We start from the raw sequence: 57,671 nt of genomic DNA on the forward strand, positions 1-57,671 counted from the left end.
AGATGGCTTCCCCTCGGCAGTTCATCAGAGCTAAATCAACCTAGCCGACCTGTCCGGTGAAATGGGGTGCACTCCACAGAGCGCCTTGAGATGCCCCGGGTTGCGAAGAGGCTAAGTGCCGCGCGTCGGAACTTTCTNAAAGGCGCTTTTATCCACGGAAGCAAACTGCGTTTTGACGTCTACCAGAAGACCTTGGAAATTCAGCGACTTCGGCCCTGAGTCAGTAAGATATTTGGTGCCGGAAACCGCACGCTCCGGTATTTGACACGTGAAGCAGGTGAGCCCCGCCATATGCTGTTGAGCGGCATCCGTGACCGGAAAACCCACGGCCAAATCCTGCGACAAACCCTCCATAGGCCGGTAGCCATAACGCGCAAGTCCAACAGGCTGAAAACGTCTGGCCTCCTGTTGCTTCAGAGCCTGCAACCGAGCGAGTGCAATGATGCGCGAGCCCTCGGTCGAGGTGTAATGAAGCGTGCGTGTTTCAGTATCTTCCGTCGCGAACGTTGCCGTTTGCAACAGTGACAAAACCGCAAAGGCCGCAATCGCTCTCTTAAAGACGGACATCATCATCGAAAGTCCCCAAGCCGAATCACCCGCCCGCCGTATTCGGCAGGTTTTATGAGGGTGCTACGATTGGCTGATGATTTCAATTATAAATAATTTAGTAGAATATTTCGCACGCCATGAGTTATTAAGTTTTACCTAAAATTTGTTATATTGCAGAAGCATATGATGTCGTGACCGAGTTTGGCAGGTGGTTGTGTCTGAAAATAAAACTATGAAAAATTGAACAAATCCATGTGCTGCCCAATAATCGACGCTAAAGACGAGATTTTCTGANTTTTGCGGTTTGCCAAATGCTGAGGCCAATCCATGTCGCCAGCCACGAGGTGGGATTGGTCAGTTGCTGGACTGCCAGCCAACTGTCGATTTCCAGAGCATAGGCTGCTGCAGAGCTGATCGAAATAAGAACAATGCATAGTGCAGATAAAACAAGATAGGTTTCCCTCCATTGTTTTGCGTCGAGCGGCGAACGGTTCTGCAAAAGTCCATTGCCCAAAGTCCTATTTTTCCAAGCAAAGCCCGCGAATATGATGGCTGCCGGTNAAAAGGCGAGTGAACGCCGCAGTTTGATCAGTTCCGTGGTGTTGTCGCTGAGTTGATGACTGGCCATGCCGATGGCGTAAGAGATGCCAGCGTTAACGATCAATACCAAAACGGCGCGCCAGAAGATCGACCAAAGAACACGGAAAAATAGCATTACGATTACCGCACAAAAGTTTTACGTGCTCACAAGGAATAGAGCGATCTCAGGACGAAGCAATACCCAAATCCTCGTGGAGGAAGTTGGTAGCCTTGACAGAGGATGGCTGGAATATCGCGGCAAACCCGCCCATATAAGGGGAAACAGGGAGAGTACCCGTGATACATTTTGACAATTCCTATGCGCGCCTGCCGGAGCATTTTACGGCTGCGGCGTTGCCGACGCCCGTTGCCGCGCCGCAGTTCATTGCCTTCAACAGACCGCTGGCTGACGAGCTTGGGCTTGATCTTGATGGCGTGGATGATGTGCGCCTGGCCGCTATCNTTTCCGGCAATATCGTGCCGCCTGGGGCGGAGCCTTTGGCGATGGCCTATGCNGGGCATCAGTTCGGCAACTTTGTGCCGAAGCTGGGTGACGGGCGGGCGATTTTGCTGGGTGAAGTCATTGATATCACGGGGAAACGACGGGATATTCAGCTGAAGGGCGCAGGCCCCACGCGCTTTTCGCGCCGGGGTGACGGGCGGGCAGCGCTTGGTCCGGTGCTGCGGGAATATATCGTTTCGGAGGCCATGCATGCGCTCGGAATTCCCGCCACGCGTGCGCTTGCCGCGGTGGCAACGGGCGATCGCGTGCAACGGGAGACCGGTCTGCCCGGAGGCGTGGTGACACGTGTTGCCGCTAGCCATATTCGCGTCGGCACATTTCAGNTTTTTGCGGCCCGTGAGGACAATGAAGCGATCAAGGTGCTGGCTGATTATGTCATCGACCGGCATTATCCCGAAGCCAAGCAGGCCGAGAAACCCTATCTGGCAATGCTACAGGCCATTGCTGCCCGCCAGCGCGATCTCGTTTGCCGCTGGATGATGGTGGGCTTCATCCATGGCGTGATGAACACGGATAATGTGGCTATCTCCGGTGAGACGATCGANTTTGGACCCTGCGCCTTCATGGATGAATATAATCCTAACAAGGTGTTTTCCTCCATCGATGCACAGGGGCGCTACGCCTATAACAGCCAGCCGGGCATTGCTCAGTGGAACATCGCGCGGCTTGCGGAATGCCTGCTGCCGTTGCTGGACGAGGATGCCGAGAAGGCGGTGGAGCTGGCCAATGGCGTGCTGGCGGAGTTTGCCAGCGAGTTTCCGAAGCGCTGGCTCTCGGGCATGCGCGAGAAGCTTGGGTTAAGCACGCAGGACGATGCGGATGAGCAGTTGGTGCAGGATCTGTTGGCGCTGATGCAGCGAAACGACGTGGATTTCACACTGACATTCCGCAGGCTTTGCGATGCGGCGGACGGCAGTACCGAGGCATTTCGCTGCATGTTCACCGATCTCGCGGGGGCCGACGAATGGCTGGCCCACTGGCGCCAGCGGACATGGCGCGAGAGTGCCACCGAGAGTGACCGGGCGTCCGCGATGCGGGCGGTGAACCCGGCAATTATTCCACGCAACCACCGTGTTGAGGAAGTGATTGCGGCGGCGGTGGAGGATGGTGATTTCGAGCCGTTTCATGCGATGGTTCGGGCAACGGCCCGGCCGTTTGATGAGGTGCCGGAGTTCGGCGTCTATATGCAGGCGCCAATGGGGCATGAGCGGGTTTTTCGGACGTTTTGCGGGACGTGAGGGGGGCGAGGGCGGTGGGTGTGGCTCANCCCCCTCTGTCCTGCCGGACATCTCCCCCTCAGGTGGGGAGATCGACTCGCGGCTTGCTCTCGATCTTCTCTTACGTTGAGAATTGAGCAGCGTAAGAGCCTCTAGCCGATCTNCCCCCTTGAGGGGGAGATGCCTGGCAAGGCAGANGGGGGTAGACCGCGCACGCCGTGGCTAACGTGCGGAGGTAGACTACCCCACTTTCGCCAATCCCTCACGCGGCGCATAATATTGCCCGAAGCGATTGGCCAGGAAATCCGCCAGCGCGATATCTTCCTGTTTCACAAAGCCTTTTTGCGGCAATTTGTCCTGGCTCAACAGGTCAAGAACCGTTGTGATGCCGGCCGCGGTGGTGATCTGGATGGCGCTCATCATGCGGCCGGAAACGGGGCCGGCGTAGACTTTGTGGGCATAGGTTTCCTGCATGAAACGACCGTTTTTGGTGCCGCAGACGGTGACGAAGACAATGACGACATCCTGCATGGTGGCGGGAAGGGCGTTTTCGAACAGGTCTTTCAGCACATCGCGGCGGTTGCGCAGGTTGAGGTCGTTGAGCAGCGCCTTCATGATGGCGACGTGGCCGGGGTAGCGAATAGTGCGGTAGTTCATGGTGCGCACCTTGCCTTCCAGCGTGGAGGCCAGCGTGCCAAGACCACCTGATGTGTTGAAGGCCTCGTAGGTCATGCCGTCGAGTGAAAACTCCTCGCGTTCTTCCAAAGCTGGAACGGCGGTGAGGCGTCCCTCGACAATGGCTTCGCAGGGCTCGATATACTCGTTGATGAGGCCGTCCGTGCTCCATGTAAGGTTATAATTCAAGGCGTTGGAAGGATATTGCGGCAGTGCGCCGACGCGCATGCGCACGCTGTCCAGCTTGTCGAAACGCGAAGCGAGATCGGCGGCGACGATGGAGATGAAGCCGGGAGCAAGGCCGCATTGCGGGATGAGTGCGCTTTCTGACGTTTCGGCCAGCTTCTTGACCTTGCGGGTGGATTCCACGTCTTCGGTGAGATCGAGATAATGGGTGCCGACGGCCACGGCAGCTTCGGCAATGCCAGCGGTGAGGTGGAAGGGCGCGGCAGACAGGACGGCGAACTTGTCCTTCAACAGCGCCTGCAAGCCGAGCCGATCGGTGATGTCGACAATCTCGGTATCGACGCGTTCATGGCAGGGAACGTTGGCGAGTTGGTCTGCGGAACGGTCTGCAACGGTGACGCGGTAATCGCCGGTGACGGCAAGCATCCATGCGATGGCCGAGCCGATATTGCCTGCGCCGATGATGACGATGTGTTTCATTCTGTCCCCCTTGAGAAATGCCATTGAGGTAACAGAATGCCGCATTCGATAGTCGATTCGTAGCTTCACATTACGCGAAAGTGAGTTTAAAACTATGCATATCGGCAACAGGATTACGCATAATGCCCATCAGCGAAAAAGACCTTGCGCTGCTCTCTCTGCTGGCAGACAATGCCCGGATGCCGGTGGCTGAGCTGGCGCGCAAACTCGGCCTTTCCCGCACCACGGTGCAGGCGCGCATCGAGCGGCTGGAAGCGGACGGGGTGATCTCGGGTTACGGTATCAAGCTTTCCGACGCCTATCTATCCGGGCTGGTGCGAGCACATGTGCTGATTACCATCGCGCCGAAAGCACTGGCGGGCGTAACCGCAGCCCTTGCCGCCATCAAGGAAGTGACCACGCTGCATTCGGTCAGTGGTACCTTCGACTTGATCGCCATTCTGACGGCACCGTCTATCGCCGATCTCGACCGGTTGATCGACGGTATCGGGGCGCTTGATGGGGTGGAGCGGACGTTGTCTTCGGTGATTCTATCCACGCGGATTTCGCGGTAATTTCAACGCTTCTCCCTCATGTCCGTCCTTTTGGCTGGANCCCGACTCAGGGCCGGGCGACGGAAGCTAGGGCTTACACCGGGTCCGTACTGCCGCGTCTCGCCTTGAAGAAACTCTTCAGCCGCTGAATGTCTGGCACGCTCCAGCCCTGCGGTTGGGTGACTTCCAACCATGCATCGATGTAGTGTTCCGGAGCATAGACGTGGCCATAGCCCATGGGGGCGGTTGTGGCGGCGGCGACGTCGAGGAGCAATTGCAGTTCGGTGACGACGGGGAACCAGCGGAAGGATGTGGATACGTCGCGGCCGCGCGGTTGCTTCATCCATTCCGGCCGACGGTAAAGGGCAGCGGTTTCGAAGAAGGTGACGGGGTCGCTGGCATATTGCAGATAGACGATGCGCATTGGCCCCCACGGCTTATCCGGCATGTGGGCGTTGGTGTACTGGTCCGCAAAGCGGATCACCGAGGAATCGCGGAATTCGGGTAGCCAATAGGGTGAGCCAGGCGCGCGACCTGATGTGGCCATGCGCCATGTGGGGCTGGAGAAGGGTGGTCCGCTCCACAAAGCACCCTGAAAGGGATCTGCCAGCACGTCGTAAAGATCCGACGATTTCTGGCTGTTGAGCGCGCCGAGGCTGAGGCCGTGCAGATAGAGCTTGGGGCGGGTTTCCTTGGGCAGCGTCGTCCAGTAGCCATAGATGGCTTCGAACAGGGCGCGGGCTGTTTCCACGCCGTAATCAGGCTCCGTCAGAAGGGCGATCCAGCTGGAGAGATAGGAATATTGCACGGCAACGGTGGCAACATCGCCATTGTGCAAATATTCAAGCGTATCAATGGCTTCCGGATCAATCCAGCCCGTGCCGGTGGGAACGACGACGAGGAGCGTTTCGCGCTCGAAGCCGCCGGTCCGCTTGAGTTCTTCCAGCGCCAGCTTGGCACGCTCGGTCGGTGTCGCCCCGGCATTCAGACCGGCGTAAACGCGGATAGGCTCCATGGCAGGGCGGGAGGTGAAGGCGGAAATGTCTGCGCTGTGCGGACCGGTGGCAACGAATTCGCGCCCCCGGCGACCGAGCGATTCCCACGACATGAGCGAGGCTTCGCTGCCGGTTTTCATCGGGTCGGACGGGCGCGGCACATCGGGTTCGATGAGGCTGTCCACCTGTTTCAGCGAACTGTCCATGAAACGCAAGCCGACATCCACCACCAGCCCGTTGAGAAGCAGAACGGCGATGATGGCGGCAGCGGCAATACCGACGACGTTGGCCAGCGGGCGCGGCAAAAATCGCCGACTGCGCAGGGCAAACAGCCGTCGTATGATCTGGAACAGGCGTCCGAAACCGATCAAGAGCGCGGATACGCCGATGGCGATGGCACCGGTCTTGAGGCGGTGGGCGCTATCCAGCGGCTCCAGTTCCATCAGTGCACGAATGGAATTCTGCCATGTTGCGGCCTGCCAGAGAAACCCGACGGCGGCGACGATGGCGGCGAGCGAGATGACGAACAGAATGCCGCGCTTGTCATGCCGGGAGGGCTGCGGCAGGCCGAGATAGATGGCGATGTCCTTCAGAAAGACACCGATGAGATAACCGATGGCAAAGGAAAAACCGCACAAAACACCCTGCATGACATAGGTGCGGGGAAGCAGCGATGGCGTAAGCGAGACGCACAGCAACACCGTGCCGACGACGATGCCCGTGCTCGAAAGCGGCATGACCAAACGCCTGATCCATCTCAAGTTTTTGCTTCCTTCGCAGTTGTTTCTGGAGGCACTGTAGTATGGTCGGGAGACGTGTGGAAGAAAGATTGCGGAATAAATTTCGATGAAATAGGNAAATAATCCTTGACGGCGTTACGGTCGTTTGGTAGTGTTTAGGTACAGTCGGAGAAATGGGCGAAGCGATGGTGACGAAGGGGCGGGTGCGTTCTCNTTTACATCATCAGCGTTGTGGGTGGGGCTTANCCCCCTCTGTCCTGCCGGACATCTCCCCCTCAGGTGGGGAGATCGAATCGCGGTGATCTCTCGGCCATCTTGAACGTTGCTTGTGAAGCGGTGAGTGCGCCTCTCGCTGATCTNCCCCCTTGANGGGGAGATGCCTGGCAAGGCAGAGGGGGGTCTCTTGCGCCAACATTTGACCTTCTCACCAACAGGCAAACCATGACATCGACAATCAATAACGACCTCTCGTTTTACCGCGAGTGGCCGCAAACGCATGTTTATGCCGATAATCCTGCAGTGCTGGAGTTGAAATCCGCACTGCCAGACAAGGCGAGCAACCAGCCTTCCGGTTCCATTGAAGGGCCGGATGGGCTGTGGCGGTTGATGAATGAGATGACCGTGGAAATGCGGGAGCAGTTTCGGTTCTTTCGCGAGTTGCGCGAAGGAGCGGGGGCGGCGCTGGATGGGGCTGATGAAGCGGCAGGCAAGGGGGCGCGGGCCGATGTGAAGGCCGCCACCGATGCCATGTCGCTGATCGTGCGGACTTTGGAAAAGATNGACACGCTGCAACGGCAACTGGCGCGTGACCACGAGGTTGTTGCCGAAAGCGAAGCCGATAATCAGGACTATGAAGAGGCGGTTGCCTTCTTCCAGAGGCGGATGAATGAGCTCGTCGAGCAAAAACTGCGGGCAAGGCTTGTCGCTGCCGGTCTTTCGCCGGAAGGGCAACCGGCTGACGGGGGAGAATGATGAGGGGCGGGCTTTGCTGCCGCGCATCGGTTCCCAGATACCGGACGTTCGCAGACAAGAGATTGCCAAAGGCATGACAGAACCGCTTGCCGAACGTCATCNAAACCAGTTCGTCACTCGCTTCAATCGAGATTGGCGTTTTGTGGGAAGTTGCCCGCAACAGCCGCCGGAAGGCGACTGGCGCAACTGGCTGCTGATCGGCGGTCGCGGTTCGGGCAAGACCCGGGCCGGGGCCGAATGGGTGCATCTCATGGCGTCCACCGGCGACCATTCCGATCTGCGCATTGCGCTGGTGGCGGAAACGCTGGGGGATGCGCGTGAGGTGATGATCGACGGTATCTCCGGCATATGCCGGATCGCCAGACGAAAGAGGCCGGANTTCGAGGCGTCTCGCCGCAGGCTGGTATGGCCGAACGGGGCGATGGCGCAGANTTTTTCGTCCGAAGACCCGGAAAGCCTGCGTGGGCCGCAGTTTCATTTTGCCTGGTCCGATGAGCTGGCGAAATGGCGTTACGCGCAGGAAACCTGGGACATGCTGCAATTCGGCCTTCGCCTTGGCGAAAGGCCGCAACAGCTGATTACCACGACGCCAAGGCCGATACCGTTGCTGAAAACGTTGATGGCCGACCCGAGCAGTCGTGTGGTGCGTATGCGCACCCATGACAATGCGGCAAACCTGTCTCCGGGTTTCATCGATGCCATGATGAAACGGTATGGCGGCACGCGCCTTGGGCGGCAGGAACTGGACGGCGAATTGATTGCGCAGCGTGATGATGCGCTGTGGAAACTGGCGGATATCGATGCCATCTTCGATGATCGGCCGGATGCTCTGGCTCGCATTGTGGTGGCGGTGGACCCGCCAGCGGGAAGCGGCGAGGGCTCTTGCTGCGGCATCGTGGTGGCGGGCATCGGCATCGACGGGCGGTTCTGGGTTCTGGCGGATTGTTCCGCTGAAGGTGCGACACCGGCGGGCTGGGCGCGGGCGGTTGTTGCCGCGCATCACCGCTTCGAGGCCGACCGGGTTGTGGCGGAAGTCAACCAGGGTGGCGAGATGGTGAGCGCGATGCTGNAAAGCATAGACGCCAACCTGCCCGTTACCATGGTGCGGGCAAGCCGGGGCAAGTTCACGCGCGCCGAACCGGTTGCAGCGCTTTACGAGCAGGGCAGGGTGCGCCATGCGGGCCGGTTTGCCAAGCTCGAGGAGCAGATGACCGATTTTGGACCCGATGGGCTGTCTTCCAAGCGCTCACCCGACCGGCTGGACGCGCTGGTATGGGCGCTGACGGCACTGGCGATGGACACGATGACGGAGCCGAGGGTACGGGGAATGTAAAGGTTTCACCACAAAGCGAAACGCCCGCGTGGGCCGTTGATGGCGCAGCGCGGGCGGTTTCAGAAACCATGCCGGTAGGGGCAATTGACGCCCCACCAAATTACTTCTTTTGGGTCTGCGAAGGTTTCGTCTGCGCGCTGACTTCGCGCATCTGACGCCATTCGTTTTCGAGACGGTCGTAGGTGGTCTGAGGGATCGTCGCGGTCATGGCATTCCTCCTTCGGTTGGCGCAGTGCATTGCTCGGTGTGAAACAGAGTAGGGGGCCAGAGGTTCCGCAATTCAAGGTAATTTTTACCCTTAAAACGGTTCGCATGAAATAAAATCGATTAGGANTTTTCTAAATCGATTTAGGTGCAGAAAGTCGCATATTAAAATCTGGGGTTTATACAGCGGGGATAACGATGTTCGACAGGCAACGNTTTTTCACAACGATTCGGATGGCACCCTTTCCGGGCCGAATGAGTGCACAGCAGGTGCAAGGCACCGAACTGGTGCTTGATGAATTCGAAGAAAGAGCGCCGGGTGGCGACGTCAGGCATCTGGCCTATATGCTGGCAACCGCGTTTCACGAAACGGCGGCAACCATGCAGCCGGTGCGAGAAACGCTGGCGGCGAGTGATGAGGCGGCGATCCGCATTCTGGACCGGGCCTATGCGGCGGGGCGGCTGGGGCAGTTCCGCACGCCTTACTGGCGACGCGATGCGGACGGCAAAAGCTGGCTGGGGCGGGGCCTGGTACAACTGACACACAAGCGTAACTACGAGGCGATGTCTGCGGTGACGGGCATAGACCTTGTGGAGCGACCGGAGCGGGCGATGGAGCCGCAGGTTTCCGCCATTATTCTCGTGGAAGGAATGCTGCGCGGCAGCTTTACCGGCAGGCGGCTTTCGCAACATTTCAGCCCGTCGCGGGCCGACTGGGAGGGTGCGAGAGCGATCATCAATGGCAATGACCGCGCCGCCCTTCTGGCGGGCTATGGTCGCGCCTTTCACACCGCCTTGATGGCCAACCGGATTGAACAGCACGCGGTNGGGTGATAGGCGATTTCCACCCAAGATTTTTGCATGACAGGTGCTTTCATGATCCGCCACATCGNTTTCTTCACCGTAGCCGAGGCCAACCGCGACGCCGTGCGCAAAGGCCTTTCCGGCCTGACCGCCATTCGCCACGCGCTGAAGCTGGAGATCGGCGAGAACGTCAAGAAAGACCAATGGGGAAACGCAGTGGACTTCATCGTCTATGGTGAGTTCGAGAACGAAGCGGCTCTGGCGGCCTACAAGGCCGACCCGGCCTATGAACTTTCGACGAATACCGTGAAGCCGCTGCGGGATACGCGGGTGGCGGCTGATTTCGACAGTGACAGGGCGGTGAAAGAGCCGATAAAATAAATCACCTTTCGGACCCACCATCCCAGCCACCTATAGGGTGGCTTTTTTGTTTTCTTTCAAAGGAAATATCCATGCGATTTTTTGGTCATCTGCCGTGGCGGCGTCCGGCGGGACGTGAGGTTGTGCGCGAAGAGAAGGCGGCGGGCGGGTTTCTGGTGCTGTCCGGGGAAGCGGGGCGGGCGCATTGGTCTGGTCGGGGGTATGGTGCGTTGTCTCGTGAAGGCTTCATGCGCAACCCGGTGGCGCACCGTGCGGCGCGCATGGTGGCCGAGGCTGCGGCTTCGGTCAGCTGGTTGCTCTACGAGGGTGACGACGAGATTGGTGAGCATGCGCTGTTGCGGCTGCTTTGCCGCCCGAACGGGCAGATGAGCGGGCCGGACTTTTTCGAGGCGCTTTACGGGTATCTGCTGCTGTCCGGCAATGCCTATATCGAGCCGCTGATGGTGGGCGAGCGGTTGCGCGAGCTGCATTTGCTGCGACCCGATCGCGTCAGCATTATCGAGGGGGCGGATGGCTGGCCTGCGGCGTTTGACTACCGCGCCGAGGGACGGGCGGCGCGGCGGATTGCCGCCGACCGGGATGGACTNGGGCTGCTGCATCTCAAGCTGTTCAACCCGCTGGACGACCATTGCGGATTTTCACCGCTTGCGGCGGCGGGGGCGGCGCTGGATTTGCACAATGCGGCCAGTATCTGGAACAAGCGATTGCTGGACAATTCCGCCCGCCCCTCCGGCGCGCTGGTCTATCAGCCCAAGGAAGGCGGCAATCTTTCCACCGAGCAATATGAGCGTCTGAAACGCGAGCTGGAGGAAGGTTATGCGGGGGCCGTGAATGCGGGGCGTCCGCTGTTGCTGGAGGGCGGGCTGGACTGGNAAAGCATGGGGCTCTCCCCCAGGGACATGGATTTCATGGAGGCGAAGAACGGTGCGGCGCGTGACATCGCACTCTCACTCGGCGTGCCGCCCATGCTGCTGGGCATTCCCGGTGACAATACCTATGCGAATTACCAGGAGGCGAACCGGGCGTTTTATCGGCTGACGGTTCTGCCGCTGATCAACCGCACGGCGGCCAGTCTGTCGTCATGGCTATCGCCGTTGTTCGAGAGAACGTTACGGCTGGAGCCGGACCTCGACAAGATTGCGGGGCTTTCAGTCGAGCGCGATGCGCTATGGGCAAGGGTGGGGGCTGCGGGGNTTTTGAGCGATGAGGAGAAGCGGGAGGCGGTGGGGTATTGAGGCGGTGTTCTCACGGGAGCATCGCGTCATATTAAACGGCAGCNGGGGGGCTTANCCCCCCCCTTTGTCCCGCCGGACATCTCCCCCTCAGGTGGTGAGCTTTCGGCCATCTCTTCCGTCGAGGTAAAAGTGATGTCGGAGCGCCCGGCCGATCTCCCTCCTTGTGGGGGAGATGTCCGGCAGGACAAANGGGGGTGAGCCACGAGCACAAGGCTATCGAATGTCTTCGCCTCTCGCGACGTTCCACCGTTGAACCACTTTCTCAACAACCGGAATCCATCTGTGAAGGTCTGCCTTCAACCGATTCTGATGACTCGAGAAAAGCGTACAACTCCTCACGGCGGGTGCAGGGCATCCGCTGTGCAACTTATCCTACTCTAACGCGGAATGGTTACTCATGTCTGAATTTGCCAATGAGGGCAGCATTTGGGCTGCTCGTTTTACCGGTGCCGTGGCGGGAGCCGGGGTCTCGTTGATCTATATGCTGCCGCATACGCACCGCGAGGCGGCGAGCCGGTTCTTGACCGGGCTTGCCTGCGGCGTGATTTTTGGTGGGCCGGTGGGGCTTTGGATCGTCCAGCGGTTGGGTATCGCCGGTNGGCTCTCGAGCCAGGAGATCATGCTGACCGGTTCCGCCGCCGCCAGCCTATGCGCGTGGTGGGGGCTGGGCGTGATGGTGCGTGTGGCCGAGCGTTACGCAGCGCGTCCCAAGCCTTGAGCTGATCCCTCAGCGACGACTTCCTCAAAATCGCAGGAGAATTTCATGCACGCTTATCGCGGGCCGCGGCCCGCTACGCGCAAATTTGCCAATCTGGAGCTGCGCGGCATTGCTTTTGACGGTACGTTTTCCGGTTACGCCAGTGTGTTCGGCGAGGTGGATCTTGGCCGGGACGTGATCGAGCCGGGGGCGTTCAAGCGATCCATCGAGGAGCGCGGTGCCGCTGGCATTCGTATGCTCTACCAGCACGACCCGGCCCAGCCCATCGGTGCGTGGCGCTCCATTCGCGAAGACAAGCGCGGGCTGTTCGTCGAGGGTGTGCTGGCGCCTGACGTTGCGCGGGCGAAAGAGGTGCATTCGCTGATGAAGACGGGTGCGCTGGACGGACTTTCCATTGGCTTCCAGACAGTGCGGGCGGGCAAGGCCGCGCGTGGCGGCATTCGCCGCATTCTGGAGGCCGACCTTTGGGAGATTTCCGTCGTGACCTTTCCCATGCTGCCATCTGCCCGGGTTTCTAACGTCAAGCAGGCGCGGTTCTTTCGCGACCGTGACACCGAGCTGGTGCGCGCCATGCGCCTGGCGGCGAAGAGTTTGGCGGGGAATACTTTTCGGCGCTGAGGGAGGTTTGGCTTCTCCTCCGTCATACCGGACTTGATCCGGTATCTAGTCCGGCGCGTCCGCGCCGGGGAAGAGCATTGTGCGTCGCAGACGCGACGCTGCTGGGCCCCGGATCAAGTCCGGGGTGACGGCGGTTGGGTGAACCGCTGCTTTTCATCNTTTAACGATCAACAGAGGAAAACGTCATGACAGAACAGACTTCCATTCACACAGTTGCACCGCAGATCAAGGCCGTGCCTGACACGATGACGGCGGCGTTTGATGATTTCATGGAGGCGTTCGAGGCGTTTCGAGAGACGAATGATCAGCGGTTGGGCGATATCGAGCGCAAGATGGGCTCCGATGTGCTGACCCGCGAAAAGCTTGACCGCATCGACAAGGCGCTGGACGACAACAAACAGGCGATGGACGAGCTTTCATTGAAGAAAGCACGGCCTGCACTGGGTCGCCGGGGTGCGGCCAATGCGGAGACGGAAGAGCACAAGGCGGCGTTCGAGGCGTATATTCGTCGTGGTGATGAAGGTGCGCTGCGCGATCTGGAGGCCAAGGCGTTTTCCGGGAGCAGCGGCGCGGATGGCGGTTATCTGCTGCCGAACGAGACCGACAGCGACATCGGTAAACGCATGGCGGTGGTCTCGCCGATGCGCGCACTTTCGACCGTGCGAAAGGTTTCCGGTGCCGTGCTGAAAAAGCCATTTGCGCCGAGCGGAATGGCCGCTGGCTGGGTTTCTGAAACGGCGGCACGACCGCAGACCAACACGCCGCAACTTTCCGAGATGACGTTTCCGACCATGGAGCTTTACGCCATGCCGGCGGCGACGCAAGGGCTGCTGGATGATTCCGCTGTCGATATCGAGGCATGGATTGCATCCGAAGTGGATGTGGCCTTTGCCGAGCAGGAAGGCGCGGCGTTCATTTCCGGCGATGGCGTGAACAAGCCGAAGGGCCTGCTGTCCTACGACACGGTGGCCAATGGAGACTGGAGCTGGGGCAAGATCGGCTATGTGGCGACGGGTGCGGCGGGCGCCTTTGCATCTTCCGGGCCGCTGGATGTGCTGATCGACACGGTCTATTCGCTGAAAGCAGGACACCGGCAGAATGGCAGCTTCCTGATGAACCGCAAAACGCAGTCGACATTGCGCCGGGTAAAGGACACCACGGGCAACTATCTCTGGCAACCGCCAGCTTCCGCAGGCCAGGCGGCGCTGCTGATGGGCTTTCCGGTGGCCGAGGCCGAGGACATGCCCGATGTGGCGGCAAACAGCACGTCGATTGCCTTCGGTGACTTCCGCGCCGGTTATCTGGTGGTGGACCGCACCGGCATACGCATTCTGCGCGACCCTTATTCGGCCAAGCCTTATGTGCTGNTTTATACCACCAAACGTGTTGGCGGTGGGGTGCAGAACTTCGAGGCGGTGAAGCTGGTGAAGTTTGCGGCGAGTTGATGGATGATAGTGCTTCCGCCATGCCGGGGTTGGCCCGGTGTGGTGGAGGACGATAGTAAGCGTCATCGCCTGTGGCTTANCCCCCCTCTGTCCTGCCGGACATCTCCCCCACAGATGGGGAGATCGACTCGCGGATTGCTCTCGCCCATCTTGAACGCTGCGGACTGATTGAGGAGCGCGCGTCTTTCCGATCTCCCTCCTTGTGGGGGAGATGTCCGGCAGGACAGAGGGGGTGAGCCACGGGCGATGACAGACAAAGTTGCCGTTGCAACGACCATAACTTCCCGGAGACACCATGACCTATGCCACACTGACCCCGCCCCAAGCGGAGGCGTTGACGCTGGCCGATGTGAAGGCGCATTTGCGGCTGGACGGCGCGGATGAAGATGCACTTCTGGCATCGCTGATCACCACCGCCCGCGAGTATCTGGAATGCCAGACGGGCTTGTGCCTGATGCAGCAGAGCTTTCGGCTATACCTTGATGACTGGCCGCTGAATGGTGTGATTCAGATTGCAAAGGGGCCGGTGCAAGCCATCGAAAAGATTCTGGTTTTCGATGATGCGGGCGACCCCCAGGACATGACCGATATCGACAAGCTGCTGGATGGCGAAGGGCGACCGGCGCGGCTGTGGTTGCGCCAGCCGCCTGCGCCNGGGCAGCCGCTGAACGGCATCGAGATCGATTTCACCGCAGGCTTTGGCGAAAGCGGCGCGGATGTGCCGGATACGCTGAAGCGGGCGATGCTGATCCACATCGCGCATATGTTTGCCTTTCGCGGCGCGGTTTCACCTGCCGACCAGCCCGCCGGAGTGCCAGCAGGTTATGAGCGGCTGACTGCGCCGTTTCGTAGACTGGGCCTGTGAGCGATGAACCTGACATTTCTCGACCCAGGCCAACTGACGGCGCGGCTGGACGTGGAAGGGCCGGAAGAACTGCCGGATGGGCAGGGTGGTGTTGCGGCTGGCTGGCGTTTGTTGCGCTCTCTCTGGGCGGCTATCGAGCCAGTTTCGCAAGGTGCCTATGAGCGGGCATCCGCCGATGGCGTGGCGATTACTCACCGGATATGGGCCGGATTTCGCAGCGATATCGAGGCGGGCATGCGGTTTCGCAAAGGGGTGCGGGTGTTTGCTGTAAAATCGGTTATCGACCCGGATGAAACGGGCCGTTTCATTGTCTGTCGCTGCGAGGAGGAAAGCCGATGATGGCGGCCAATGCGCTGCTGCGCGCTGTTCACGTCCAGCTTGCCGGAGATGCGGTGCTGACGGGTCTGGTGGGTGCGCGCGGCATCATCGACCGGCTGCTGCCAAGGCCCGTTCTCCCTTGCGTGGCCTTCGGCGAAATCGACAGCCGTGATTATTCAACCGGCTCCGAGCGGGGTGAGGAGCATTTCCTGACCATCGAAGTGTGGAGCGAGGAGGGCGGGCGCAAGCTGGCCCAGGACATTGCGGTGCGCGTTCTGGCGCTTCTCGATGACGCCCCGCTGGCGCTGGGCGAGGGTATTGCATTGGTCAGCCTGTTTTTTCGCAACAGCCGGACTGTGCGCCAGACGAAGTCGAAGCAGTTTTTGACGGAAATACGGTTTCGGGCGGTGACGGAGTAGCACCGAATTCAATTCGAAAGGACACACCATGGTGGCGCAGAAGGGGAAAGACCTGCTGCTGAAGATCGACAACGGCGGGGCATTCGTGACCGTTGCCGGGCTGCGCACGAAGCGGCTGGCGTTCAATGCGGAAAGCGTTGATGTGACGGATGCCGAAAGTGCCGGGCGCTGGCGCGAATTGCTGGCGGGGGCTGGCATTCAGAGGGCGGGACTGACAGCATCGGGCATATTCAAGGACCAGCAAAGCGATGCGCTGGTGCGCGGGCAGTTCTTTGCCGGTGCCATTCCCGGCTGGCAGATCGTCATCCCGGATTTCGGGACCGTTACTGGGCCGTTTCAGATTACCGCGCTGGAATATTCCGGGCGGCACGACGGCGAGGTGCAGTTCGAGATTGCGCTGGAATCAGCGGGTGCCATCAGCTTCGGAGCCTTGTGATGGGAGCGGGGAATTTCGGGCGGGCTAACCGCAGGCGCGGCGAAGTGGAGGCAGTGCTGGATGGAGAGCGGCGCATTCTGTGCCTGACACTGGGGGCGCTGGCGGAGCTGGAAACCGCCTTTGCCGCCGATGACCTGACGGGCTTGGCGAGCCGCTTTGCCAGCGGGCGAATGAAAGCCGCCGATATGATCCGTGTCATCGGCGCTGGTTTGCGCGGTGCGGGCAACATGNTTTCCGATGACGATGTGGCCACCATGAGCATCGAGGATGGAATTGCCGGTTATGCGAAGATCGTGGGAGACCTCCTGACCGCAGCCTTCGCTGGAACCGGCACGGGAGGGGAGGCACCCGCTTCCCCCTGAGAGCCGCAGCGGACGCAGGCCAGGCGCATGATACCCGACCCTTTCCCTGGGGGCAGGTGATCCATGCGGGCCTGAGCCTGCTGCGGCTTTCTCCAACGGNTTTCTGGACGCTGACCCCAGTAGAGNTTTTTGCCATGACGGGTGGGATGAGGCCCCAACGCGGTGGGGTTGATCGTGGTGGGCTGGAAGGGTTGATGCGGTTGTTTCCGGATGGGTGAGGCCTACCTCTCCCACAAGGGGAGAGATGCCGCCTATCGAAAGCATAGCAATTCCAATCCACTAGCTTCCCAATTTGAATCAGAAAGGCAAGGCCGATGGCTAATGAGATGAACTTTGCCGACCAGCGTGAGGAGGCGGAGGCTTTGGCTTCTGTCATGGATGATCTGGAGCGGCGATCGCAACGGTTTGGGTCGGCGCTCACGTCTGCATTGCGAGCGGCGACCACCGGCGGCAAGGGGTTGGACAGCGTGTTGCAGGGGCTGGGGACGCGGCTTTCCAATATTGCGCTATCTGCCGGATTGAAGCCTCTGGAGAACATGCTGTCTTCAGCGGTCAGCAGCCTGACATCCGGGGCAGGATCGCTTTTTGCCTTTGCCAATGGCGGCGTGCCGGGTCGGGTGACGCCGTTTGCCGAGGGTGGTGTCGTGTCAAGCCCGACGNTTTTTCCCATGGGCGGCGATATGGGGCTGATGGGCGAGGCGGGCAGCGAGGCGATTTTGCCGTTGAAACGCGGGGCGGACGGTTCGCTGGGCGTGGCGTCGGCCGGTGGCGGCGGTGGAACGCAGATCGTGTTCAATGTGACGGCGAGTGATGCTGCGAGTTTTCGGCGCAGCGAGGGGCAGATTGCGGCGATGCTGGCGCGCAGTGTGGGGCGGGGGCAGCGGGGGCTTTAGTTTGGCGCAGGCGTGTTTTTGTGGTTGGCGTTGAGTTTGTGGCTTACCCCCTCTGTCCTGCCGGACATCTCCCCCTCAGGTNGGGAGATCGACTCGTGGCGACCTCTCGTCCATCTTTGACGCGGAGATTTAAGTGAGGTGGTTCGGCCATCCGATCTCCCCCCTTGAGGGGGAGATGTCCGGCAGGACAGAGCGGGGGGTAAGCCACGCCCGCTGCCGCCAGCGTCTGCTCTCAAAATTTCATTTTAAATCCAGGNAAATCAAATCCATGGCAGCATTTCATGAGGTGCGGTTTCCGTTGCGGTTGGCGATGGGGACGAGTGGTGGGCCGGTGCGGCGGACGGATATTGTCAATTTGTCCAACGGGCGGGAGAACCGGAACCAAAGGTGGAGGAATTCTCGGCGGGCTTATGATGCCGGGTCGGGAGTTCGGTCCGTCAGCGACCTCTATGCTGTCCTGGAATTTTTCGAGGCGCGGGGCGGGCAGCTTTATGGATTTCGGTTTCGTGATCCGGTGGATTTCCGGTCGTGTCCGCCACTGACCGTGCCGTCTGTGATGGACCAGCGGATCGGCACGGGTGACGGGGTGACGGCCGCGTTTCAGCTGGTGAAGACCTATGCCGATGCGGGCGGAGGGTGGACGCGGACCATTGCCAAGCCGGTGGAGGGGTCTGTGGTGGTTTCGGTGAATGGCATTGCGGCAACGAATGTCAGCACCGACCATGCGACCGGGATCGTGACGTTTGCGGCGGGGCATGTGCCAGCGGCGGGCGCGGCTGTGAGGGCGGGTTTCGAGTTCGACGTGCCTGTTCGTTTCGATATCGACCGCATCGATGTGAGCCTTGCTACCTTCGAGGCCGGGCGCATTCCTTCCATTCCGCTGGTGGAGATTTTGCCGTGNAAAAAGTGCCACAGGATTTCGCAGCGCATCTGGAGGGTGAGGCAACGACGACATGCCATTGCTGGAAGGTTAGCCTTCGCGATGGCGCGGTGTTGGGTTTTACCGAGCATGACGAGGCGCTGATATTTGGCGGCGTGACCTATCTGGCCGCGAGCGGTTTTCAGGCGGGCGAAAACGATAGCGAAACGGGGTTGGCGGCCAGCAGCGGCGAGGTCGCGGGCGGGTTTTCCAGCGAGGCGGTGAGTGAGGCCGATCTGGCTGCGGGACGCTACGACGGCGCGAAGGTGGAGCTTTACCGCGTCAACTGGCAGGCGCCGGAGCAGCATGTGCTGCTGAAGGTACGCGAGATTGGCGAGGTGACGCGCGCTGGTGGTGCATTCACGGCGGAACTGCGCAGTTTTGCGCACAGGCTGAGCCAGCCGCAGGGCCGCGTTTATGGACGGCGGTGCGATGCGGCGCTGGGTGATGCCAGGTGCGGGGCTGATATCGTGGCGTTTCGGGCGGATGGTGCGGTGGTTTCCGTGGATGGAACCGGACGGATGATGGTATCCGGCCTCAGCGCTTTTGCCGACGGTTTTTTCCGGCAGGGCAAGCTGGTGTTTTCAACCGGTGTGAATGCGGGCCGTAGTTTCGATCTGGACGACCATGTGGTGCGTGACGGTGTGGCGAGTTTGAATTTCTGGCTGCCGCTGGAGGCGGCCCCGCAGGCAGGCGATGCGTTCACGGTGACGGCGGGGTGCGACAAGAGCTTTGGCGTCTGCAAGGTCAAGTTTGCCAACCACCTGAATTTCAGAGGCTTCCCGCATATGCCCGGGGCAGATTTCGCCTATTCCTATGTGACGAGCCGGACTCAGCATGATGGCGGAGCGCTGTTTTCATGAGCGATATCGGTGGACGGGTTCTGGCGGTGGCCGACAGCTGGATCGGCACGCCGTACCGGCATCAGTCCTGCCTGAAAGGCGTGGGCTGCGATTGTCTGGGGCTGGTGCGCGGTATCTGGCGCGAGCTTTATGGTGATGAGCCCGAACTGCCGCCGCCCTATGCGCGTGACTGGGCCGAGCGTGGCGGCGAGGACAGGTTGATGGCGGCTGCGGAGCGGCATTTCCAGCCGGTTGCCAGCATGGTGGACGCGCTGCCGGGCGACATGCTGCTGTTCCGCTGGCGACCGGAATTCGCGGCCAAGCACGCGGGCATTCTGGCCGATGCCGATCACTTCATCCACGCCTATGAGGCGGCCTCCGTGCTGCGCTCGGCGCTGGTGCCTTCGTGGCGCAGGCGCATCGCTGGCGTTTTTCGATTTCCGTAGAGGTGACTGATGGCAACCCTTGTTTTGCAGGCGGCGGGCGCTGCCCTTGGCAGTATTTTTGGGCCGGTGGGCGCCATCATCGGCAGGGCGGCGGGTGCGCTGGCAGGCAGTGCGGTCGATAGCGCGCTGTTTTCCTCTTCGAAGACCGTTACCGGCGCGCGGCTTTCGACGGCCCGCATTCCCGGTGCCGAGGAGGGGGCAGCGATTGCACGGGCTTATGGCACGGTGCGGATTGGTGGCACGCTGATCTGGGCGACGCGCTTTGAAGAGAGCGTGACGCGGGAGCGGCAGGGCGGCAAGAGCACCAGTAGCAGCAGCACGACCGTCGAGACGTTTCGATATTTTGCAAATCTTGCCGTCGGTCTTTGCGAAGGCGAGGCCGCGATGGTGCGGCGGGTGTGGGCCGATGGACAGGAGCTGGACCTGACCGGCATCGAAATGCGATTCTACCCCGGTACCGATACGCAGCTTCCCGACCCGTTGATCGAGGCGCGGCAAGGGGCGGGCAATGCGCCTGCTTATCGCGGCCTGTCCTACGTGGTGTTCGAGCGGTTGCCGTTGGATGGTTTCGGCAATCGTATTCCGCTGTTGCAGTTCGAGGTGATCAGGCCCATCGGCAAGCTGGAGGGGCAGATACGGGCAGTGACGGTGATACCCGGCGCGACGGAGCATGGTTGTGCGACGGTTGCCGTGTCAGAGCGGACGGGGGCGGGCGAAAGCCGGGTGATGAACCGCCACAATCTGGCGGCGGCAACCGACTGGCAGGCTTCGATTGACGAATTACAGGCGCTGTGCCCGAACCTTGAAAGCGTGGCGCTGGTGGTGACATGGTTCGGCACCGATATGCGCGCTGGCGAATGCCGCATTCTGCCCGGTGTGGAAGTGGGCTTCCGCGACCGCGAAAGTGTGACATGGTCTGTTGCAGGAATGGGGCGCGGGCAGGCGCGGCTGGTGAGCCGACGTGACGGTGGCCCGGCCTATGGCGGCACACCGGGTGATACAGCCGTTTTGCAGGCCATTGCCGATTTGAAGGCGCGGGGCTTGAAAGTATGCCTCTATCCGTTTGTGATGATGGATGTGCCAGCGGGCAATGCTCTGCCTGACCCCTATGGCAAGGTGGAACAGGATGCCTATGGCTGGCGCGGCAACATTACGTGCCACCCGGCCGCNGGGCAGAGCGGAAGTGCTGACCGCACGGTGGCGGGGCGGGCGCAAATCTCGACTTTTTGCAACCGTACTGACGGGTATCGACGCATGGTGCTGCACTACGCGGCGCTGGCGAAACAGGCGGGCNGGGTTGAGGCATTCCTGATCGGCTCTGAACTGCGCGGGCTGACGCGGGTACGTGATCAGGCGAATGCCTTTCCGTTCGTTGAGGAACTGGTGCGGCTGGCGGGTGAGGTGCGCGCCGTAGTGGGCGCTGTTACGAAGCTGACCTACGCTGCCGACTGGAGCGAATATTTTGGGTATCACCCGTCGGATGACACGGGCGACGTGTTCTTCCATCTCGATGCGTTGTGGGCGAGCGCTGATATCGATGCTGTTGGCATCGACAATTACATGCCGCTGTCCGACTGGCGCGACGATGACGTGCAGGGCGGCAATCCGGATAATTTCAATGGGTCAGACGATGCGGCGGGGTTTGTTCGCAGCATCGAGAGCGGTGAGGGTTTCGACTGGTATTATGCCAGTGACACCGACCTGGCCAGTCGCAAGCGCAGCGCCATTTCCGATGGGTTGAAGGGCAAGCACTGGGTCTATCGTTACAAGGATCTAGCGGGCTGGTGGCAAAACCGGCATTATAACCGCACAGACGGCATGGAAAGTGCGACGCCGAGCGCCTGGGTGCCGGGCATGAAGCCGATCTGGTTCACCGAACTGGGCTGCCCGGCCATCGACAAGGGCGCGAACCGGCCCAACACCTTCATCGACCCGAAATCATCAGAAAGCGCTTATCCGCATTTTTCCAGCCTTATGCGCTCCGACAGCCAGCAAAGGCGGTTTCTGGAAGCGCATCACGACCATTGGGCGGGCGTTTCTGCACCAGCCGATATGGTCGATCCAGCCAAACTGTTTGTTTGGACGTGGGATGCACGGCCTTATCCCGCTTTTCCGCTGGATGCGGCGACGTGGAGCGATGGCGCCAATTGGCGTACCGGCCACTGGCTGAACGGCAGGTTGGGGGCGACCACGCTGGCAGATTTGATTGCGGCGGTGCTTGGTGACCATGGCTTTGCGGACTTCGATGTTTCCGCTGTGATCGGCGATGTGGCTGGGTATGCGCAGGGCGATGTGATCGCGGCGCGCAGCCTGCTGGAGCCGTTGTTGCAGGCGTTTCAGGTTGATGTGATCGAAGACGGAGCGACGTTGCGCTTCGTTTCACGCGGACGGGCCGCCACGCGCACGAAGATGATCTCGGCTTATGCGGATATCGAGGATAGCGCGCTGTGGTCTGAGGCGCGCGGGCATGAGAGCGATTTTGCAGCCGAGGCGGTGCTGACTGCCTTCAACCCGGCACTGGACTACGAGCAGGCGAGCGTTCGCTCCCGGCGCATCGACAATGCCGGAAGCCGGGTGCTGCGTTATGATCTGGGCGCGGTGCTGGCGCAGGAGACCGCGCAAAATGCGGTGGAGGCACTGTTGCGCGACAACCGGCTGGCGCGCCGCACGGTGCGCTTTGCGATTTCGCCGCAGGATATCGCGCTGGACCCCGGTGATTGCGTCGAACTGGAGGGTGGTCCCAAGGGGCGTTTTCTGGTGAGCCGGATCGAGGATGGCGATGTCAGGCGCATCGAGGCACGGGAGTTTTCGCCTGCTGTCAGCATGGTTTCTGGCGAGGTCGAAGCACCCCGCAATGGCGGTGGCAACGCGTCGAGCGGGTTCGACCCGGATATCGTGCTGATGGATCTGCCGCGATATGAAGCGGGCGATGCGCAAGGTTTTGCGCGGGTTGCGGCCTTCGCCAGGCCTTGGCGGCGAATGGTGCTGTCCGCTTCATCAGGAACCGACGGTTACGAGGCGAGGGCGCTGCTGGACCAGCCTGCCAAGATCGGTGCGCTTTCGCGTGCTACGCCAAGGGGATTCATCGGGCGGTTCAACATTGCGGGGGCAATCGAGATCACGCTGCCATACGGCGATCTGTCGTCAGTCTCCGACCTTGCCGTGCTGAACGGGGCCAACCGTATTGCCATTCGCTGTGCCAATGGCGCGTGGGAGGTTGCGGCTTTTGCGAAGGTGGAAGAAGTGGCGGCCCAGCGCTGGCGGATGACGCGGCTGCTGCGAGGACTTGCTGGTACAGAAGACGCGATGGCGGCAGGCGCAGTTGCTGGAGCCGAGGTCGTGGTTCTGGATGCGGGTGTGGTGCCGATGGGGCTGCGCGGTGACGAACGCGGCCTGCAACTGAATTGGATCATCGAGGCGGCGGGTGCGCAAATCTCGAGAGTTGGGCCACTTGCTTTTGCAGGTGGAAGGCGGGCCGAAATGCCGCTGGCACCTGTGCATTTGCGTGGTATGCGCGGAGCAGACGGCGTGCTGCTGACATGGATGCGGCGCGGGCGAGTGGAGGCCGATGGCTGGGACGCCGCCGATATTCCGCTCGATGAAGCATCCGAACGATACCGGGTCGAGATCCTATCCGATGATGTGGTGCGGCGAACAATCGAGGTGAGCGAGGCAGCTTGCCTTTATGCCGCGAGCGACGAGGTGGCTGATTTTGGTTCGCAGCAGACGACGCTTGCGATTCGGGTGCGCCAGCTTGGCCGAGCGGTGCCACTGGGTATCGCGGCAAGCGCCGTTTTGCGTGTTTAAACTTCACAATAACGTCAACCGAGAAAGGGTAAAGCATGGACAATATGAAAGCCTGGTATCAGTCGAAAACCGTCTNGGGCGCGCTGATTGCGGTGTTGGCACCGCTGCTGCATGTGGTGGGGTTGAACCTGCCGACGGGGTTCGAAGGCGAGCTTGCCGAGGGGCTGGTGACGGTGGCCGGTGGCGTGGGTGGGTTGATTGCGTTGTATGGGCGATTGGCTGCGACAAGTGAGATTAGGTAGGGGATTGTGGGTTGGACGGTAGTGGGTGTGGCTCANCCCCCTCTGTCCTGCCGGACATCTCCCCCTCAANGGGTGAGATCGACTCGTTGAGATCTCTCGCCCATCTGGAACGCTGAGGATAGAGTGGGGAACGCGCGTCTTGCCGATCTCCCCACCTGANGGGGAGATGCCCGGCAGGGCAGANGGGGGTGAGCCCCACCCGCTACCCTTGACCTTACCCTCAACGCCACCACACCCCACATTCATTTGCCATTCAGACGCTTTGCGATACATATTCGGCCAAGAATTCGTTTCGACGTGCATCCGATTTTTCTTTGGAAGTTTTTTGCAATGGCATCACCTCTCATCATCGCGACGCTTGCAGCCGGTCTCTCCGGCTTTCCTGCGCCGCAGGCTGATGTGCAGGGTGTGCCATCGGTAGCGCGTGTACAGCAGGTTGCAAGTGACTGCACCTCCGCCGTCTCGCGTGTGGTACGCGAAACCGGCGGCCAGCTTCTCTCGGTTTATCCATCAAATGACGGCCAGAACTGTGTCGTGACAGTGCTTGTGCAGGGCAATGGCGAGCGCCCTCGCAAGGTGACGATGCGCGTACCGATGTAGACCGTCGCAATCCCCNAAAATCTGCCATAGAGTGCCGCGCGTCTGTGACGCGAAGAGCCAGTCTATGGTTATTGGGTGACGCATCGTGCTTTACGAAAATCGATTCCGATTTTCGCGCCGATGCGCTAGAGATGATTTGAATGACCGTCACACTGCAGAAGTGACGGGTGCAATGAAAAGGGACGGACGATGCGCATTCTTGTGGTCGAGGACGATACCAACCTCAATCGACAGCTGACCGACGCGTTGAAAGAAGCGGGTTATGTCGTCGATCAGGCCTTTGATGGTGAAGAGGGGCATTATCTCGGCGATACCGAGCCTTACGACGCCATCGTTCTCGATATCGGCCTGCCGCAGATGGACGGCATTACCGTTGTCGAAAAATGGCGTGCCAGCGGCAAGTCCATGCCGGTTCTGATCCTGACCGCGCGCGACCGCTGGAGCGACAAGGTCGCGGGTATCGATGCCGGTGCCGACGACTATGTGACGAAGCCTTTCCATGTGGAAGAAATTCTGGCGCGTGTGCGCGCGCTGATCCGCCGTGCAGCCGGACATGCGTCATCCGAGATCACCTGCGGCCCGGTGCGGCTCGACACCAAGTCCTCCAAGGCAACCGTCAATGGCACGACACTGAAACTGACCTCGCACGAGTTTCGCCTCCTGTCCTACCTCATGCACCATATGGGTGAGGTGGTGTCTCGAACCGAGCTGGTGGAGCATATGTACGATCAGGATTTCGACCGTGATTCCAACACGATCGAGGTGTTCGTTGGGCGTCTGCGCAAGAAGCTTGGCGTCGATCTGATCGAAACTATCAGGGGTCTCGGTTACCGGATGCAAGCACCCGCAGATGCGAAGTAACTCACTCACCGCACGCGTTCTGCTTTTAGCCTCGGCATGGTCTGCCCTGGCGCTGGTGGTAATCGCGGTGGTGATTTCCACGCTCTACCGGCAGGGCGTGGAGCGCAGTTTTACCGATCTGCTGCGTGCCCAGCTCTACAACGTCATCAATTCCATCACCGTTTCCAACGAGAATACGCTTGCTGGTAGCCCGCAGCTTGGCGATCTCCGGTTTTCCCAGCCCGATACGGGCTGGTACTGGGTGGTGGAGCCGCTGGGCAATTTTCAGACGGCACCGCTCGTTTCCTCATCGCTTGGCGTGTCCACGCTGCCTGTTCCCAGCATTCTGGATGTGCCTTTCGACAATCGCTACGAGCGCTATTACGTGGTGACGGACGAGGCGAAAAACCGCGTGCAGGTTGCCGAAACGGAAGTGGTGCTGGATGGAGAGGGGCGGGCGGCGCGCTTTCGCGTGACCGGCAACCTGAATGTCGTGGAAGACGACGTCAGTGACTTTTCCAACAGCCTCTATCTGGCGCTTGCCGTGTTTGGTGTTGGCAGTCTTGTCGTTAATGGCCTTGCCATTCTCTATAGTTTACGACCGCTGGACAGGGCGCGTCTGGCGCTGGGCAAAATTCGCGGTGGCGAAGCGGAGCGTCTTGAGGGCGAATTCCCCAGCGAAATCCAACCCTTGGCGACTGAAGTCAACGCTCTGATCGAAAGCAACCGGCGTCTTGTGGAGCGTGCGCGCATGCAGGTGGGCAATCTGGCCCACTCGTTGAAAACACCGATTGCCGTTCTGTTGAACGAGGCCCGCACGCTGGACAGCCACCATGGCGATCTGGTGCGGGGACAGGTGGAGGCGATGCAGGCGCAGGTTCAGTCCTATCTCTCCCGCGCCCGCATTGCCGCTCAACGCGGCTCCATTCTGGCGCGGGTGGAAGCCGAACCGGCGCTCGAGCGGCTGGTGCGCGTAATGCGCCGCCTGAACCCGGAAAAGACATTCGAGCTGGACATGCAGCAACCGGGCATGATTCTGGCGATGGAGCAGCAGGATCTGGAAGAAGCGGTCGGCAACCTTCTGGAAAACGCGGCGCGGTTTGCAGTCACAAAGGTGGTGATAACTGTCATGCGCGGTTCGCACCCGTCTTCCGACCCGGATGTGACCCGCAGGTCATGGGTGACGTTGCTGGTGGAAGACGATGGGCCGGGGCTGGAGCCCGAACAGATTACCGAAGCCATGAAGCGCGGCAGGCGCCTGGACGAAAGCCGGCCGGGGACAGGCCTTGGTCTATCGATCGTCAGCGAGGTGGTTTCTGAGTACCACGGCACCTTTGCCATGTCGCGCGGCCCGCTGGGTGGGCTGAAAGCGGAGTTGCTTCTTCCAGGACTTTCGAAAGAGCTTGCATGACGGCCAAAAACTGGCAAGACATTTCGTGACGCATGACCGCGCCAGGATGGCGCGTTGATAAGGAGTGTATTCTTGGTTGACGTGATGGGCAAAACCGGATTTGCCGGGATAAACTCCAATATTATGCGCCCTGCTGTTCTTTCGCTGGTCTGCCTGTCAGTTCTCAGCTCGTGCACCACATCCAACACCCGCGCAACCGGTGGCGGACTGCTGGGACGCGGTGGTGCATCGTCTACGCCATACATCTCTAGCCTTCAGGGCGGCATTGTCGGCAGAAGCGGTCTGCAACTGGATCGCGGTGATTTCAACAAGGCGCTGGAGGCGGAATATCGTGCGCTGGAAACAGCGCCTGGTGGCCAGGCCGTGGTGTGGGGGAGCGGCGATACGCGCGGCGAGGTGATTGCCAACGCGCCCTACCAGGTTGGCAACCAGAACTGCCGCCAATACACCCATGATCTGACGGTTGATGGCAAGCAGGCGAAGGTCCGCGGTGCCGCCTGTCGTAACGCCAATGGTACCTGGACGCCGCTGATCTGACGCTTGATTGACGCATGTCAAGGCATGCGCAAGGCTGATCGTTAGAACAGGATGGCGTATGGCGACCGGCCTCTGTCTTTCGTCAGTGCGGCCATAGGCGGCATAGTGTCTCAAATTCACGTCATCCTGCTGCGGCTTATTTCAAAGCGGCGCGCATTCGAGTAATTGAAACGGCATGTTCTGGANTTTTATCGCCCTGTTGACGGCGGCCGTGGCCATCGTTCTGACCTATNCCCTGATGCGCAGCAATGGCGTAGCCGACACGGCCCGTGACGGTGAGGTTGCAGTGTACCGCGACCAGTTGGCTGAGTTGCAGCGCGAGCGCGAAAGCGGGTTGATTGGTGAGGCCGAGGCCGAATATGCCCGCGCCGAAATCGGGCGGCGGCTTCTGGCGGCCGCATCCGGNAAAAAAGGTGAAGCGTCTGCGATTTCGCCACGCCGACACAATGCCCTGGCCAGCGTCGTAACCGTGCTTTTGCCGCTGACCGGGCTCTGTCTTTATTTGTATATGGGCACGCCAAACATGCCGGACATGCCGCTTGCTGCGCGGCTGGAAAAGCCCGGCAACGACATGAACCTGATGATTGCCAAAGCTGAACGGCATCTGGCGCAGAACCCCAATGATGGCGCCGGATGGGACGTGCTGGCACCGATCTACTTCAAGACCATGCGTTTGGGTGATGCGGAGATGGCGTATCGCAATGCCATCCGTCTTCAGGGTGAAAATGCACCACGCCTGACGGGCCTTGCCGAAACGCTGATTGCTGCCAATGAAGGCATCGTTGTTGATGATGCACGCACCGCGCTGGAAGATGCGGNAAAGATGAGCCCCGGCAATCCGCGTGCACGCTTTTATCTGGCGCTTTCGCTGGAGCAGGCGGGCAAGACCGCCGAGGCGCGGGATGCCTTTGCAGCGTTGCTCAAGGCCTCGCCAGCCGGTGCGCCATGGATACCGCTGCTGCAGGCGCATTTACAAAATACCGGCGGCGCCGACATTGCCGCCACCCAGACGCCGGAAGCGCCAGCGGGGCCAAGTGCCGAGGATATTGCCGCTGCTAGCACAATGTCGCCCGAGGAACGGCAGGCGATGGTGGCTGGAATGGTGGACAGTCTGGACGCGAAATTGCGAGAAAATCCCGACGATTTGCAAGGCTGGATGCGGCTGGTGCGCTCTTACGCCATGTTGAAGAATGAAGAGAAGGCCCGCCAGGCTCTGGCCGGTGGCCTGAAAGCCTTTCCGCCCGCCGGTGAGCAGGGCAAGCAGCTGCTAGCGCTGGCGCAGCAGCTGGGCGTGAATGTGCAGGGAGTGACGCAATGACCCGCAAGCAGAAAAGATTGGCCGTTATCGGCGGCGGTGTCAGCTTTATCATGATCGCCGCATTTCTGGTGATGTTCGCCTTCGGCCAGTCCATCGCCTATTTCTATATGCCGGGTGATCTGGNAAAGACCAGCGTTGCACCGGGAACGCGGATTCGTTTGGGCGGGCTGGTGGCTGAAGGGTCGGTCAAGCGCGGCGAGGGCCGGACGGTGAGCTTTGCGGTGACGGATGGCGGCGCAAGCGTACCGGTAAGCTATACCGGCATTCTGCCGGACCTGTTTCGCGAGGGGCAGGGCGTCGTGACCGAAGGCACCTTCGATGCCGCCACCCATGCTTTTGTGGCCGATAGCGTGTTGGCCAAGCACGACGAAAACTACATGCCCAAGGAAGTTGCCGACCGCCTGAAGGACAAGGGCCTGTGGCAGCAGGCACCAGATGGCACGGCCAAAACCGGAGCAACGCAATGATCACCGAAATCGGCCATTATGCTCTGGTGCTTGCGCTTGGCGTCGCGCTGGTCGTTTCGACACTGCCGGTGTTTGGTGCGCGGCGCAACGACAAGGCGCTGATGGACATCGCGCCCGTCGGTTCGGTTCTGCTGTTTCTGTTGGTGGGAATGTCGTTTGCGGCTTTGACACATGCTTATGCGGTGTCGGATTTCTCGCTGAAGAATGTCTATGAGAACTCTCATTCGCTGATGCCGATGCTTTACAAGCTGACGGGCGTATGGGGCAACCACGAGGGCTCGATGCTGCTGTGGCTGCTGATCCTCGTTCTGTTCAGTGCGATGGTGGCCGTCTATGGCCGTAATCTGCCCGATACGCTGCGCGCCAATGTTTTGGCAGTGCAGGCGTGGGTGACGACGGCTTTTCTGCTGTTCATTCTCTTGACCTCCAATCCGTTCGCGCGGCTTTCGCCGGTGCCAGCCGAAGGGCAGGACCTCAATCCGGTGCTCCAGGATTTCGGGCTCGCGATCCATCCACCGTTGCTTTATCTCGGCTATGTCGGCTTCTCCGTCTGTTTTTCCTTTGCCGTTGCTGCGCTGATGGAAGGGCGCATCGATGCCGCTTGGGCGCGCTGGGTTCGCCCTTGGACGCTGGCTGCATGGACCTGTCTGACGGCGGGCATTTCGATGGGGTCTTACTGGGCCTATTACGAGCTTGGCTGGGGCGGTTGGTGGTTTTGGGACCCGGTGGAAAATGCGTCCTTCATGCCATGGCTTGCGGGAACGGCGCTGCTGCATTCGGCGCTGGTGATGGAAAAGCGCGAGGCGCTGAAAATCTGGACCGTGCTGCTGGCAATCACGACATTCTCGCTGTCGCTGCTGGGTACCTTCCTCGTTCGCTCCGGGGTTCTGACCTCCGTCCATGCCTTCGCGACCGACCCGAGTCGCGGTATCTTCATCCNTTGCATCCTGATGATTTTCATTGGCGGCGCGTTTTCGCTGTTTGCTTGGCGCGCGCCCATGCTGAAAGCAGGCGGGTTGTTCGCGCCGGTGTCTCGTGAGGGCGCGCTGGTTCTGAACAACCTGATTCTGACCGTTTCCACCGCAACTGTGCTGATCGGCACGCTCTATCCGCTGGTGCTGGAAACGCTGACGGGCGAGAAGATTTCCGTTGGTGCGCCGTTCTTCAATTTGACCTTCGGACTTTTGATGATCCCGATCCTGATCGTGACGCCATTTGGACCCATGATGGCGTGGAAGCGCGGTGATCTGCTGGGCGCGTTCCAGCGTCTCTATGTAGCCGCAGCGCTGGCGGCAGTGGCAGGTCTGACGCTGTGGTATATCGAGCATGGCGGGCCTGTCATGGCGGTCCTTGGCATGATCGCCGGGTTCTGGCTGATTTTCGGAGCGCTGGCCGACCTCTGGTACCGCGCCAATTTCGGCAAGCTGGCNTTTGGCATCGCATTGCGACGATTGAANGGGCTGCCGCGATCGACATTCGGCACGACGCTGGCGCATATGGGGCTTGGCGTGACAGTGCTCGGCATTGTTATCGTGACCACCTTCGAGACGGAAACCGTGGTTGAAATGAAGCAGGGTGCAGCCGTGGAAGCGGGCGGCTACAGCCTGACCTTCGACGGCATTCGTCATCATGTCGGGCCCAACTATACCGAGGATCGTGGGCACTTTACCGCGCGTAAGGGCGGGATCGAGGCGGCGGATGTGTGGTCTTCCAAGCGGCTCTACACGGCGCGGCGCATGCCGACGACGGAGGCTGGGATCATGACCTTTGGGCTTTCGCAGCTTTACGTTTCGCTCGGCGATCCGATGGCCGACGGCGGCATGGTGGTTCGCATCTGGTGGAAGCCGTTTATTCTCTGCATATGGGGTGGCACCGTGTTCATGATGATTGGTGGGATGGTTTCTCTGTCTGACCGCCGGTTGCGGGTGGGTGCGCCAAGGCGCAAGGCGAAGGCGACGAAGGATGTTGTGTTGGGTGCAGCGGAATGAGCCTCGTTCAACGGCGGATGCGAAACGCGGCACTTTTCTTCGTGATTCTCTTCACGGCACTTCCGGCATTTGCCTTCAACCCTGACGAGGTTCTCGCTGACAAGGCACTGGAAGCGCGCGCACGGGCGCTGACGGTGCAGCTGCGCTGTATGGTGTGTCAGAACCAGTCTATCGATGACAGCAATGCAGAACTGGCTCGGGATCTGCGTGTGCTGGTGCGCGAGCGGTTGACGCAGGGGGACAGCGACGAGGCTGTGATCAATTACGTCGTGTCTCGTTACGGTGAGTTCGTGCTGCTGAAGCCACGCTTCAGTACCCGCACGATTGCCCTCTNGGGTGCGCCGATTGCCTTGATTTTGATCGGGGCGACGGCGATTTTCGTGTTTGCGCGCCGCCGGGTGGCGGTGTCCGAGGGACAGAAGCTGACGGTGGACGAAGAGGCGCGGATTCGAGATTTGCTGGATGGGGGTAAGTGACGCCACCAGCTCTTATTGCCTTGGGCAAGGCAGGGAAATAAATGCGATATATTTCAAATATTTAGTATTCCTACGTAATCTTCTCCTTCGCAATTCTCTCAACATTACGGATTTTTCACACGCCAGACACTTCGCTGTAAGGTGAAGCCTCCTATATCTTCATCATCCACCGCTTCCCCGATCACACGGGGCTCCAGTCTGAATGAAGAAAGAAGGTAAGTTCCATGTTGAATTCGCAAAACGGACGTCCCTCGTTGAAGACCATCCTCAAGTCTTCCGCTGTTGGCGGTCTGGCGGCTCTGATGCTGACGACCGGTGTCGCGGGGCCAATCGCTCATTCTTTCGCAGCACCCGTTGAAGTGACCGCACCTCAGGTGCCAAGCTTCGCCAATGTGGTCGACGCGGTTTCTCCCGCGGTCGTCTCTGTGCGCGTGCAATCTAATGTTCAGCCTGCGTCCGACGAGAACAACGGCTATTCGTTCAATTTCGGCGGTCGTGGTCTCGATCAGCTTCCCGATGATCATNCCCTGAAGCGCTTTTTCAAAGAGTTCGGTGGACCTGGTTCGGGTGAAGGCGACAAGCGCGCAGACCGTGGTCCGAGGGGCCACCGCGACGGCAAGGGTCCGTTGCGCCCGACCGCTCAGGGCTCCGGCTTTTTCATCTCTGAAGATGGCTACATCGTTACCAACAACCACGTCGTCGATGATGGTTCTGCCTATACGGTGGTTATGAACGACGGCACTGAACTCGACGCCAAGCTGGTTGGTCGCGACACCCGCACCGATCTGGCCGTGCTGAAAGTGGATGTGAACCGCAAGTTCACTTATGTGCAATTTGCTGACGACAGCNAAATCCGCGTTGGTGACTGGGTGGTTGCAGTCGGCAACCCGTTCGGTCTCGGTGGAACGGTGACGTCTGGCATCATCTCGGCACGTGGTCGTGATATCGGCTCCGGTCCTTATGACGATTACCTCCAGATCGATGCTGCCGTGAACCGTGGCAACTCCGGTGGTCCGGCCTTCAACCTCAACGGTGAAGTCATTGGCATCAACACCGCGATCTTCTCCCCATCCGGCGGTAACGTGGGTATTGCATTCGCTATTCCCGCCTCCGTCGCCAAGGACGTTATTCAGGACCTGATCAAGGACGGTAAGGTCGAGCGCGGCTGGCTGGGTGTGCAGATCCAGCCTGTGAGCAAGGATATCGCTGAATCGCTTGGTCTTGCCGAGGCAAGCGGAGCACTGGTTGTTGCGCCGCAGGCGGGTTCGCCCGGTGACAAGGCTGGCATCAAGCAGGGTGACATCATTACCGCGCTGAATGGCGATACGATCAAGGACGCCCGCGATCTTTCACGCCGCATCGGTGCCATGGCGCCGAATAGCAAGGTCGAGCTTTCGCTGTGGCGTGGTGGCAAGTCGCAACCGGTAACCGTAACGCTGGGTGATCTTGCCAGCGACGATGCCTCCAAGGCAACGACAAGCCAGAATGACGACAAGGGCGGTCAGCCTTCCAGCGAAAAAGCGCTGTCCAGCCTTGGCCTGACGGTAGCTCCCTCTGACGATGGTGCGGGTCTCGCGATCACCGATGTCGATCCTGACTCCGATGCCGCAGCCCGTGGTTTGAAATCTGGTGAGAAGATTACATCGGTCAACAATCAGCAGGTCGCTTCTGCTGCCGATGTCGAAAAGATCCNTTCGCAGGCCAAGAAGGACGGTCGCTCCAAGGCTCTGTTCCAGATCCAGACGGAAGATGGCAGCCGCTTCATTGCGCTGGATATTGACCAGGGTTGATCATGACAATGTGGCGGGAGGGGCGATTGCCTCTCCCGTCACTCATCTGTGAAGACCACGCCGCGACATATTCGGAGAAATCCCATGGNAAACAAGACACAGGAATCGTCTCCCGCATCTGTTTCCGGTTGTGTGGTTGATGTGGACAACGCTATTGTCCCGCACATGAAGATTCTTGTTATCGAAGACGATCTGGAAGCTGCGGCCTATATGACCAAGGCGTTCCGGGAAGCAGGTATTGTGGCCGATCACGCCAGCGATGGCGAGAGCGGCCTGTTTATGGGCGTCGAGAATGCCTATGACGTCATGGTCATCGACCGCATGTTGCCGCGCCGTGATGGTCTTTCGGTCATCAGCGAGTTGCGCCGTCGCGGTATCGAGACGCCGGTGCTGATCCTGTCGGCGCTNGGGCAGGTGGATGATCGTGTGACGGGTCTGCGCGCGGGTGGCGATGACTATCTGCCGAAGCCGTATGCCTTCAGCGAGCTTCTGGCGCGGATCGAAGTGCTGGGCCGCCGCAAGGGCAAACCTGAACAGGACATGGTCTACCGTGTTGGCGATCTGGAACTTGATCGTCTCTCCCATGACGTGCGCCGCGCCGGTAAAGAAATATTGCTGCAGNCGCGTGAGTTTCGCTTGCTGGAATATTTGATGAAGAACGCCGGTCAGGTCGTGACTCGCACCATGCTTCTGGAAAATGTCTGGGATTACCATTTCGATCCGCAGACGAATGTCATCGACGTGCATGTGTCGCGTCTTCGCTCAAAAATCGAGAAGGACTTCGACAAGCCGCTGCTGAAAACCATTCGTGGTGCCGGCTATATGATGAAGGACGAGGGGTAAAACCGCCTCATGGCACGTCTTCGTCTTCTGTTCAGCTCGACGGCGGTGCGCCTTTCGGCGCTTTACATCCTGCTTTTTGCGCTCTGTGCTGCTTTCCTTGTTTTCTATGTTACCGCTCTTTCCGAAGGGCTGTTGAACCAGCAGACGCGTGACGCCGTGCAGCAGGAAGTGAACGACGTCCAGCGCGTCTATAATCGCGGGGGCATAAACCCGCTGCTGCGGATGATGGAACGCCGCGCCCGACAGCCGGGGGCAAGCCTCTATGTGATCGCCGGGCCGAACGGCGAAATTCTGGCAGGCAATGTTGCCTCCGTACAGCCCGGTGTCTTCGACAGTGAGGGCTGGACGGAATTGCCATTCGGTTATGAGCGCTATTCCGAAAGCGGCGACGCCGTGAAGCATCTGGCCACCGCCAACATCTTCCGCCTCGACAATGGCCTGCGCATTCTGGTCGGTCGCGATCTGGGTGAGCCAACAAAATTCCGCCTGCTGGTGCGCAATGCGCTGATGGTGGCTTTGGCAATCATGGGTGGCGGTGCGGTTCTCATCTGGTTCGCAATCGGTCGCAATGCGCTGAAGCGTCTGAACCGGATGTCCGATGCGACCAAGNAAATCATGGCGGGCGATCTGTCTCAGCGCCTGCCACAGGGCCGTTCCGGCGACGAGTTCGACCGGCTCTCGGGTTCGCTCAACGCCATGCTNGGGCGCATCGAGAAGTTGAACGAGGGTCTGCGCCAGGTTTCCGACAACATCGCCCACGACCTCAAGACACCGCTGACACGTCTGCGCAACAAGGCGACCGAGGCGCTGGAAGACCGCGACGACGACAAGCGTCGTTCGGCACTGGAAGGCATCATTGCCGAATCCGACCAGTTGATCCGCACCTTCAACGCGCTTTTGATGATCTCCCGCGTCGAAGCTGGCTCCATCGCTGCCGAGATGAGCGATGTTGATGTGTCTGCGATTGCCGAGGATAGCGCCGAGCTTTATGAGCCGGTGGCCGACGAGGAAGGTTTGACGCTGACGGCGGATATTGCGCCGGGACTGATCGTGCAGGGCAACCGCGAACTGATCGGTCAGGCGCTGACCAATCTCATCGATAACGCTATCAAATATGCCGGTGGGCATGAGGGTAAAAAGGGACTTTCCGTGCAGTTGGCGCGACAGGAGGAGGGCATCGTGCTCTCCGTTGCCGACAATGGCCCAGGTGTTCCGGCTGACAAGCGCGACGAGGTGATCAAGCGCTTCGTACGGCTGGACGAAAGCCGCTCCAAACCAGGAACGGGTCTCGGCCTTTCGCTTGTCGAGGCTGTGATGGAGCTGCATGGCGGCTCGCTCCGGCTTTCCGATACCGATCCTGAGAATGCTCAGGCACCCGGCTTGACTGTTTCGATGGNTTTTCCCGTTTCCACACCGTAAGGTCGTACCCAAAAACAAAGAAGCCGATTCCGTGAGGGCGGTATTCAGCGTGCAAGGGAGAGAGACAGTGCGACAAGCGACAACCGTCGAAAGACGGCTGGAGGATGTGCAGCCAGGTGTTATCCGCGCCTATACGCAGACGGAGTTGAAATCCGTTCTTTCCACGTTGAAGGATATCGGCAAAAGCGACCCTGTAGTCGCGGAGCTTCTGGCGAGCGACAGACCGCTCAAGGATTTCGTGGCGCAGGCACTGTCGCTATCTCCCTATCTGCGGGATGCGGCAGTCGCCGATGAGGGGCTGCTGACGCTGGCGATATCGGCCCCGCTGGATGGGACGCTGGCTCGTCTGGTCGAAGACGCCCGCAATTGCTGGCGCCCGGATGGTGAAGGGGCCGTACCAAGTGAGGCCGAGGTGATGACCCGGCTGCGTGTCGCCAAGCGAAGACTGTCCTTTATTTCCGCAATGGCCGATCTGGCGCGTATTTTCGTTGCGCGCGACACGACGCACTGGCTGAGCGACATGGCCGATGCAAGCCTGGCGGCTGCCATTGACCATCTGCTCCTTTCCAATCACCACACCGGCAAGCTGACGCTGAAAAATCCCGAAGTGCCAAGCGAAGGTTCCGGCCTGATCGTGCTGGGCATGGGCAAGCTGGGTGCGCAGGAGCTCAATTATTCCTCCGATATCGATGCCGTTGTGNTTTTCGAGCCATCCTCCGGCATCATACCGGACCCGCTGGATGCGCTGGAANNTTTCGGGCGCATGATGCGTCGGCTGATCCGCATCATGCAGGAGCGCACCGCCGATGGCTATGTGTTTCGAGCCGACCTGCGGCTGCGTCCCGACCCTGGCTCGACGCCGCTGGCCATACCCGTCGAGGCAGCTTTGACCTATTATGAGGGCAGGGGGCAGAATTGGGAGCGGGCTGCCTATATCAAGGCGCGGCCGGTGGCAGGGGATATCAAGGCTGGCGAAGGTTTCATGCGGGAACTGACGCCCTTCGTGTTTCGCAAATATCTCGATTACGCGGCAATTGCTGATATCCACTCCATCAAGCGGCAGATCCATGCCCATAAGGGCCACGGCGCGATTGCGGTGAAGGGGCATAACGTCAAGCTCGGTCGCGGTGGCATTCGCGAGATCGAATTTTTCGCGCAGACCCAGCAACTGATTGCGGGCGGACGCATGGCACCGCTCAGGGTACGCTCGACGCAGGAAGCGCTGGCGGCGCTGACAGAGGCGAAGTGGATCGATGCCGGAACGCGCGACAAGCTGACCGATGCCTATTGGTTTCTGCGTGAGGTGGAACACCGCATCCAGATGGTGCGCGACGAGCAGACACACATTTTGCCAGACACGGAAGCCGAGTTAAAGCGCATCGCCTTTATGCTGGGCTTTGCCGATACAAAGAGNTTTTCTGNAAAATTGGAAGGTGTGCTGCGGCTGGTGGAGCGCAAATATTCGGCGCTGTTCGAACAGGAAACCAAGCTTTCTGGCGAAAGCGGCAATCTGGNTTTCACCGGACAGAGGGACGATCCTGATACGCTGAAGACGCTGGCGCGGCTGGGTTTCGAGCGGCCGGAAGATATGTCTCGCGTCATTCGGACCTGGCACAACGGCCGTTACCGCGCCACGCAATCCGTTGAGGCGCGGGAGAGGTTGACGGAACTGACGCCCGAGTTGTTACAGGCCTTCGGCAAGAGCAAGCGCGCCGATGAGGCGTTGCTGCGGTTCGATAATTTCCTATCCGGCCTGCCTGCCGGTATTCAGCTTTTCTCACTGCTCGGCAATAATCCGGCGCTTCTCTCGCTGCTGGTGACGATCATGTCATCCGCGCCGCGCTTGGCGGAAATCATTGCCGCGCGTCCGCATGTGTTTGACGGCATGCTGGACCCGGCGCTGATGACGGACGTCCCGACCCGTGAATATCTCGGCCAACGTATGCAGGGTTTTCTCTCACCTGCGCGGCACTATGAAGACATTCTCGACCGGCTGCGCATCTTTGCTGCGGAACAACGCTTTTTGATTGGGGTGCGGCTGTTAACTGGCGCGATCCGCGGAGAGGTGGCCGGACGAGCCTTTACGTATCTCGCCGATCTGGTGATCGAAGCTGCGGTGAAGGCTGTGACGGCTGAGATGGAAGCTGCACATGGCAAATATCCTGGCGGTCGTGTCGCGATCGTCGGCATGGGCAAGCTGGGTTCGTTCGAACTGACGGCGGGGTCCGATGTCGATCTGATCCTGCTGTATGATTACGACGATGTGGCTTCAGAATCCGATGGTGCCAAGCCGCTGGATGCCGTTAGGTATTTTACCCGCATAACGCAAAGGTTGATCTCCGCGCTCTCAGCACCGACTGCCGAAGGCGTGCTTTACGAGGTGGACATGCGGCTGCGCCCTTCCGGCAACAAGGGGCCGGTGGCGACACGCATTTCCACCTTCGAGAAATACCAGCGCGAGGAGGCATGGACATGGGAGCATCTGGCGCTATCACGCGCACGGTTGATCTGCGGCGATGCCTCGCTGATCGAGGATGCCGAGCGGATCATCACATCTGTCCTTACGCGGAAGCGGGATGTAGAAAAGATTGCCGCTGATGTTGCCGAGATGCGCAAGCTGATCGGTGAGGAAAAGCCGCCCGCCAATAGCTGGGATTTCAAGCTGATTCCTGGCGGTCTGGTCGATCTGGAGTTCATTGCCCAATATCTGACACTGGTCGCGCCAGCGAAAGGTCTGCCGCCGCATGTGGTGGGCGAAAGCACGGCGGAGGTGTGGAAACGCGTTGCAGTGGGGGCGATGGAGCCGCAGACCTATGACGACTGCGTGGCCGCGCTCAACCTTTTCACCGAACTGTCGCAGATCATCCGCCTGTGCATCGATAGTGACTTCGAACCCAAGGAAGCGCCTGCCGGACTGATCGATCTCGTCTGCCGTGCCGGTGATTGCCCTGACATCGGAACGCTGGAAGGGGAGGTGAAACGTCTTTCGAAAACTGTGCGAAAAGCGTTTTCTCTGGTTGTAGCGGCAAAGGGCTAAATTATAGGATGTGCCAAACCCCAAGACGGAGACAGGCAGATGATTGGATACACCATGGTTGGTACGACGGATCTGGATCGCGCCGTGCGTTTCTATGATCCGGTGTTTACCGAGATGGGGTTGAAGCAGTGTTACAAGGATGAGAAGACGGCATTCTGGGGTGACAAAAGCAACGTGAATGCGCCACGATTTGCGACGGGGTATCCGTTCGACGGCGGCAAAGCTGGTGTTGGCAATGGCACCATGACGGCATTTCTGATCAACGGTTCTGAAACGATCGACAGCTTGCATGGCCTTGCAATGGCGAATGGTGGATCGGACGAGGGCGCGCCGGGTTTGCGCCCTGAATACGGCGAAGGGNTTTTACGCCGCTTACGTTCGTGATCCCGATGGCAACAAGATCGCCTTTGTTTGCTACGATGTGAACAAGAGCGGCTGAGCCGNAAACCGTATCATCCAGATTTTGAGTTCATGGCACGGATCAATTTACGGGCTCAGTGATTGATCCGAGGACCTGTTTCGTCCGTAGAAAAGATTTTACACAAAGGCGCATTATGTTTCATCTAATTTTCGGCATTCCGTGGCTGGTTGTTGCTGTGCGATTCATCCAGCCACTGCCCTGGATATGGACCGTAAAAGCTGCTCTGGCCATCCTTCTTCTGGTCGCATCGCAGTATCACCTGATCAATCGTCTCTCTTCAGGCTCCGTGTTTTCGCCCGAGTTCCCGCGACCTTTGATCATTGCCATCAATGTGCTGATGGGGACTATCCTGCTGCTGGCAGTGTTTCAGATCGCACTGGATGTTGTTTCGCTCGTCATCACGCCGTTCAAGGGGCATTTTCCGGCGGTTCCCGTCGGCGTTCGTTATGCCATGGGCGTGGCTGCGTTTGGGCTTGCTGCTTTTGGCGTCAGCCAGGCGATCCGCGTTCCACCGTTGAAGGATATCGAGATAGCGATTCCGGGACTGCCAGCCGCTTTTGAAGGCTATCAGATGGTGCAACTCACTGACCTTCATATCAGCCGTTTGTTCTACGGCGAATGGGCAAAGGAAGTCGTTAAACGAACCAATGCGCTGAATGCCGATCTGATTGTTATTACGGGCGATTTGATCGACGGCAATATCGAGAGCCGTAAACAGGACATCGCACCACTTGCCAACCTCAAGGCGCGTGATGGCGTTTATACCATTCCGGGAAATCATGAGTATTTTTTCGGCTACGAGGAGTGGATGGCATATTATCGCGGTCTCAACATGATGACGCTAGCCAACAACCATGATGTCATCGAGCGCAATGGTGAAAGTCTCGTCATTGCAGGAGTGACGGACCTGTCATCATCCAGAACCGGCTTTCCGCCACCCGATGTCGCCGCGGCGATCAAAGGCGCACCCGAAGGCGCACCCATCATTCTGCTCGACCACCAGCCCATGGAAGCGGCACGGAATGCACAGCTGGGTATGGCTGTTCAGCTATCGGGACATACTCACGGCGGGATGGTTCTCGGACTGGACCGCCTCGTTGCACGCGCCAACAAAGGGTTCGTCTCAGGCTTCTATCAGGTGGGTGGCATGCAGCTTTACGTGAACAATGGAACGGCGCTGTGGCCTGGGTTCGCTTTGAGGCTGGGAATACCGTCCGAATTAACCCGCATCACGCTTCGACGCAGTTCTTAAAAGCAATGCCGCCGCTCCCTATCAAAGAGGAGCGGCGGCATGTTTGAAGACATCATTACGCTGCGTATTGTGCGGCTTCTTCATGTGGAATGNAAAGGGTAACGACGGTGCCCTTGCCCACACAGGACCGTATCTTCATCGTGCCGCCATGGAGTTTGACCAGAGAGCGGGAGATGGCAAGTCCCAGTCCAGAGCCGCCCTGGCTTTTGGCATACTGGCTTTGAACCTGTTCAAAGGGCTGGCCGATTTTGTCGATGGCGGCAGAGGGAATGCCGATGCCGGTATCTGCGATGGTCAGCATCAGACCCTTTTCGTGAACGTGTGTGCGAAGCTCCACGCGTCCACCATTGCCGGTAAATTTCACGGCGTTGGACAAAAGGTTGAGCATGATCTGCTTCATCGCTCGCCGGTCGCCGGTCATGTGCATATCCCGGCAAACGCGCTGCTGAATAGCAATGTTCTTCTGCGCGGCCTGGATCGCGGTGAGGCGAAGTGTTTCCTCAACCAGCGGTACCAGATCGACCTTCTCGCGGTTGATCCGCATATGGCCCGCCTCGATCTTCGACATGTCCAGAATATCGTTGATGACGTTAAGCAGATGTTTGCCGCTATCGTGGATATCGCGGGCGTATTCGCTGTATTTAGGTGAGCCGACCGGACCGAACATTTCAGCCAGCAGGATTTCCGAGAACCCGAGAATGGCGTTGAGCGGCGTGCGCAGTTCGTGGCTCATATTGGCGAGGAATTCGGATTTAGCCGTATTGGCGGCCTCGGCACGTTCCTTTTCCGCCTGATAGAGGGCGTTGGCATCGGAAAGCTCGGTCTTCTGTCGCTCCAGCTTGTGGCGGGACGCGGAAAGATCGCCAATCGTTGCCATCAGGCGCTTTTCGGAATCACGAAGACGTTCTTCGTGGCGTTTGAGGAGCGTGATGTTAGTGCCAACAGATACGAGTCCGCCATCGCGGGTGCGGCGGTCGTTGATCTGCAGCCAGCGGGCATCGGCAAGCTGGACTTCCGTGGTGCGCGACAGGCCAGACTGATCCGGATCGGCGACCCGACGCTCGACAACGGGACGGCATGCGGCGGCGTTGACGACNGAGCGCTCCGTTCCAGCAACCAGCACGCTGTCCGGCAGGCCGTAGGCTTGCTGGAAGTGGGCGTTGCACATGACCAGACGGTCGTTCTTGTCCCACAGCACGAAGGCTTCCGATGTGCTTTCGATGGCGTCTGCTAGACGCTGGTCCGCCTCGGCATAACGTTGCGCCAGACGGTGCTGCTCGGTGACGTCCATGGCGATGCCGATGACGCGCGGACCGTTGGAGGTGCGGATGACCTGAGCACGAGCCCGCAGCCAGACATAATGGCCATGGGCGTGGCGCATGCGGAAGATCTGGTCGATCTGGCGAAGGTCCCCGCAGCCTACGGAACGGGCGAGTTCGTAGAGATTGCCGTCCTCGGAATGCATCATGCGGGCGGCATCGCTGAAGGATAGCGGTTCGGTTTTCGGCGGAAGGCCGAGAATTTCGTAAAGCGAGGTGGACCAGAACATGCGCCGGGTGGAGAGATCGAAATCCCAAAGGCCGCAGCGACCGCGCGACAGCGCCGTTTCAACGCGCAAATTCGATTCTACGAAAATCTCGTCAGCGGTGCGGGCGCGCTTCACCTGCATGTAATAGGCATAGAGAATGACGAGCAGGATCGCTGAAATACCGGTGAACAGCGTAACGTTCATCGCAACTTCGCTGCGCCAGAACGAACGGATGGGCTCCAGCGAACGCGCTGCGATGATCATGCCGCCATCGGTTCCCAGTGGCAGCATCGTGGCATAATGCGGGGTGCCTTCGATATCTGTTTCTATGGTGCCGGGTGCATCAGGAAAACGGCGGATGATGGCGATTTCTGGCAGGAGATTGGTCAGAGATGCGCCGGGATAAATCGATGCTCGGCTGCCGATACCACCGAAAATCCTGCCGTTGGCATCAGCGACCAGCAACAGCGTTTCGTTATCGAGGCTGCCTGCGGGGAAGGACGCATTGAGCCGCGCTTCCACAGCTGTCCGGTCCTGCGTCACGAGGAGGTTTTCGCCGCCGGTGAGAGCCGCCTTTGCCGCCAAGGCCGCAAGGGCAGTGGTCTGTCTGGCAGACTCTTCCATGCGGCCCGATTCCGCGACGATGCCAAGGACACGCGAAGCAGCCACCACGATGAGAAATGCGAGAATAAGCACGGGAATCAGCCGCTTGAGCAGCGATTCCAGGTGAGGTAGTTTAAGGCTGTCTCTAGGACCTGTGGCCAACGCCACCAGATTTCCTGAAAACCTCTCGCTCCATGCAGCAATATCACATATTTTGGCAAACGGGCGCTCATCGCCCGCAGTAGCCCGCCGCACGTTCGTCATTGTTCCGCCTTGATTGTCCCTCGGTTAATTCGAAGCAGACGCTCGAATCTGACACCAGTGAATCAAAGCTGATTCGGCTTGTCCAGAGCTGATGGTTAAAAGAATTTTAACCCCTTGAACCGACTCCGTANTTTTTTGGGACAGGTTTGGCAACCTCATCGAAAGTCGCCAAACCCAATAAAGTCAAGCTTTTAAAACGCGCTCGACGATGTCACGAACGTCTGTCGAGAGGGCAGGCGAGCGCTCGATTGTCGTCAGTGCAGCGCGGGCGTGATCGGCCCTGACAGGCTCCAGAGAGCGCCATGAGCGCATGGAGGTCAGGATGCGCGCCGCCAGTTGCGGGTTGCGCTTGTCGATGCTGACGATCTGCTCTGCGAGGAAGCGGTAAGCTTCCCCATCGGCACGGTTGAAGCCGGTTGGATTTCCGAATGCGAAGGTCCCGATGAGCGAGCGAACGCGGTTCGGATTGGTGCCGACGAAATGCTTCGAGCCGGTCAGCGACTTGATGCGGCCAAGTGCGCCTTCGCCGGGAATGGCTGCCTGAATGGAAAGCCATTTGTCCAGCACCAGCGCGTTGTCTGCAAAACGCGCTTCGAACGTTGCCAGTGCTTGTGCAGCCTCGGCCGAGTCCGGGAAGCGCTGCGTCAAAATGCTGAGAGCATGAGCGAGATCGGTCATGTTGCTTGCAGCCGCGAAGGCATCCGCAGCGCGCTTTGGTGTTTCTTCCGCAAAGGAGAGATAGCTCATGGCGATATTGCGCAATGACCGTCGACCAGCGCTTGTCGCATCCGGCGAGTATGCGCCTTTGTCTTCGAAGGCGTCGAACAGTGCGGTCAACGTTTCCACGCCAGCCTTGGCGATTGCTGCCATGGCCGCGTTGCGCGCCTGGTGGATGGCGTCCGGGTCGTTGCTGCTGCCGATTTCGCGGGCGATATCGGACTCACTGGGCAGAGCAAGCACCTGAGCGCGGAATGCTGGCTCAAGCGCGTCGTCACCGATGACTTCGATGAGCGTCGTGATGAAGCCAGCGTCGAACGCCACCGGGGCGTCATTGCGAACGGCGTTCGTTGCCTTGACTAGGTTCGGCATGGCGAGCGTCGTCAGCGCCTGCCAGCGAGAGAACATATCCGTGTCATGACGCGCGATCTGAACCATGTCTTCGGCAGACTGCTCCAGATGCAGATTGATCGGCGCCGNAAAGCCACGATTGAGAGACAGCACCGGCCGCGAAGAAATACCGCTGAAGCTGAATGTCTGGCTGCGCTCCGTCAGATGCAGAACGCCGTTCTTGTACTCGCCACCCTCAACTTTCGAGGGCGCAGCAATCTGGCCGTTATCGAGGATGAGTGCTGTGGACAGCGGGATATAGAGGGCCTGCTTGCTGCTCTGGCCCGGTGTTGCCGGAACGGTCTGCTCCAGCGACAGTGTAAATGTTGAGGATGCAGCATCGTAGCTGGTCGATGCGCTCACCAGCGGTGTGCCCGCCTGAATGTACCAGCGGAAAAACTGGCTGAGATCGCGACCGCTTGCCTCTTCGAAACACTTGACGAAATCTTCGACCGTTGCGGCGTCTCCGTCATGGCGCTCGAAGTAGAGGTCCATGCCCTTGCGGAAGTCGTCTTCACCGAGAATCGTGGCGATCATGCCGGTGATTTCGGCACCCTTCTCATAGACGGTCGTCGTATAAAAGTTGTTGATTTCCCGGTATTTGTCGGGACGTGGTGGATNGGCCAGCGGGCCACCATCTTCCGGGAACTGTTCCGATTTCAGATGACGCACATCGGCAATACGCTTAACCGCGCGCGAGCGCATGTCGGACGAAAATTCCTGATCGCGATAGACCGTGAGGCCTTCCTTCAGGCACAGCTGAAACCAGTCGCGGCATGTGATGCGGTTGCCAGTCCAGTTGTGAAAATATTCATGCGCGATGATGCGTTCGATATTGGCGTAGTCGGCATCGGTTGCGGTCTCAGGGTCTGCCAGAACGTATTTGTCGTTGAAGACGTTGAGACCCTTGTTCTCCATCGCGCCCATGTTGAAATCGGACACCGCGACGATCATGAAGATATCCAGATCGTATTCGCGACCGAAGCGCTCTTCATCCCATTTCATGGAGCGTTTCAGTGCATCCATGGCGTAAGCCGCGCGCGGCTCCTTGCCGTGCTCGACGTAAATCTTTAGCGCGACATCACGGCCGGACATGGTTGTGAAGGTATCTTCGATGAGACCGAGGTCACCTGCGACCAGCGCGAATAGGTAGCTTGGCTTTGGATGCGGATCGAACCAGGCCGCGAAGTGACGGCCCTCATCATAATTGCCGCCACCAAGGAAATTGCCGTTGGACAGCAGGAAGGTATTGCCTTCCTTCGCCGCGACGATGGTGATCGTGTAGGGCGCCAGAACGTCAGGTCTGTCAGGGAAATAGGTAATGCGGCGGAAGCCTTCGGCCTCGCACTGTGTGCAATAGACGCCGTTGGTGCGGTATAGGCCCATCAACTGCGTATTGGCTTCCGGGTTGATGTAATTCGTCACGCAGATTTCAAACGGCGTTTCGGCAGGCAGATCGCGGATGGTGAGACGATCCGGCGTCGCATCGTACTGCGCCGCGGGAATGTCGATCTGGTCCAGCAAAAGGCCAGATAGCATCAACTCGTCGCCATCCAGTACCAGCGGTGCCGACGCATCGACGCCTTCACGCCGATGNAAAATCAATCGTGCTTCGACCTTGGTGTTTTGCGGATCGAGTTCGAAAGTGAGGTCAACTCGTTCGAGAACGAAATCGGTAGGGCGATAATCCGCCAGGTGAACGATCTGGCCCGTGTCTGTTCGCATGACTATTCCTGAATGAACCTTGTCTGCCACATCTCAGGTTTCATGGCACATGTCACCTGAAGCTNAAATTGAATTGGGGTCACGTTCATGTGAGCTTCACGAGACATTCTGTCCTGTGTGTTTTCTTGCCAGACGGTGACTTCATAGAGATCAATGAACGTGTCTCGCATTGGCACATCATTTCATTAAATGTTGAACGATTACTAAAGTTATTGCCGCTGCGAAATTATATTACAGTAAAACGTTCGATTGGTTAGCAATTCTGTTATGAGACTTGGCGGCACGTCACGGCTTCAATCCAAGGCTGGCTCTGATGGTATCTTCATTTTCCGTCTGTTGAACGACCACGCCATACCACCCTAGTCCGTCATAATCCTCGTAACCAATGGTCTTGGCAAAGGCGACGATTGCACCGTTTGAGTCGTAGTAGCTGCCGCGCATCGCACCTGTTTGGTTCTGAAGATCGAAGTGAGTGAAACGCAAGGACGGTTTGCTGCTGGCGATGACCCGCATGTCGCCATCCAGCAGCATGACAACCGTTCGTTCCGCGACCTGCGGCGGCAGGTTCGCCTCTTTTTCGACAATGGCGCGGCCTTGCTCCTGCCAGTCGAAATAGACACCCAATGTTCCCAGCAGTGCACCGTCATTCTTGCCATCCTCTCGGATGCCTGTGGCGTAGACCAGAACGTCGCGATCATCGTGCAGCGGGCTGTTCTTCACCTGATCCACGATATATTCATCACCGCTGCGGCACTGCGATGCTGCGATGAACCAAGGCTCCAGCGTTATGTTACGACCTTGCAGGTTGCGCTGGTATCGAGGATTTGCAGATGCCACCACCGCACCACGAAGGTCGGTCATGACAAGGTCGATATAGACCGTGTAGAAACGGTTGATGGCACCCAGACGCTCTGCCGCAAATGCGGCATCGGCTTTGTCGCGGCTTTGCAAGGCCTGCCAGAGTGACGTATCCGTCGCCCACCAACGAACATCGGCAGTGCGCTCGAACAGGTTGCGCACGATGAGCTGGACGAGTGTCTGTGCGGTATCCGTCAGGCGAACCCCCTCCATTTCCTCCACCAGCGCTTCCGCCATGTCACGGCTGAGGCCGATACGGCTGAGAACCGTGTGCTGAAATGTTGACGATATATCCGACGCAATCTGAGCGAGGCGCTGGACTTCATTGGCGACGACAGAAAAGCCCTTGCCGGCTTCTCCTGCTCTTGCTGCTTCGATCAAGGCATTGATTGCCAACAGCCGGATCTGTTTGACGATATGGCTGTTGTCGGCGCTGAACTGCTTGAGATCGGTGGACATACCATCGGTTACGACCCGCATACTGCGCGGTGTTGCCGACGGAGACGTGTTTTTATCGGCGACCTTTGAAGGCGGATTCATGAGTAACCGTCAATTCTGAATAGAGAAATAAATAAGGTCCAGTCTTGCCTCCCGCCGGATTGCAAATCCGAATTTTGAAGTGACAATATGAGAATATATCGTGATTAATTTTTTATTTCGACGGAGTTACGACACGTTGTCATGCGATTAAGGTCTTGCCGCTTACTAAAAAGGCATTTGCATTTGTTTGCGGCATTTTTTGTAGTTTTTAAAGTCGTTGGATCAAACCGTGGTATTTGCGCATGTTATCGAGCAAAAATATCGGCATCGGGAGGTCGATAGCGAGTTTGTCACCGACTCACGAAGATAATCTGTTATCCACCATCAAACATGCAGGCTGGTGCCGCCGCCTGTGAAATGCAACCGGTTCATCTCTTGAACCTTTGAATGCAAGTTCTCATGAGTGCCGCCGCCTACAACCCCATCCGGGGCATAAGCTTCAAGCTGATATCCGTTGCANTTTTTCTGGTCATGCAGACCTGCATCAAAGCAGCTGGTCCGGATGTGCCAGCGGGTCAAATCACCTTTTTCCGCTCCACCTTCGCCATCGTTCCGATCATCATCTATCTGGCGTGGCTACGCAGTCTGTCCAGTGCTTTCTACACCAAGAACCTGATGGGCCATTTCAAGCGTGGCTTTCTTGGGATCGTGTCNATGATCTGCGGGTTCTATGGCCTGAGCTTGCTGCCGCTGCCGGAATTCATTGCCATCGGCTATGCGTCTCCGCTGATGGCAGTCGTCTTCGCCGCCGTGCTGCTGGGCGAGACGGTGCGCGTCTATCGCTGGTCCGCCGTTCTTATCGGCATGACTGGCGTCTTCATCATCCTATGGCCGAAGCTGACATTGTTGCAGCAGGGCGGCTTTGCTGCGGGTGAGGGGATCGGCGCGCTCGCTGTTTTGCTCGGTGCCGTCCTGGGCGGCCTTGCCATGGTGCAGGTTCGACAGCTTGTCGTGACGGAGAAAACCGCCACGATCGTGCTCTANTTTTCGCTGACGGGCAGCCTGCTTTCGGCGTTCAGCCTGCCGTTCGATTGGGAATGGCTGGATATGAAGCAGACGATACTGCTGATGACCTCCGGTATCGCNGGGGGCATAGCGCAGATTTTATTGACCGAAAGCTATCGCCACGCGGAAGTGTCCACTATTGCACCGTTTGAATATAGCTCGATCCTGTTCGGCATCGGGATTTCCTATGTCCTTTTTGGCGACATTCCGACCGTCACGATGTTGGTGGGCACCGCAATTGTGGTTTCCGCGGGCATATTCATCATCCTCCGGGAGCATCAGCTTGGACTTGCTCGCAAAGCGGCCAGAAAAGCATCCACTCCGCAGGGTTGAACTCGAAAACCGCCGCCAAATATCGTCACCTGTGGCCTAGGTGGATAAAAGNTTTTTATCAAAGTTTTATTCAATTTTTCCCTGAACGTGTTATTCAAGAACTCGGGTAAGGGTAAAATTTGGGTGGCATATCGTGTTTGGGGTAAAACGCGTACGGCCCGTTTGCGCACATCTGTCTGCAATGGACGGATGTTGCACGCAACGGGAAAATAATGTGGTGGCAACCAGTCGCCGACCTGCGAATTTAACATCGTTGTTATCGCAGGAATGGTCATGATGTATTCATATGACGAACTTGTTGCGCATCCCCTGTTACTGGGAGCGATAAGAGCTCTTGCGCGCAATCTCCGCGCTGCCTATCACGACAATCCCCGCATCGCGCGACTGCTTTCGGCACACCAGAAGTGGCTGATGACGCAGGCCGGGATGGCTCTCAACCTTGAATCGGGCTCCTCCGGCTTCACGGTTGCGCAGGTGCGCGATTTGGTGACGCNAAATGGTGTGGCCAGCCGTAACACGGTTCAGAACTATCTTGATCAGCTCGAAATCTATCGCTACATCGAGAAGGTTCCACCTGTTTCCGTCCGCCCGCGACGATACCGGGCGACCGCTGTGAGCGTGCAGTCGATTTTCATGTGGTACGTCGCCAACCTGAACGCACTGGATGGTCTCGATGGCGGAATACGGGCGGCGCAGATGATGGCGCGTCCCGAGCTCCTGACGCTGGCTCAACCGCACGCCGCACGCATGTGTCTTCAAGACAGGAGCTGGGTGGAGCCGCCGGAGCGGGTCGGTCTGTTCCTGTGGACGGAGGCCGGTGCGCTTGTCATGGATGACTTCATCAGCCGTATCGAAGATGCTGACCGTGAGTGCGACCGTATAGACATCGGCTTTGTCGATGCCCGAGCCTTGTCCGCCGAATTCATGATGTCTCGCACCCATCTGCAACGCCTGCTCAACAAGGCAGCCGAGCAGGGAACGATGGGTTGGCACGACGAAAGCCTGCGCAGCGGCATGTGGTTTTCGCGTGATTTTCTTGATGAATATTGCCGATGGCAGGCCATCAAGTTCAAATATGTGAATGATGCATTTGCCGAAGCGCTGGAACCAGGCTGAGACGGATCAATATCAGGCGTTGTCGATCTTGCTCTTCTCCAGCTGGAATTTCGATCCGCGCTTATCGCCACCTTTTGCCGTCCATAGGCTGGCCTTGGCGTTGTACCCGAGACACATCACATCAGCAGGGATGCTGCCGAAGACGCGACTGAAACGCATGGCTCCGATCTTGAGGAGGTAGTAGGGTATCAACTGGTCGATGTGATATNGGGGATTGCGCGCAAGCACCGATAGGAGCGATGACGCAAACCGTCTTGAAAAGACCCGGACATCCGCTGAGTTTTTAAAATAGACGGTGTTGGCGAGAATTTTGTGCCAGGATTTGCGCGCATGCGGCCGAAAAACGAATGCGCCATCGGTTTTGAGAGCCACAAGTTTTTCCCACGGGGAGGTTCTGGCAATCGTATCGACGTCAAGAATAAGCAGACGTCCGACGTGCAGATGCAAAAGCTGATCCGCGACGATGAAACGACAACAATTATAGTAGATATTGACCTTCCTGGGTAAATCGAGGCCAATCATGACATCCACGCTGAAGCTTATGGCGAGATTTCCAAGGCTGGATCTGAGATTTTCTATTTGAAGGAGAACATCCGCCGTTGGGCGAATAAGGTGGAGGTGGACATGAAATGTACCGTCAACCATCGACAGCGACTTCAGGAAAGAGACGGCATAGTCCCAGAAATAGACTTCATCGCATGCGACAAGAATAAGGTCTTTGTCTTTGATGTCGTACGGAATATCCATTGTTATGGATGAAGCATGCCGCGAAAGGCAGTCCGCTTTAAAGCTTGGCGATAACGAAGCGCGCAGGCAATCCAGCAGGATTATACCTCTCCACTTGATGCTATGGCGTTTTATTTTTATGGGGCCAGCTTTTTGGCAGTCCATATCTATTGTCATGAACGCACCACGCAATCAAAGCTTACTTGAAGCCCGTCAAATTATTCTGTGCCGCAATATAGAGTGATGGGTGCNAAATCAAGAGCAACTGGAAATCGCGCATGTTATGCCGTATCTGGANTTTTGCTAATTTGGAATATGAAAACGCAAAAGCGCCTCTCCATCGGAAAGGCGCTGCAAAGCGTCGGATTAGAAATGTCTTCGTACCGGAGGCAGAAGGGTATTTTTATCAGCGCTCGCGAAAATCCGCGAAGACTGCCGAAGGACGGGTCGTGCGAACCTGCTGTGCAGACGCGCGAGCAGTCAACTGTTCGTTGGTTCCACCGAAGCGGTGGTAGCCATCTGTGGAGCGCGGGCCAAGGCCTGCGAGCCGAAGTGTTTCGAAGCCGGAGTGAACCGGACGGAAGCGAGTGGTCATTGCCTTGGTTCCTTAAACCGTTTCCTCCCAAGACGAGATGACTTATTGCAGCGCAGCAAAGATTCGGCAAGAAACGCAAACGCCCCGCTGTTATGCGTCATTTGCATGGCTANTTTCATAAATGATTCATATTGATCNAAAAGGAAGCATTTACAGTTTTTGGATATGCGCCTGAAAGGCCAATAAATCCTGCCAGGCCAAAGGTTTACTGGCTGGTGCATTCAAAAGTTCCTGCGGGTGCAACGTCGCAATTGCAGGCACAATTCCGTGCCCACATGCGACATCACGCCACTGTCCACGCAGCGTATGGATGGTTCCGGTGCCGCTAAAGAAAAAACGGGCGGTGAAGTTGCCTAAAAGCAACAGTGCTTTTGGCTCCGCGAGCGCCACCTGACGCTCGATGAAGGGGCGGCAAATTTCCATTTCCGGTCCCGAGGGCGAACGGTTGCCGGGCGGGCGCCATGGCACGACATTGGTCAGCAATAGATTGGCGCGATCCAGCCCGATCGCGGCGAGCATCCGATCCAGCAGCAGGCCTGTTTTGCCGAGGAAAGGTTGGCCTTCGCGGTCGTCATCCGCGTCCGGCATGGGGCCAATGACCATAATCCCGGAAGAGGGGTCGCCCTCTGCAAAGATCGTGTTGCGGGCGCTGTTCTTCAGATTGCAGCCGTTGAAGCTTTCCAGTGCGGACTTGAGCTCGGGTAGCGAGCGGGCGCTTTCCGCAGCGAAACGGGCTGCCGCAATAGCCTGTTCGTCCGGCATTGCAACATTGGTCTGGATAGGCGGCGCAGCCTGTGGCCTTGTCTGAGGCGCAGACTTGACCGCCCGTGGAGGGTTGTTCTGTGGAACATCGATTTGCTGGGTAGGTGCTTCCCTTTGCGGCGCACGGCTCTGGCGGCTGGCGGAAAACTCCGCAAAGCGATCGATGGCTGTGTCTTCCAGCAACCAGTCCACACCCGCATCTGCATGAAAATGCAAAAGCGCCGCCAGTTCTGCGGGGGAAAGGTCTTGGGCCGAGATCATGGGCGTAGAATTACCCTATGTGCCGACCTCGCGAAACCCCGTAAATCACGCTGTCCAGCGCGGAATGTCGCCGCTTTCGCCGATCATGGCCAGACCATGGGCGATGGAGAGCAGTTCACCGCCGCTTTCGATTTTATCGGCGTCGAAACGGCGTGTAAAAAGCTGGCGCACGGCCGGCACGAAAGACGTGCCGCCGGTAAGGAACACCTTGTCTATGGCGTCTGGCGCCGTCTGCGTCTTTTCCAGAACCTCATCCAGTGCACCTTCGATCTTGGCGAGGTCATCGCTGATCCATCGGTCGAAATCCGCGCGCTTGACGATTTTGCGACCGGCCTTGCCAAGCGGTGAGAAATTGAACTCGGCCTCCTCGTTTGCAGACAGCGCCATCTTGGTGGCGGAAATGGCCTGGTAGAGCGGGTAGCCCTCATCATGTTCGACCAGATCGATGAACATTTCCAGCTTCTCAGGCTCCAGCGCCGAGCGCACCAGAGATTTAAGATCGGCAAATTCCTTGGTCGTCTTGAAGATGGACAGCTGGTTCCAGCGCCCGAAATTGACATAGTAACCGCCGGGTACATCCAGGATTTTGTCAAAACTCTTGAACTTGCTGCCTTTGCCGATTTCCGGCGAAACCAGATTGTCGATCATGCGGAAGTCGAAGTGGTCGCCCGCGACGCCGACGCCGGAATGGCCGATGGGGGTCGCCGAAAGCTTGCCCGCGTGGGNTTCGAAACGGATGAGCGAATAGTCGGTGGTGCCGCCGCCGAAATCGGCCACCAGAACATTGGCGTCCTTCTTCAGGCTCTGCGCGAAGTAATAGGCGGCTGCGACCGGCTCGTAGACATAATGGATTTCGGGAAAGCCTGCGCGTGTCAACGCATCATTGTAACGCGCAATCGCCAAAGCCTCATCCGGATTGCCGCCAGCAAAGCGCACCGGACGACCGGCGATGACGGTGGAGATATCCTCCGGCCATTCCTCGCCCGCATAGGTCTTAAGCTTGCGCAGAAAAACCTCCATCAGGTCTTCGAAGCTCTGGCGCTTGGCATAGACAAGCGTACCCTGAAACAGGGATGAGGCGGCAAAGGTCTTGATCGATTGCAGAAAGCGGCAATCACCGGGATTGTCGATGAACTGGCGAATGGCGGCATGGCCTGCTTCCACCTGAAGGGCCGCCGCGCCGAATGTTCCGCTTTTCATGAAAGACAGCGCGGTGCGCATGCTATCTGTGGTTCCGGCGCTGCTGGTAAAGCGCATGGAATGGCTGGTGTTGTTGCTGTCGGACAGTGCCATGACCGTGTTGGTCGTGCCGAAATCAAGGCCGAGTGTTCTTGCCATAACGATGTTCCTTGGTTTTGACGACAGGTCGAAAAGGGCCGAGGCGTGCTCAGGCCCTCCAGTCTGGATGTCCCGCGACATCGGTGATTTTGAGGAGGGCGCGTCATTGCATGATGGCCTGCGAATGGCAAGTCGAAGCGATCAGTTTTTTGGCATTTATGGGACGCGGTTTTGACGTGCCTCTTCCTTTAACCAAGCCGAAAACGTGGCCATGGCGGGCGTCACGGCGCGTGATTTGAGGCGCGTCAGCCAGTAGCATCCCTTGGAAACGTAGACCGGGAATGGCTGTTCCAATGCGCCGGAGGACAGTTGCCGGCTGAACATCAATGGTGGGGCAAGGGCCACGCCCAAGCCCTGCAAGGCAGCCTCGATCATCAACACGGACGAATCGAACACGATGCCGCGTATTTTCGGCGGCGCGACCCCGGCAGCGTCGAACCATTCCGACCATTCGTCTGCGCGGTACGAGCGTAGGAGCGGTTGGCTGGCCACATCCTGCGGCGCGGCAAGCTGGCGCGCAATTTCGGGAATGCAGAGCGCGGAGTGTGGCGCTTCGAGCAGTTCTTCGGCTTCGATATCGTGCCATGCGCCGTTGCCGAAACGAATGGCGTAATCCAGCCCTTCCGCAGCGATATCGACGCGGTTGTTGTTGGTGGAAAGCCTGATGTCGATGAAGGGATAGTGTGCCTGAAACGCTTCCAGCCTCGGTAAAAGCCAGCCGACCGCAAAGGTGCCGACGGCGCCGACCGTCAGCACATCGCGCAAATGCCCGTCTTCGAAGCGTTGGAGAATGTCGGCCATGCGATCAAACGAGTCGCGCAGCGTTGGCNAAAGGGTAAGCCCGTCTTCGGTTATCATCAGACCGCGCGGCAGACGCCGGAACAGTTCCACGCCAAGCTTCTGTTCCAGAAGTTTGACCTGATGGCTGATGGCAGTTTGCGTGACGCACAGTTCAATGGCGGCACGGGTGAAGCTGAGATGCCGCGCTGCGGCTTCGAATGCACGCAAAGCATTAAGCGGAAGATGCGGACGTACCATGATATGACCAACTTAAATTCATGCCTGAAGCCAGATATCATCATTTGCCGCTGCGCAACAGGCCGGACTACAAAGACGACACCACAGCCAGAGGAAGAGTGTCCATGACGATCAAGCGGCGTATAGGTTTCGTTTTTTGTTCAGTTTTTACAATCAGTTGGTTGAGCGCGTTCAGCGCCCATGCAGCGGAGCAGCTACAATGCACGGTTATTCTGGACGCNAAAACCGGTGAAGCACTTCACCGCGAAGGCACCTGCGACCAAGCTTTTGCGCCTCAATCCAGTTTCAAGTTGCCTCTTGCCATCATGGGCTATGATGCAGGCATTCTGGTAGATGCAACAACGCCGCGCTGGGATTACCAGGCTGAATGGAAAAAGCCAAAGCGTGAGCAGAAGTCTGTCGACCCGACCATTTGGGAAAAGGACTCCATCGTCTGGTACTCCCAGCAACTCACCCGCAAGCTGGGTGAAAAGAAATTTTCCGATTACGTGCGCCGCTTCGAATATGGCAATGCTGACGTCAAAGGCGTCAAGGGCCGCACGGATGGGCTGACCGAATCCTGGTTGATGTCTTCATTGNAAATCTCACCCGACGGCCAGGTGGATTTTCTGCGTCGTTTCCTGAACGGAAAGCTGCCGGTATCCAAGGCTGCCTATGACAAGACCATCGCCATTATTCCGGCATTCGACACCTCAGATGACTGGGAAATCCATGGTAAAACCGGCTCGGGCCGCATGCGGACCAAGGCGGGCAAGTACGATGGCGATGCATGGCTCGGCTGGTTCGTCGGTTGGGCCGACAAAGGTGACAGACGTGTCGTTTTCGCGACCTTGAATATCAAGGATTGGAAAAGCGATGAGCCGATCAGCTTCGCCACGCGGGACAAACTGATCGCCGACCTGCCGAAGCTGGTAAGGTAAACCTACCGAACGAAACGTCGGGCGGCGAACATCAAGGCCAGTCCGACGATGGCCACCAGCGCGCCCCGCAGCATCCACGGACTTTGATTGATCATGAAACTTGACGCAGGGTAGGGGAAGTAACCGCTGCCCTGACCAATCCATACCAGACCGATCAGCGCAAGAAGCACGCCAAGCACGGTCAGGGAAATCCGAAGTATCTGCATGATGCGCCTCAATGAAAGAAAACCTCTCTGGAGCTTATCCCGAAGAGGTTTCAATAGCCACGCGTTTCAGCTGTCTTGATATGGCATCAGACTGCGCACACAAATCACCTGACGAGTTCGCGGGTCTCGGATTTCAAAGTGTTCAACCGTTCGCGCATCGTTTCCTGCACAAAGGTTCCAACATCGTCCATGGACATGCCGTGATCGACAAGATCCAGCACGAGGTTGGCGATATCGGCACGTGCTCCGTCGCTTACGCCCGGCAAGTTCAGCGCGCCGGCATGCTGGTCCATGAATGGCGCGCGGCGATAAAATCCGGCTCCAAAAATGTGCAGCCACATACGCTCCAGAATATAACCGTTCGCGGCAGCCGCGCCGACGGCGAAGTCGTAGATCAGGTCCTTGGATTCCGCCGGAAGCTTCGCAACGTGGTCATTGCGCACGGCAAAGATTGCGCCATAGGAGAAGATGCCGACAGTATGACGTGCAGCCTGATCGGCGAGAGCATCCAGCTTCCATTTTCGCAGGACGTGCGCGGCGATGTTTCCCGTGTTGGGTGAGATGCCTTCAAGCGTCTTGNAAACAAGTCCCATATTCCACGCGCCGACATCGACAAATTCAAGGGCGACCCAATCCATCAGGGAGAATGGTTCCGGGCGAACGCGCAGGTGGAGCGGGAAATATTCCTGATAACGCGAAAGACCTGCCGCCGGGGGAATGTTCTTGTCGACAAGCCATTGCCAGGACAATGCCTGGACATCGTCCCANTTGCGCCAGTTTTTCNAAAGATCGATAAAATCAGGGCTATGCGTAAGTGGGTCGCCCTGGGCGAACACGGTAAAATACCGATCGTCCGTTGCACGGGTTCTCATGTGGTGAATATAGGTCTCAGATTCACGACCGACATTGGGGCGGGCCACGATTTCATCGGCGCGGGAAAGCACCTCCGGCGAAGTGATCTCCTGACCCTTATTATAAATAATGACTTTGAAATCGGCAGGGATATCGGCGATCCACTCGAGAGGTTCGCTGTATCTCGCTAGAACGATAGTATGCATGATGCCCTCTGATCAATATTAGAGCCATCGCGATTTCAGGCTCTATATACATAAGAGGTATTCATCTAAGCTTGTGTGGACGTTGTGAAGCCAAGTCGTCGGGTGCGCATGACTCCATGAAGCGAAGTAAAGCCGAGCCGCCCGAACCTGGGTGCGGGCGGGCCTTTCATCCGGTCTGTGTCAGATGGATTTCGATGCGCCGCCATCCACCCGCAGCATTGTGCCGGTGATGTAGCTGGCCGGTTCCGAGCACAGAAAGGCACCGGCGGCAGCAAATTCCTCGACCTTGCCCAAGCGTCCGGCAGGGATGGTCTTGACTGATGCCTCGCGCACCTCTTTCACCGTTTTGCCGAGCCGCTTGGCGTTTGCGCCGTCCAGTTCATCGATACGGTCGGTGTGGATGCGTCCCGGAAGCAGGAGGTTGGCGGTGATACCGGAACCGGCGACTTCCGTTGCCAGTGTCTTGTTCCAGCCCACCAGCGCGCCGCGCAAGGTGTTGGACAAGGCAAGGTTTGGAATGGGTTCGAATACGCCGGAAGATGCGACCGTCAGAATGCGGCCCCAACCTTGTTCTTTCATCTGTGGCAGCAGTGCCCCTGTCAGCGTGATGACACGCAGGACCATGGATTGAAAGAAGGTTTCCAGCTTGTCGATGGTGATTTCCTGCGCGGTGCCGGGCGTAGGGCCGCCGGTATTGTTGACCAGAATATCGATGCCGCCGAGCTTTTCCTTGACCGCTGCTACCATCGACGTCACGAAATCCGCTTCGGAAAGATCGCCTCGGACCCAGTCTGCCTTACCCTTGCCGAGTGCGTTGATGGCTTCGACATTCGCAGCCAGCTTTTCCTCGCTGCGCCCGACGAGCAGCACATGCGCCCCCTCGTTGGCCAGTGCCGTTGCAATGCCAAGACCAAGGCCACGAGACGATGCCAGAACGAGGGCGCGTTTGCCGGAAATGCCGAAATCCATTGGGTATCCTCCTGAAAGATGTTGCCTGCGTTTATAGGGGTGGTCATCCGCATTTTGAAGGCGTGTGTTTGTTTATTATTTTGAAAGCGACCGGATCGGCCCCACCATTCCGATGCCTTTTGTCGGGGGTGTGCAGCTCGGATGATGATAGTCAACTGACCCCAAGGCCTTGACGCAAAAGCAAATCGCGTTAACTTACGTGAACGTAAGAGTAAGATATGACGGCGTTGCCCGATTATGTCATGAGCCAGAACAGGATTTGCCGCAGTTCAACCTCGACAAGGGCTTTGCGCTTTGCCAATAAAGATCGATGCGATAGCTCGAGAGAGCAGGCGTTTGCGGCAGGGGTTAAGTGAACGCTTCGGCTTCGGGCGCGTTAGAAAAACAAGGCCGGACGGGACCGGTGAGCTGAGAGGACGAACATGACTGAAGCGATGGAACTGCCGGAACGCGAATCGATGGAGTTCGACGTTGTTATCGTCGGCGCTGGCCCTGCGGGTCTGTCTGCTGCGATACGGCTGAAACAGGTCAATCCGGACCTTACCGTCGTGGTACTGGNAAAGGGCGCCGAAGTCGGCGCGCAT

The 57,671-nt window shown here is 58.6% G+C and carries 47 protein-coding genes and 1 pseudogene (1 of these 48 running past the window's edge); 37 read left to right on the forward strand and 11 right to left on the reverse strand.

All coding sequences use genetic code 11. The annotated features are described in order from the left end of the window. The first annotated feature begins 1,428 nt into the window (after window positions 1–1,428). Window positions 1,429–2,889, forward strand: a complete 1,461-nt coding sequence (locus CUC55_RS00660) for a protein adenylyltransferase SelO (RefSeq protein WP_103086724.1) — start codon at window positions 1,429–1,431, stop codon at window positions 2,887–2,889. A 219-nt stretch (window positions 2,890–3,108) separates the two neighbouring features. Here CUC55_RS00660 and CUC55_RS00665 read toward each other — a convergent pair whose 3' ends face one another. Continuing rightward, a complete protein-coding gene (locus tag CUC55_RS00665; protein ID WP_067653790.1) occupies window positions 3,109–4,209 on the reverse strand; it encodes a saccharopine dehydrogenase family protein in 1,101 nt (366 codons plus the stop codon). 122 nt (window positions 4,210–4,331) lie between these two features. On the opposite strand from CUC55_RS00665, the gene CUC55_RS00670 reads away from it, so the two are divergent. Next, window positions 4,332–4,763, forward strand: coding sequence for an Lrp/AsnC family transcriptional regulator (locus tag CUC55_RS00670; RefSeq protein WP_067653788.1), 432 nt, complete (start codon window positions 4,332–4,334; stop codon window positions 4,761–4,763). Between the two features lie 73 nt (window positions 4,764–4,836). Here the strand turns inward: CUC55_RS00670 and CUC55_RS00675 are convergent, their stop codons facing one another. After that, the gene (locus CUC55_RS00675) at window positions 4,837–6,474 is read right to left on the reverse strand and encodes an alpha/beta hydrolase (RefSeq protein WP_067653787.1); all 1,638 of its coding nucleotides are present in this window, start codon (window positions 6,472–6,474) and stop codon (window positions 4,837–4,839) included. Between the two features lie 1,048 nt (window positions 6,475–7,522). On the opposite strand from CUC55_RS00675, the gene CUC55_RS00690 reads away from it, so the two are divergent. The 32 genes and pseudogenes from CUC55_RS00690 (at window position 7,523) to CUC55_RS00870 (ending at window position 40,135) form a co-directional block, all read left to right on the forward strand. Further along, window positions 7,523–8,782, forward strand: coding sequence for a DNA-packaging protein (locus tag CUC55_RS00690; RefSeq protein WP_103086725.1), 1,260 nt, complete (start codon window positions 7,523–7,525; stop codon window positions 8,780–8,782). A 402-nt stretch (window positions 8,783–9,184) separates the two neighbouring features. Beyond that, on the forward strand, window positions 9,185–9,820 hold the full coding sequence (locus CUC55_RS00695) for a hypothetical protein (protein WP_067653783.1): 636 nt from the start codon (window positions 9,185–9,187) through the stop codon (window positions 9,818–9,820). A 42-nt stretch (window positions 9,821–9,862) separates the two neighbouring features. Continuing rightward, entirely contained in the window at window positions 9,863–10,171 is a 309-nt protein-coding gene (locus CUC55_RS00700) for a Dabb family protein (RefSeq protein WP_103086726.1), read from the forward strand. A gap of 71 nt (window positions 10,172–10,242) precedes the next feature. Continuing rightward, on the forward strand, window positions 10,243–11,406 hold the full coding sequence (locus CUC55_RS00705) for a phage portal protein (RefSeq protein WP_103086681.1): 1,164 nt from the start codon (window positions 10,243–10,245) through the stop codon (window positions 11,404–11,406). 397 nt (window positions 11,407–11,803) lie between these two features. Then, on the forward strand, window positions 11,804–12,124 hold the full coding sequence (locus CUC55_RS00715; RefSeq protein ID WP_103086683.1) for a DUF6107 family protein: 321 nt from the start codon (window positions 11,804–11,806) through the stop codon (window positions 12,122–12,124). 45 nt (window positions 12,125–12,169) lie between these two features. Then, window positions 12,170–12,742 carry an HK97 family phage prohead protease gene (locus CUC55_RS00720; protein WP_067653778.1) on the forward strand — a complete coding sequence of 191 codons (573 nt, stop codon included), beginning with the start codon at window positions 12,170–12,172 and terminating at the stop codon, window positions 12,740–12,742. Between the two features lie 185 nt (window positions 12,743–12,927). Further along, window positions 12,928–14,187: a phage major capsid protein gene (locus CUC55_RS00725; RefSeq protein WP_103086684.1), complete on the forward strand. Its 1,260-nt coding sequence runs from the start codon at window positions 12,928–12,930 to the stop codon at window positions 14,185–14,187. A gap of 295 nt (window positions 14,188–14,482) precedes the next feature. Then, entirely contained in the window at window positions 14,483–15,052 is a 570-nt protein-coding gene (locus CUC55_RS00735; RefSeq protein WP_067653774.1) for a head-tail connector protein, read from the forward strand. A gap of 3 nt (window positions 15,053–15,055) precedes the next feature. Further along, window positions 15,056–15,391: a phage head closure protein gene (locus tag CUC55_RS00740; RefSeq protein WP_067653772.1), complete on the forward strand. Its 336-nt coding sequence runs from the start codon at window positions 15,056–15,058 to the stop codon at window positions 15,389–15,391. Further along, on the forward strand, window positions 15,388–15,789 hold the full coding sequence (locus CUC55_RS00745; RefSeq protein WP_067653770.1) for a DUF3168 domain-containing protein: 402 nt from the start codon (window positions 15,388–15,390) through the stop codon (window positions 15,787–15,789). The genes CUC55_RS00740 and CUC55_RS00745 overlap by 4 nt, the downstream gene beginning before the upstream one ends. A 28-nt stretch (window positions 15,790–15,817) precedes the next feature. Then, on the forward strand, window positions 15,818–16,225 hold the full coding sequence (locus tag CUC55_RS00750; RefSeq protein WP_067653768.1) for a phage major tail protein, TP901-1 family: 408 nt from the start codon (window positions 15,818–15,820) through the stop codon (window positions 16,223–16,225). Continuing rightward, on the forward strand, window positions 16,225–16,587 hold the full coding sequence (locus CUC55_RS00755) for a gene transfer agent family protein (protein WP_103086685.1): 363 nt from the start codon (window positions 16,225–16,227) through the stop codon (window positions 16,585–16,587). The genes CUC55_RS00750 and CUC55_RS00755 overlap by 1 nt, the downstream gene beginning before the upstream one ends. Further along, window positions 16,584–16,805 carry a rcc01693 family protein gene (locus CUC55_RS00760; protein ID WP_103086686.1) on the forward strand — a complete coding sequence of 74 codons (222 nt, stop codon included), beginning with the start codon at window positions 16,584–16,586 and terminating at the stop codon, window positions 16,803–16,805. Before CUC55_RS00755 ends, CUC55_RS00760 begins: the two co-directional genes overlap by 4 nt. A gap of 96 nt (window positions 16,806–16,901) precedes the next feature. Continuing rightward, a complete protein-coding gene (locus CUC55_RS00765; protein WP_103086687.1) occupies window positions 16,902–17,480 on the forward strand; it encodes a phage tail tape measure protein in 579 nt (192 codons plus the stop codon). A gap of 268 nt (window positions 17,481–17,748) precedes the next feature. Beyond that, window positions 17,749–18,378: pseudogene (locus CUC55_RS00775) on the forward strand (phage distal tail protein, Rcc01695 family); the annotation flags it as partial. Beyond that, a complete protein-coding gene (locus tag CUC55_RS00780) occupies window positions 18,378–19,262 on the forward strand; it encodes a DUF2163 domain-containing protein (protein WP_103086688.1) in 885 nt (294 codons plus the stop codon). The pseudogene CUC55_RS00775 and the gene CUC55_RS00780, both read left to right, overlap by 1 nt. Then, entirely contained in the window at window positions 19,259–19,687 is a 429-nt protein-coding gene (locus CUC55_RS00785; protein WP_067653758.1) for an NlpC/P60 family protein, read from the forward strand. Before CUC55_RS00780 ends, CUC55_RS00785 begins: the two co-directional genes overlap by 4 nt. Before the next feature lie 9 nt (window positions 19,688–19,696). Then, window positions 19,697–23,494 carry a baseplate multidomain protein megatron gene (locus CUC55_RS00790; protein WP_103086689.1) on the forward strand — a complete coding sequence of 1,266 codons (3,798 nt, stop codon included), beginning with the start codon at window positions 19,697–19,699 and terminating at the stop codon, window positions 23,492–23,494. A 35-nt stretch (window positions 23,495–23,529) separates the two neighbouring features. Further along, the gene (locus CUC55_RS00795) at window positions 23,530–23,736 is read left to right on the forward strand and encodes a hypothetical protein (RefSeq protein WP_103086690.1); all 207 of its coding nucleotides are present in this window, start codon (window positions 23,530–23,532) and stop codon (window positions 23,734–23,736) included. Window positions 23,737–24,066: 330 nt separating this feature from the next. Next, the gene (locus CUC55_RS00805) at window positions 24,067–24,336 is read left to right on the forward strand and encodes a hypothetical protein (protein WP_067653752.1); all 270 of its coding nucleotides are present in this window, start codon (window positions 24,067–24,069) and stop codon (window positions 24,334–24,336) included. 189 nt (window positions 24,337–24,525) lie between these two features. Then, window positions 24,526–25,197, forward strand: a complete 672-nt coding sequence (locus CUC55_RS00810) for a response regulator transcription factor (protein ID WP_067653750.1) — start codon at window positions 24,526–24,528, stop codon at window positions 25,195–25,197. Further along, a complete protein-coding gene (locus CUC55_RS00815) occupies window positions 25,187–26,587 on the forward strand; it encodes an ATP-binding protein (RefSeq protein ID WP_067653748.1) in 1,401 nt (466 codons plus the stop codon). Before CUC55_RS00810 ends, CUC55_RS00815 begins: the two co-directional genes overlap by 11 nt. 84 nt (window positions 26,588–26,671) lie before the next feature. Then, window positions 26,672–27,124 (forward strand): hypothetical protein, encoded by a 453-nt coding sequence (locus CUC55_RS00820; RefSeq protein WP_170063797.1) that lies wholly within the window; start codon window positions 26,672–26,674, stop codon window positions 27,122–27,124. Between the two features lie 175 nt (window positions 27,125–27,299). After that, window positions 27,300–28,442 (forward strand): c-type cytochrome biogenesis protein CcmI, encoded by a 1,143-nt coding sequence (ccmI, locus tag CUC55_RS00825; protein WP_103086692.1) that lies wholly within the window; start codon window positions 27,300–27,302, stop codon window positions 28,440–28,442. Next, complete coding sequence (gene ccmE / locus CUC55_RS00830) at window positions 28,439–28,909, forward strand: cytochrome c maturation protein CcmE (RefSeq protein WP_103086693.1); 471 nt, start codon at window positions 28,439–28,441, stop codon at window positions 28,907–28,909. The genes ccmI and ccmE overlap by 4 nt, the downstream gene beginning before the upstream one ends. Further along, on the forward strand, window positions 28,906–30,897 hold the full coding sequence (locus CUC55_RS00835; RefSeq protein ID WP_103086694.1) for a heme lyase CcmF/NrfE family subunit: 1,992 nt from the start codon (window positions 28,906–28,908) through the stop codon (window positions 30,895–30,897). The genes ccmE and CUC55_RS00835 overlap by 4 nt, the downstream gene beginning before the upstream one ends. Before the next feature lie 17 nt (window positions 30,898–30,914). Next, on the forward strand, window positions 30,915–31,373 hold the full coding sequence (locus tag CUC55_RS00840; protein ID WP_103086728.1) for a cytochrome c-type biogenesis protein: 459 nt from the start codon (window positions 30,915–30,917) through the stop codon (window positions 31,371–31,373). A gap of 224 nt (window positions 31,374–31,597) precedes the next feature. Further along, window positions 31,598–33,163, forward strand: a complete 1,566-nt coding sequence (locus CUC55_RS00845; RefSeq protein WP_103086695.1) for a Do family serine endopeptidase — start codon at window positions 31,598–31,600, stop codon at window positions 33,161–33,163. Window positions 33,164–33,247: 84 nt separating this feature from the next. Then, complete coding sequence (locus CUC55_RS00850) at window positions 33,248–34,006, forward strand: response regulator transcription factor (RefSeq protein WP_103086696.1); 759 nt, start codon at window positions 33,248–33,250, stop codon at window positions 34,004–34,006. Between the two features lie 9 nt (window positions 34,007–34,015). After that, window positions 34,016–35,425, forward strand: a complete 1,410-nt coding sequence (locus CUC55_RS00855; protein WP_103086697.1) for a sensor histidine kinase — start codon at window positions 34,016–34,018, stop codon at window positions 35,423–35,425. 67 nt (window positions 35,426–35,492) lie between these two features. Further along, window positions 35,493–38,462 carry a bifunctional [glutamine synthetase] adenylyltransferase/[glutamine synthetase]-adenylyl-L-tyrosine phosphorylase gene (locus CUC55_RS00860; protein WP_103086698.1) on the forward strand — a complete coding sequence of 990 codons (2,970 nt, stop codon included), beginning with the start codon at window positions 35,493–35,495 and terminating at the stop codon, window positions 38,460–38,462. A gap of 554 nt (window positions 38,463–39,016) precedes the next feature. Next, window positions 39,017–40,135, forward strand: coding sequence for a metallophosphoesterase (locus CUC55_RS00870; protein WP_067653732.1), 1,119 nt, complete (start codon window positions 39,017–39,019; stop codon window positions 40,133–40,135). A 55-nt stretch (window positions 40,136–40,190) separates the two neighbouring features. Here the strand turns inward: CUC55_RS00870 and CUC55_RS00875 are convergent, their stop codons facing one another. From CUC55_RS00875 to CUC55_RS00885, 3 genes are all read right to left on the reverse strand, one after another. Beyond that, a complete protein-coding gene (locus tag CUC55_RS00875) occupies window positions 40,191–42,530 on the reverse strand; it encodes a PAS domain-containing sensor histidine kinase (protein ID WP_103086699.1) in 2,340 nt (779 codons plus the stop codon). Window positions 42,531–42,713: 183 nt separating this feature from the next. Further along, entirely contained in the window at window positions 42,714–45,362 is a 2,649-nt protein-coding gene (gene pepN / locus CUC55_RS00880; protein ID WP_103086700.1) for an aminopeptidase N, read from the reverse strand. 285 nt (window positions 45,363–45,647) lie between these two features. Then, window positions 45,648–46,760, reverse strand: a complete 1,113-nt coding sequence (locus CUC55_RS00885) for a methyl-accepting chemotaxis protein (RefSeq protein WP_067653726.1) — start codon at window positions 46,758–46,760, stop codon at window positions 45,648–45,650. A gap of 399 nt (window positions 46,761–47,159) precedes the next feature. On the opposite strand from CUC55_RS00885, the gene CUC55_RS00890 reads away from it, so the two are divergent. Beyond that, window positions 47,160–48,098, forward strand: a complete 939-nt coding sequence (locus CUC55_RS00890) for a DMT family transporter (protein WP_103086729.1) — start codon at window positions 47,160–47,162, stop codon at window positions 48,096–48,098. A gap of 2,248 nt (window positions 48,099–50,346) precedes the next feature. On the opposite strand, the gene CUC55_RS00905 is transcribed toward CUC55_RS00890, so the two are convergent. From CUC55_RS00905 to CUC55_RS00920, 4 genes are all read right to left on the reverse strand, one after another. After that, window positions 50,347–50,535 (reverse strand): hypothetical protein, encoded by a 189-nt coding sequence (locus CUC55_RS00905; protein WP_067653722.1) that lies wholly within the window; start codon window positions 50,533–50,535, stop codon window positions 50,347–50,349. A gap of 150 nt (window positions 50,536–50,685) precedes the next feature. Then, a complete protein-coding gene (locus CUC55_RS00910; protein WP_067653720.1) occupies window positions 50,686–51,558 on the reverse strand; it encodes a uracil-DNA glycosylase in 873 nt (290 codons plus the stop codon). 45 nt (window positions 51,559–51,603) lie between these two features. After that, window positions 51,604–52,896, reverse strand: a complete 1,293-nt coding sequence (locus tag CUC55_RS00915) for an Hsp70 family protein (protein ID WP_170063794.1) — start codon at window positions 52,894–52,896, stop codon at window positions 51,604–51,606. A gap of 156 nt (window positions 52,897–53,052) precedes the next feature. After that, complete coding sequence (locus CUC55_RS00920) at window positions 53,053–53,934, reverse strand: LysR family transcriptional regulator (protein ID WP_103086702.1); 882 nt, start codon at window positions 53,932–53,934, stop codon at window positions 53,053–53,055. 104 nt (window positions 53,935–54,038) lie between these two features. On the opposite strand from CUC55_RS00920, the gene blaOXA reads away from it, so the two are divergent. Next, the gene (gene blaOXA, locus CUC55_RS00925; protein WP_103086703.1) at window positions 54,039–54,854 is read left to right on the forward strand and encodes a class D beta-lactamase; all 816 of its coding nucleotides are present in this window, start codon (window positions 54,039–54,041) and stop codon (window positions 54,852–54,854) included. Window positions 54,855–54,856: 2 nt separating this feature from the next. Here the strand turns inward: blaOXA and CUC55_RS00930 are convergent, their stop codons facing one another. Together CUC55_RS00930 and CUC55_RS00940 are read right to left on the reverse strand one after the other, a co-directional pair. Continuing rightward, on the reverse strand, window positions 54,857–55,060 hold the full coding sequence (locus CUC55_RS00930; protein ID WP_067653712.1) for a hypothetical protein: 204 nt from the start codon (window positions 55,058–55,060) through the stop codon (window positions 54,857–54,859). 1,238 nt (window positions 55,061–56,298) lie between these two features. Further along, window positions 56,299–57,087 (reverse strand): SDR family oxidoreductase, encoded by a 789-nt coding sequence (locus CUC55_RS00940; RefSeq protein WP_067653708.1) that lies wholly within the window; start codon window positions 57,085–57,087, stop codon window positions 56,299–56,301. 422 nt (window positions 57,088–57,509) lie between these two features. Between CUC55_RS00940 and CUC55_RS00945 the strand changes: the two genes are divergently transcribed. Beyond that, on the forward strand, window positions 57,510–57,671 hold the start of the coding sequence (locus CUC55_RS00945) for an electron transfer flavoprotein-ubiquinone oxidoreductase (RefSeq protein ID WP_103086705.1). 1,503 nt of this gene lie beyond the right edge of the window; only the first 162 of its 1,665 coding nucleotides appear in the window; the start codon lies at window positions 57,510–57,512; its stop codon lies beyond the right edge, outside the window.

It is taken from the genome of Agrobacterium bohemicum (assembly GCF_002896715.1).
Classification (GTDB): Bacteria; Pseudomonadota; Alphaproteobacteria; order Rhizobiales; family Rhizobiaceae; genus Agrobacterium; species Agrobacterium bohemicum.

Excerpts from the sequence above, each read along its gene's own strand:
- CUC55_RS00740 (WP_067653772.1), top strand. The coding sequence starts at position 15,056 with ATGAACCTGACATTTCTCGACCCAGGCCAACTGACGGCGCGGCTGGAC.
- CUC55_RS00930 (WP_067653712.1), bottom strand. The coding sequence starts at position 55,060 with ATGCAGATACTTCGGATTTCCCTGACCGTGCTTGGCGTGCTTCTTGCG.
- CUC55_RS00720 (WP_067653778.1), top strand. The coding sequence starts at position 12,170 with ATGCACGCTTATCGCGGGCCGCGGCCCGCTACGCGCAAATTTGCCAAT.
- CUC55_RS00805 (WP_067653752.1), top strand. The coding sequence starts at position 24,067 with ATGGCATCACCTCTCATCATCGCGACGCTTGCAGCCGGTCTCTCCGGC.
- CUC55_RS00870 (WP_067653732.1), top strand. The coding sequence starts at position 39,017 with ATGTTTCATCTAATTTTCGGCATTCCGTGGCTGGTTGTTGCTGTGCGA.
- CUC55_RS00810 (WP_067653750.1), top strand. The coding sequence starts at position 24,526 with ATGCGCATTCTTGTGGTCGAGGACGATACCAACCTCAATCGACAGCTG.
- CUC55_RS00750 (WP_067653768.1), top strand. The coding sequence starts at position 15,818 with ATGGTGGCGCAGAAGGGGAAAGACCTGCTGCTGAAGATCGACAACGGC.
- CUC55_RS00745 (WP_067653770.1), top strand. The coding sequence starts at position 15,388 with ATGATGGCGGCCAATGCGCTGCTGCGCGCTGTTCACGTCCAGCTTGCC.
- CUC55_RS00675 (WP_067653787.1), bottom strand. The coding sequence starts at position 6,474 with ATGCCGCTTTCGAGCACGGGCATCGTCGTCGGCACGGTGTTGCTGTGC.
- CUC55_RS00785 (WP_067653758.1), top strand. The coding sequence starts at position 19,259 with ATGAGCGATATCGGTGGACGGGTTCTGGCGGTGGCCGACAGCTGGATC.
- CUC55_RS00815 (WP_067653748.1), top strand. The coding sequence starts at position 25,187 with ATGCGAAGTAACTCACTCACCGCACGCGTTCTGCTTTTAGCCTCGGCA.
- CUC55_RS00665 (WP_067653790.1), bottom strand. The coding sequence starts at position 4,209 with ATGAAACACATCGTCATCATCGGCGCAGGCAATATCGGCTCGGCCATC.
- CUC55_RS00820 (WP_170063797.1), top strand. The coding sequence starts at position 26,672 with ATGGGCAAAACCGGATTTGCCGGGATAAACTCCAATATTATGCGCCCT.
- CUC55_RS00910 (WP_067653720.1), bottom strand. The coding sequence starts at position 51,558 with ATGATCTCGGCCCAAGACCTTTCCCCCGCAGAACTGGCGGCGCTTTTG.
- CUC55_RS00885 (WP_067653726.1), bottom strand. The coding sequence starts at position 46,760 with ATGAATCCGCCTTCAAAGGTCGCCGATAAAAACACGTCTCCGTCGGCA.
- CUC55_RS00670 (WP_067653788.1), top strand. The coding sequence starts at position 4,332 with ATGCCCATCAGCGAAAAAGACCTTGCGCTGCTCTCTCTGCTGGCAGAC.
- CUC55_RS00940 (WP_067653708.1), bottom strand. The coding sequence starts at position 57,087 with ATGGATTTCGGCATTTCCGGCAAACGCGCCCTCGTTCTGGCATCGTCT.
- CUC55_RS00905 (WP_067653722.1), bottom strand. The coding sequence starts at position 50,535 with ATGACCACTCGCTTCCGTCCGGTTCACTCCGGCTTCGAAACACTTCGG.